This window comes from Cupriavidus sp. H19C3, from assembly GCF_049393815.1.
Taxonomy (GTDB): Bacteria; Pseudomonadota; Gammaproteobacteria; order Burkholderiales; family Burkholderiaceae; genus Cupriavidus.
In genome coordinates this window covers 2493512-2547500 of the sequence record NZ_CP184986.1, presented here as the reverse complement: position 1 = coordinate 2547500, position 53989 = coordinate 2493512, and the positions used below count along the sequence as shown (strand labels likewise).

Below are 53989 nucleotides of genomic sequence, written 5' to 3'. Positions count from 1 at the left end.
AAAGGAGCGCTCAACGACATCGGACATCGGTAGGAAGGCGCTCCGGCGTTTGTTCGCTGGCCCACGGACGCCGCGCAACAAGGGGGTCCAATCGGCACACGCACGCTTTATCCGCCATCCCGAGCGGCTTAACATGAATCCAAAACAATACAGCGTGCCTGTAGCAGGAATCGCGTTGAAGCGGGGACATCTTGGCGAATTACATCGAAGAGTATTGCTCGCGCATCCGGCGCGGTGGCGTTGGCGGCGTTGCGGACAAACCAGTGGTGGTGGATCGTGACGGGACCTACACCATGCATTACGTGCCGTTCGAACATCGCAATCCGGGGGCGCGGCTGGTGCTGGTGAGTACCACGCCGGGGCATACCCATGTGCGGCTCGCCGCGGCGGTCACTGACGAGCTGCTGCGGACCCACGCGCCCGGCCGCGTTATCCAGCGCGAGAACAAGCGGCGTGTGGAGCTCGGTGGCAAGCTGGTGCGGCCGAACCTGATTCGCATGCTCGATCACTTCCGCGTACCCGAACTGGTCGGCCTGCCCCACGCGGCGGCGCTGTGGAATGAGGGCTTCGAGCATGTCCAGCCCCTGGCATTGCTGCCCTACGCGACGACCCGGCGTGGCCTGGCCTTCGACGGCCCGTTCGACGAACTGATGGATGTACCGATGCTGCGCGGCGTCTTCGAGCAGTTGTTCCTGGCGCGGCTCGAACAGGTGCGGGCCGGCGCGGTGTACGTTGGGCTGGGTCGCACCGCGTGGGCGGCGCTACGCCACGCGGCCCATCAAGGGGTAATTGCACGTGAGCAGTTACTTGGCATGATGCCGGTACCGGCGCGCGCGGGCAGCATGGTGCGGTATTTCCTGCGCGAGATTGCCGAGCGGGATCTCTCGCCGAACGATCCGGTGCGGCATCGGATCGCGTGGCTGGACGCCGCGCACGAGGAGATGGAAGCCGGCGTGCGCCGCATGCGCGCCGCGATGTCGACGCAGGTTCAGAGCGAGCGGCAGACGAGCCGGTTGATTGCCTGAGGTGGCGCTTGCCCCACCTCAGTGGGGATAAAGATATATGCGAGGTGACGATAACCCTTCTTGAGGAATCTGACCTCCTCGCATTCCCGATTGGCGGCCCCCCGTGGTGAACGGCGGGCCGCAATTTTTTTTTGCGGTGCAAAGAGGGAGGTCCGACACGGAGGTCGGAATCCGGTACCGGGCTTTGCTGAAATTTCCCGCGGTGTTTGCAGACACGGCGTACAGCGCGTACGCCGGGCGGGTCCTTATACTGGTTGTCAACTTTGAGTGACAGTGCGAGGTGTCAACATCGTCGACGTGTCGGCGGTCGGGGAACAGCCGTGGCAGTATGGGCTGGAACGAGGCAGCAAAGTATGACAACTATCTTGATCGTCGACGACCACCCTCCGCTCAGGCTTGCGTTGCGCGTGCAATTGTCCGCGCTGGTAGGCGTGCAAACGGTGCTGGAAGCGGATAACGGCCAGGCGGCCGTGGAAGCGGTTCGTCGTCACAAACCCGATCTGGTCGTGCTCGATCTGGACATCCCGCGCATCAGCGGACTCGACGTCGCGCCGCGGCTGCGGACCATTCATCCGGATGTGCGCATTCTCGTGTTCTCGGCGCAGGACCCGGACCTGTTCGCGGCACGGGCGTGGCAGGCCGGCGCGCAGGGATTCGTCAGCAAGACGCAGGATATGACGGCCTTTCTGCGCTGCGTGGAGAGCGTCATGACGGGATACACGGTGTTTCCAAACGGGAAACACCCAGTGCCCGTCAGCACCGAGCCGAGTGCCGACGAGGACGACGGCATGCGCCGACTGTCGGACAAGGAAGTGATGGTCCTGCAGATGCTGGCGCGCGGCATGTCCAACAAGGCGATCGGCGCGGCGATGTTCATCAGCAACAAGACGGTGAGCAGCTACAAGACACGCATCATGGCCAAGCTGCGCGCGGAATCGCTCGTGGATCTCATCGACTATGCCCGACGTTGCCGGCTCGCACCGTGAACGCCGCCGCCATCTTCCTTCCAGCCCAGCAACGGCGCGCCATCGACGCCGTTCTCGACGACGTCGCGCGCGGCGATACGGCGCTATATTGCGAGCTGCTTGCACGTCTGCTCGAGGCCAATGCCAACGACCTGACGCGGCTGACCGATGCGGCGCGCGCACACGACTGGCCCACGGTGAGAGCGTGCGCACATCGCATCAAGGGCAGTGGCGGACTCGCACGTTGCCAGCCACTGGTGGCCACCGCCCATGCGCTGGAAGATGCCGCGCGCAGTTACCATTCGGTGGCAGTTACGACCAGCATGCCCCACTTCCTCGCGGTGGCGAACGAGTTCAATGAAGTGCTGCGGCTGCTGCTTGAGGCCGCTCGATTGACCCAATCCGAACACAGTATTCACGGGATGGACGTGCAATGCATCGCGCGCACTGGCACACTGTCGGCCTGTACCGGTAAGACCGGTTGATCGAATCAGAACGGGAGAATGTCGTGCACGATTTGCAGGGCCTGCTGGATGGCCACGGATTGACGCTGGTGTTCCTGAGCGTGCTGGCCGAACAGGCCGGCCTGCCGGTACCGGCCTATCCGATGCTGTTCGTCGCCGGGGCACTGTCGATGCAGCCCGACGGCCCGCCCATCGGCGCCGTGCTGCTCGCCGTGATCGCCGCGTGCCTGATCGCGGACACCGCCTGGTACTTTGCCGGCAAGCGCTTGGGCCAGCCGATGCTGCGCACGATCTGCCGGGTCTCGATCTCACCGGACAGCTGCATTCGCCAGACCCAGTCGCTCTACCTGCGCGTGGGCCCGCGCTCGCTGATCTTCGCCAAATTGCTGCCCGGCGCCGGCGCGCTCTCCACCGCCATGGCGGGGATGACCTCGACTCCGCTGCACAAGTTTCTGTTCTACGACGCGCTGGGCGCGCTGGTCTGGGCCGGCGGGGCCCTGGTGGCCGGTGTGGTGTTCAGCGACTTTGTCGATTCGATCCTCGCCGCGTTCAGCACCTATGGTCCGATCTGCGTGGCGATCGTCGTCGGTGGCTTTGCGCTGTTCATTGCGTATCGCTTCTGGCAGCGATTTCGCCTGCTGCGCCGCGCCGGACGCATTCCGCGCATGACGGTGATGGAACTCGAATCACGGCGCGCGTCCGGCACGCTGCCGCTGGTGGTCGATGTGCGTGCCTACGGCGATACGCCGATCGACCGGATTCCGGGCGCGCTCGTGATGGACCTCAAGGGCCCGCTCGAAGTCCTGGGCGAATATCCGGCCGACGACGATATCGTCATCTATTGCGCCTGCCCCCATGAATATTCCGCGGCGGTGCTGGCGGAGCGGCTGCGCACGGCCGGCTACAAGAACACGTGGGCGCTGGCGGGCGGCTACGACGAATGGAAGAAGCTGCAGGGCGCGCTCGCGGCCCAGCGCACTTCGGCGGAAGGCAACCAGCCGCAGCCTGCCGTCTAGGCCAGACTCGGCCCCGTCCGGGGAAGTCCGGCTTTCCACACCCGCTTCAGGGTCTCTTGGGCCGCCAGCACGATCGCGCGGCCGTGATTACCATAGCCCGTTCGTAGTCACAGACCCCGCATGGCGACGCCATGCGCACTCGCAATGATCCCCTACTCCCTGCTCGACCTTTCCCCCATTACGGAAGGCAGCGATGCCGGCCAGGCCATGCGCAATTCGCTGGACCTTGCCCGACACGCGGAACGGCTTGGTTATCGCCGCTTCTGGCTGGCCGAACACCACAACATGCCGGGCATCGCCAGCGCGGCCACGGCCGTGCTGATCGGCTACGTGGCCAACGGCACCTCCACCATTCGCGTGGGCTCGGGCGGCATCATGCTGCCGAACCACGCGCCGCTGGTCGTGGCGGAACAATTCGGAACGCTGGCATCGCTCTTTCCGGGCCGGATCGAGCTCGGTCTGGGCCGGGCGCCCGGGACCGACCAGGCCACGGCGCGTGCGCTGCGCCGCCATCTGTCACAGGACACCGCCGACACCTTTCCGCAGGACGTGGAAGAACTGCAGGGGTATTTCGACGACGTGCGTCCCGGCCAACGGCTGCGTGCGGTACCGGGCGCCGGCCTCAAGGTGCCGCTCTGGTTGCTCGGGTCCAGCCTGTTCAGCGCCCAGCTGGCAGCGGCGATGGGCCTGCCGTTCTCGTTTGCCTCGCACTTTGCCCCCGGCTTCATGCGCCAGGCCGTGGATCTGTATCGCCGCACGTTCCGCCCGTCCGCGCAGCTGGATCGGCCCTACGTCATGCTGGGCTACAACGTGTTTGCCGCCGATACCGACGACGAAGCGCGCCGCCTGTTCAGCTCGCTCCAGCAGCAGTTCCTCGCACTGGTGCGCGGCACCCCCGGCCAGATCAGGCCACCGGTGGACGACATCACGCGGCTGTGGGATGCGAGCGAGGCCGACCATATCCGCCGCTCGCTCGCATGCACGGCAGTGGGTAGCCCCGATACCGTGCGTGAGGGTCTCCAGCGCTTTGTCGACGACCTGCAGCCGGACGAGCTGATGCTGACGGCCACGATTTACGATCATCCGGCGCGGCTGCGGTCGTTCGAGATCGCGGCGGCCGCCATGCAGCAATTGCAAGCGCCAGCGCGCCTTGCATAAACGTGGCACAGGGCGCAGGCCCGGGCAGGTGGCACATATGAGTCGCGCAAGGACCGACACAAACCGCCGGCTTGCGCGGACAATGCGGCCATGACCTTTACCTTTATCGAGCCGGACGCCACCGGCGCTGACCCGCTGCAGGGCGAACTCGCGCTGCTCGATCATGCGACGGCGCGCGGACCCGTGGCGCAACTGTGGGGCGCCGCAGGCGCTGGTGATTCCGCGCAGCTACCTGCGCGCGCCCGGCATCGAGGCGGCACGCGCGGCGTTCGCGCGCGAGGGTTGCCCGGTCTGGCTGCGCATGTCGGGGGGCGGCCTGGTGCCGCAAGGTCCCGGTATTCTCAATATCAGCCTGGCCTACCTGGTCCCGCGCGGTGCCGCGAGCTGGATGGAACCGGCCTATGTCCATCTGTGCGAAGTGCTCGGCGACGGCCTGCGCGCAGTCGGCGTCGACACCCACTGGCAGGCGGTGGAGGGCTCGTTCTGCGACGGACGCTACAACCTGGCCTGGGGGCCGGCCGACGATCCGCGCAAGATTGCGGGTACCGCCCAGTACTGGCGCCGTGCGCCGGCGGCGGTGCAGAACCCGGAAGGCCAGCGCCATATCGTGCTGGCGCACGCGGTGCTGCTGGTGAGCGCCGATCCGGTGGAAATCAATGCGCGGGCCAACGCGTTCGAGGCGGCCATCGGCAGCGGCCGCCGCTACGATCCCGCCAAGGTGGTCAGCGTGCGGGAGGCGCTGGCGGCGGCCACTGGCGCCGGCAACGTCCATACCGTCGCCAACGCCGATGACCCCGTCGCTCGTACCACGCGTAGCACGCTTACCGCGCGTGTGGCCGCGGCCCTGCGCGCGAGCATCGCGCACAGTACGCCGCCAGGGGCCGGCGCCGCCTGACTTGCGCGGCTTGGCAGCGCCATCCGTCGGTTCGACTCAGGTCCGCAGGGCTCAGGCCGGCTCGGTGCGCTGCCGGCTAGTGGGCGGGCTGGAACTGGATATCGCCATACCAGGCGCGCGCGCTCGCGCCCGTATTGTCGGTATCGGTCAGCAGGCCGTAGCCCGCCAGCTTGCCGGGCTTCTCGTGATAGACCTTCTCGAAGTCCGCCACCACATTGCGCTGCAACGACTGCCATTTGCCGGCATCGCCGGGCGCGCCGCCCACCACGATCATCTGTACGCGGCTGGTATGCGGATTGGCGATAACGGTGCCGGGCGGCGCGCTGGCGGTCCAGATATACATCAGCGTGGCATACGGCAGTTTCTCGCCGGCCAGGCTGCTGGCGATCTGCTCGGCCCGTTCACCGATGGAGAGGTTGTCCGCGGCGCCGTCGAAGAGGAACACCAGGCGCGCCGGCGCGTCTTCGCGGTCGGCCACGCTGTTGTCGGCGCCGGGGATGGGTGCCGCCACTTTCCAGCGCCAACTCACCACCGGCGTACGGGACAGGTCGACGTCACCCTGGTGCATCAGGGCCGAGGCCGCCGCCCTGGCATCGGCCTGCAGCACCGTGGTGCCACGGTCCGCTACCAGGCTGTAGAGGGTGGGCGTCTTGCCGCTCACCACCGGGAGGTTCTGCCAACCGGCCGGCAGCGACCCGCCCGGTCGGGACGAGGAAAACGTCACGCCCGGGGTCGCGCCGGAAGCGGCGCCTGGCGGCTGGGAGGCGGCGCCTGACGGCTGGGGGGCGGCGCCGGAACCCTGCGCTGCGGCGGTACCGGCGGTCAGCAGTATGGCAAGCTGTGTTGCGCCAACGAAAAAACTGAAGCGAATCATGGTATCCGCCCTTGTTCTTGTCTTGAATGGGAACAACCACGGCCATTGTAGAGAGCCGGCGCGGCGCGCGCTGTGAGCGCCTGTCCGACACGCGGCCCGCCCGGTAGCCACGCGCTGCCGGGCACCGGGACGGTGCGATGCCAGTGTCCCGTGGTGCCGCTCACGCGAACTGCGTGGAGGTGCTACGCTAACGGCCCGTGGTGCCCTATCCAGGAGAATTTACCGTGCCCCGCAAGACTCCCATCGAACGCTACCGCAACATCGGTATCAGTGCGCACATCGACGCCGGCAAGACGACGACGACGGAGCGCATCCTGTTCTACACCGGCGTCAACCACAAGCTGGGCGAGGTTCACGACGGCGCGGCCACCATGGACTGGATGGAGCAGGAGCAGGAACGCGGTATCACCATTACCTCCGCCGCCACCACCGCCTTCTGGAAAGGCATGGCCGGCAATTACCCCGAGCATCGCATCAACATCATCGACACCCCTGGCCACGTCGATTTCACCATCGAGGTGGAGCGTTCGATGCGCGTGCTCGATGGTGCCTGCATGGTCTACGACGCCGTGGGCGGCGTGCAGCCACAGTCGGAAACCGTCTGGCGGCAGGCCAACAAGTACAAGGTGCCGCGCATCGCGTTCGTCAACAAGATGGACCGCGTGGGCGCGGACTTCTTCCGCGTGCAGAAGCAGATCGTCGAGCGCCTGAAAGGCAATCCCGTGCCGATCCAGATTCCGGTGGGCGCCGAGGATGGTTTCCAGGGCGTGGTCGATCTCGTCAAGATGAAGGCCGTGGTATGGGATGACGCCAGCCAGGGCGTACGCTTCGAGTACCAGGACATCCCGGCCGAACTGTTGGCCACCGCCGAAGAATGGCGCGAGAAGATGGTGGAGGCGGCGGCCGAAGCCAGCGAGGAACTGCTCAACGCCTACCTTGGCGGCGAACCGCTGTCCGAGGAGCAGATCAAGGCCGGCCTGCGCCAGCGCACCATCGCCGGCGAAATCGTGCCGATGCTGTGCGGCAGCGCGTTCAAGAACAAGGGCGTGCAGAGCATGCTCGACGCCGTGATCGACTACCTGCCGTCGCCGGCCGACGTGCCCGCCATCCTCGGCCATACCGAGGACGACAAGGAAGCCGAGCGCCATCCGAACGACGAAGAGCCCTTCTCCGCGCTGGCCTTCAAGATCATGACCGACCCGTTCGTCGGCCAGCTGATCTTCTTCCGCGTCTATTCGGGCGTGGTGGAGTCCGGCGATACGGTCTACAACCCGGTGAAGGAAAAGCGCGAGCGGCTCGGGCGTATCCTGCAAATGCACGCCAATGTGCGCAACGAGATCAAGGAAGTGCGCGCCGGCGATATCGCCGCCGCCGTGGGGCTCAAGGAAGCGACCACCGGCGATACGCTCTGCGATCCCAATCACATCATCATCCTCGAGCGCATGAGCTTCCCCGAGCCCGTGATCTCGCAGGCCGTGGAACCGAAGACCAAGGCCGATCAGGAGAAGATGGGCATCGCGCTGAATCGCCTGGCGCAGGAAGATCCGTCCTTCCGGGTGGCCACCGACGAGGAATCGGGTCAGACCATCATCTCGGGCATGGGTGAGCTGCATCTCGAAATCCTGGTCGATCGCATGAAGCGCGAGTTCGGCGTGGAGGCGACTGTGGGCAAGCCGCAGGTGGCCTACCGCGAGACCATCCGATCCGCGATCAAGGACGTCGAGGGCAAGTTCGTCAAGCAGTCGGGCGGCCGCGGCCAGTATGGCCACGTGGTGCTCAATCTGGAGCCGATGGCGCAGGGCGGCGGCTATGAGTTCGTCGATGCGATCAAGGGCGGGGTGGTCCCGCGCGAATTCATTCCGGCGGTGGACAAGGGCATTCGCGAGACGCTGAATACGGGCGTGCTGGCCGGCTATCCGGTGGTCGACGTCAAGGCGACGCTGGTGTTTGGCTCGTACCACGACGTGGATTCGAACGAGAACGCGTTCCGCATGGCCGGCTCGATGGCGTTCAAGGAGGGCATGCGCCGCGCCAAGCCGGTGCTGCTGGAGCCGATGATGGCGGTGGAAGTGGAAACACCCGAGGAGTTCACCGGCAACGTGATGGGCGACCTGTCGTCCCGGCGCGGCATCGTGCACGGCATGGACGAGATCGCGGGCGGTGGCGGCAAGATCGTGCGGGCGGAGGTGCCGCTGGCGACGATGTTCGGCTACTCCACTTCGCTGCGCTCGCTGACGCAGGGCCGTGCCACCTTCACCATGGAGTTCAAGCACTACGCGGAGGCGCCGGCCAATGTGGCGGAGGCGGTGATCAGCTCGCGCAAGGTCGCCTGAGTCGGTCCACGGCCGCCGGGCGGGAGGGTCGAGCCCTTCCCGTCCCGGCCGGTGCAGTGCAGTGCATCAACCTCTGATCGTGCGGCTTGGCCGGGTCAATTGAACGGGTAAGGCGGGATGCGCCCCATGCTCGCCAACCCCCGCAGGGTTTCGTGGCATCATGTTTCCACCCAACTCGGCGGGAGCGCAACATGATGGCATTCCTCGGCACGGTATTCGTTGGTCTGGTGGTCGGCCTGATCGCACGCGCGATCAAGCCCGGCGATGACAAGATGGGCTGGATCATGACGATCCTGCTCGGCGTACTGGGAGCGGTCGTGGCCGGTTATGTCGGTCGCGCCGCGGGCTGGTATCAACCGGGGCAAGCCGCCGGATGGATTGCGTCGATCGTCGGCGCCATCATCCTGCTGTTCCTGTATGACCTCGTACGCCGCAAGCGCTGAACGGTCCCCCGCTTTCTGTCCCGATCGCCGTCTTAATCGCGGCAGCGCAGCAGCGTGGCATCGCTGGCCGGCGTGGCCATCGCCGTCACCTGCGGCGCAAGGGTGCGCAAGACCCTGACCGCCAGCGCGCTGGTGAACGTATAGCGCGCCGCATACGGCTCGCTCACGTGGAGCGTCACGGTGCCGAAATAGCGCTCGCCCAGCAGGAACACGAACGTGGCCGATCGATTGACCGTGCGCGACGAAATCAGGCGTCCACCCGGGCCGTAGGTCTGGAAACGCTGGTCGCCGGTGCCGGTCTTGCCGGCGATCGGCAGCGGCATGGCCGGCGGGTGCCCGACCTTTGCCGACGGCACGAAGGCCCCGCGAATCGAGCGGGCGGTGCCGTTCTCCACCACGTCGAGCATCGAGCGGCGTGCAATGGCGGCGATCTCCGGGGCAATCAGCCGCTTGCCGGGCGCGGGCTGTAGCGTGTAGTACGACGCGTACGGCGTTTCCGCGGCGAAATCGAGCCGCCGCACGGTGGTCGGCTGCACGTCCATGCCCCCGTTGAGAATGATGCCAGCGAGTTCCGACAAGGCCGCGGGCCGGTCGCCGGAGGCGCCGATCGCCGTCGCATAGGACGGCGTCAGCGAATCGAATGGATAGCCGAGCCGTTGCCAGCGCCTGGCAATGCGTCCGAAGGCTTCCCGCTCCAGCAGCGTGCGGATGCGCGCATCCTGGCCGAGCTTGCTGCGCGTCTTGAACAGCCACTTGTAGACTTCCTGCCGTTCTTCGGTGCTGGCCTTGAGAATATCGTTCAGGGTGGCATCGGGATGGCTGTCGAGATATTCGACCATCCATAGTTCGAGCGGGTGGATGCGTGACAGATAACCGCGATCGTTGAGGTTGAACTTGTCGTGACCGTATTTCACGAACAGGGTCTGCAACTCCTCGTCGGTAAGCTTGTGGGCCTTCGGCATGCGCGCCTGTACGAGGCTCGCGAAGGTGTCGTAGTCCAGGTTCGGGCGGGCGCTCAGCAGCGACACCGACAGGCGCACGGCGGTGAGCCGCGGCGTGGGCTTCTTGACGCGGTCCAGCAAGACCTTGAGCCGTTCGTCGGCGGACTTGCCACGGTAGCGCTGGTAGAAGCCCGTCATGTAGGCACTGCCTTCCTGGTCGGCAAAGCGCTCGAGCCATTCGCGCCGGCCCGGTGCGTTGCGGTCTTCCAGCAACGCGCCCGCGTCGGGATGGGCCTGGAATACCTCGTAGCGCACGATGTCGCGCATCATGCGGACAAACACGAGGTTGACGGAATACTGGAAGCCGACGCGCACGGTCATCTGCCGCTCGCCTTCCCAGCGCTCGAAGTTGGTGAAGGTCTGCATGCCTCCGCCGGTGTAGAACGCCTCGCCGGCATTGCCCGAGTACTTGCGGTCCATGGCGGCTTCGAGCATGGCGCCACGCTCGCGCTCGGCCGCGGTACGTGCCTTGGCCAGGTAATCTACCGCCCAGCGCGTGAGCACATCCTGGCGCGGGATCTGCAAGGCCATCAGCGCTTCCTTGCTCATGCCGGCATAGCGCCCGTGCAGTTCGTCGACGACTTCCAGATAGGTCACCAGGGTGCGCAGCTTGGCGGTGGAACCCAGGTTCAGCCGGGCGCCGCTGTTGATGTCGAACGGCTGCTCGACATTGTCGGCCTGCACGCGTACCAGGCTGGCATTGCCGACGCGCTCGAACAGCGTAAAGCTTGCCACCAGCCGGGACGGATCGTCCTGGTCGCGCAGCATGTTCTTGCCATACAACCCCATGGCGCGCGCATCGGCAGGATTGCGCATGCGCATGAGGGTATCGGACACCAGCCGTTGTGCTTCGCGGTTGATGCTGCTGTCGACGGTGAGGTCGAGCCGATCGAGGTCGTAGCGGCTCTCGACGCCGATCATACGCGAGACATCGTTGCGGACCTGGTTGACAGCCTTGCGCGTGACCCACGGAAGCGGCTGCGGGCGTTCCGGCCGCTCGGCCTTGTCAAGCGGCTGTGCCAGCGCGGCATCGCGCAGCGCCGCCGAGATGACGCCCGCGTTCGCGAGCAGCCGCAGGTAGCTGCCGGTGAGCGCATCGAGATTGGTATCGTCGCGCCGCAAGTGAAACGAGGGGCGCCGCTGCGAAATGATGAGCGACAGCGCGCGCTTGTAGGCCTGCGCCTCGCGTGGCGTGGGCGCGCGCGGATCCATATGCCGCAGCAATGCGTTGACGGTGTTGAAGTCTTCGCCGTACCAGACCCACAGGCCGTCGCCGATGCCGCTGACTTCCCCGTGGCCCGCACGCGCGGATAAGGGCACGGTGTTGAGGTAATCGGCAATGATGCGCTCACGCGCGCGCTGGGTGTCGGGCCCGTCGTGATATGCGCGCAGCGAGGCCGACGCCATCTGGCGGAATTTTTCGGGAATCGATTGCGTCTTGCCTTGCGGAGAGTGGCGATATTTCTCGATCTGCGTCGCCAGCGTGCTACCGCCGGGCGACTGGTGCGAGCGGTCCACCACGCGAATGCCCTGGTCCAGCACCGCGCGCGACAGGCGGCGCCAGTCGACCGCGGGGTTCATCATCGGGTACTCTGGATTGAGCAGGTTCTGGTTCTCGACGTAGAGCAACGCTTCCACCAGCACACGTGGCACCGACTCGAATTTTTCATACTGCCGCTGCGGATAGCGTTCGAACGCCAGCGTCAGTGCGTTGCAATCGCGCACGACCAGGCCGGCCTGGTTTTTTTCGCGATATGTCGGGAAGATGCCTTCGTCCATCAGCCGCACCATGTCGGGCGACATGCGGGCCTGCGCGAGGGGGACGTAGCCACGCGTCTCGAGCCGTTCCAGGTAATCGGGAAGGCGCTCGTATCCGAGCCGCTCGTCATAGGGCCCGGAATGCGGAAAGCGGATGCTGTCGCTGCGGCCGGGCTGGATTTCGAAGGTCAATGACTTGCCGAGGCGGCCCAAGTAGCGGGCCTGCCATTGCGACGTGCGTACCTCGTTGGCAACGAGGCTCACCACAATGTAGGTGCCGCCACACAAGGCCACCGCCAAGCCAGCGAGAATCCAGCCACGACGTGACACGTTTCGAATTCCGGTTGCGCCGTCGCGGGCCGTTTCGGCCAGCGTACCGGCTCATATCCCAGGCAAGCGCGCCTCATCCAAAGCACGCTGTCTGCCTTCGATATTACTCGGATCAGCGCCGATGCAAAGTGGGGATGTGCCCTGACACACCGATTCAAACCGCTGCCCTGCGCGGTGGCCGCGCCCAGGGCAGCGTGGGCGTCACACCTCGGACGTCTTGACCGGGCGGCCCGCGAACGGATAGCTCGGATCGCTGTAGCCGTGCGTGGAGGCATGGCCACGCGGTACCAGGGCATCGATCATCGCTTCTTCTTCCGGCGAGATGGTGACACCGACCGCACCAAAATAGTCCTCGAACTGGGCCAGCGTGCGCGGGCCGGCGATGACCGAACTGATGATCGGGTTGGCGAGCACCCAGGCGGTGGCAAACTGGCCTGCGTTGAGCCCGCGCGACTCCGCATGCTGCTTGAGCTGCTGGGCGATCACGAGCGATTCCTCGCGGAATTCGGTTTCCATCATGCGCTTGTCGGCACGGCCGGCGCGCGTGCCGGCTTCCGGCGGCTGGCCGGGCAAATACTTGCCGGTCAGCACACCGCGCGCAATCGGGCTGTACGGCACCACGCCGAGGCCAAAATGCTCGCAGGCGGGAAGGATTTCCACTTCGGGCATGCGGTTGAGCAGGTTGTAGTATGGCTGGCAGGCGACCGGGCGCGGCACGCCGAGGCGGTCGCACAGGCCGGCGATCTCGGCGATGCGCCAGCCGCGGAAGTTGGAGACAGCCCAGTAGCGGATCTTGCCGGCGCGGATCAGGTCGCCCATCGCGCGCACGGGCTCTTCGAGATTCTCGCCAATGAAATCGCGGTGGAGGTACAGCACGTCCACATAGTCGGTAGCCAGGCGGCGCAGGCTCTCATCGATCTCGCGCATGATCCACGTACGCGAATAATGCGACTGGTTGGGCTGGCTGCCCATCTGGTTGCCGAGCTTGGTGGCGAGCACCCAGTCGTGGCGATTGCCGTTCAGCAGGCGCCCCACCATCGACTCGGATGCACCCTTGGTGTAGACGTCGGCGGTGTCGATAAAGTTGACGCCGTGATCGCGCGCGCTGGCGACGATGCGCCCGGCCTCGGCTTCGTCGGTCTGGTCGGCGAACATCATGGTGCCGAGGCAGAGCGTGGAAACCTTGAGGTTGCTGGCGCCGAGACGGCGGTATTGCATGGTGAAATCTGACATGGCGTATTTTCCGAATGGTTGTGGCCAATGGCGAGGAGAGCCAGGCGGCGGTGTGCAAGCCGCCAGCGCGCATTGTGCCCCCTTCGGAAGATGCCTGCAGAAGCAAAAAGGCCGACGCGGAAACCGCGTCGGCCTTGCTTGCCGGCAGCCGGAACGGCGTCAGTCCTCGAGCTTCGGCAGGGCCGTGCTGGTCTTCGACGACAGCAAACCCGACTTGGCGTAGGTCTGCAGTTTTTCGCGCGTGTCGACGATGTCGAGCGTGCGCATCGTGAGCTGGCCGATACGGTCGAGCGGCGTGAACATCGACTCGCCCTTCTCCATCGTCAGGCGCTCCGGCTTGTAGGTCAGGTTCGGCGACGTGGTGTTGAGGATCGAGTAGTCGTTGCCGCGGCGCAGTTCGATGGTCACTTCGCCGGTCACGGCGCCCGCCACCCAACGCTGGGCGGTTTCGCGCAGCATGATCGCTTGCGGATCGAACCAGCGGCCCTGGTACAGCAGGCGGCCCAGGCGGCGGCCGTTGTCGCGGTACTGCTCGATGGTGTCTTCGTTATGGATGCCGGTGACGAGACGCTCGTAGGCGATGAACAGCAGTGCCAGGCCCGGGGCTTCGTAGATGCCGCGGCTCTTGGCCTCGATGATGCGGTTCTCGATCTGGTCGCTCATGCCCAGGCCATGGCGGCCGCCAATGCGGTTGGCTTCCATGAACAGGTCGACGCTGTTGGCGAAGGTCTTGCCGTTCAGCGCGACCGGCTGGCCGTCCTCGAAGCGGACCGTGACTTCCTCGCGCTTGACTTCCACGTCGTCGCGCCAGAACTGCACGCCCATGATCGGCTGCACGATGCGGATGCCCGAATCGAGATGCTCGAGGTCCTTGGCTTCATGCGTGGCGCCGAGCATGTTGGAGTCGGTCGAATAGGCCTTCTCCGCGGACATCTTGTAGTCGTGGCCGTTCTGGCGCATGAACTCGGACATCTCGGCGCGGCCACCCAGTTCGTCGATGAACTGCTGGTCCAGCCACGGCTTGTAGATCTGCAGGCCCGGGTTGGTCAGCAGGCCATAGCGGTAGAAGCGCTCGATGTCGTTGCCCTTGAACGTGCTGCCATCGCCCCAGATGTTGACACCGTCTTCCTTCATCGCGGCCACCAGCATGGTGCCGGTCACGGCACGGCCGATCGGCGTGGTGTTGAAGTACGTGATGCCGGCGGTCGAGATATGGAATGCACCGCATTGCAGCGCGGCGATACCTTCGGCCACCAGCTGCGCGCGGCAGTCCACCAGGCGCGCTTCCTCGGCGCCGTAGGCCTTGGCGCGGCGGGGAATGTCGTCATAGTCCGGTTCGTCGGGCTGGCCCAGGTTGGCGGTGTAGGCGTAGGGAATGGCGCCCTTCTGGCGCATCCAGAGGAGTGCCGCGCTGGTATCGAGGCCGCCCGAGAAGGCGATTCCGACGCGCTGGCCGGAAGGAATATGCTGCAGGATGGTAGTCATCGCCAGAAATCCAGGTGTGAATTGGGCGCCGCCCGGTGCATCAGCCACCGGCAACGCGCGAAGTCTCGGAAACCGTGAATTGTGACACGTGCACGCGCGCGCGCCAAACTTCACGGCCTCACGACGATTCGGGCGTTTCCATCAGAACATCCATTGGCACGCCAAGGGCTGTGGCCAGGCGCTGGAAGGTATCCACGCTGCCGTCGCGGCGGCGGTTTTCGAGCTGGCTGAGGTAGGGCTTGCTGATCCCTACGGCCCGCGCCAGCGCTTCCTGGGTCATGCGCCGGTATTCGCGCCATGCCTTGACCGGATGGTCGCCGGCGAGCTCGGCGTCCAGCACGGCCACGGGCACGCGAAAGCCGTCGTCTTCCTGCCTGACCCGGTCATAGAGCAGGGCGTCGTCGATCTCTTCAAAGAGATGCTTGACGCGATCCCACAGTTCGATGGGCACGACCACGAATTCACGCTGGCCGTCACGCTCGATGAATTGAATGCCGGTAGTCATTGATATGCGCCTCCGCGAGGTTTGATGGCCAACACCAGTACGACGAGGCGGCCATCCTCGACGTCGTACGGCACCCGCCAATCCCCCACACGCAACCGGTAGCCGCGCGCGCCGATCATCTTGCGCACGTTTGGATTGGGCGCCCATGGATCCTCGGCGAGTGGGTCGAGCTTGGCGAATCAGCAGAGCGGTGTTGCGCGGCATGGCTCGCAGCGTCTTGAGTGCCTGCCGGGAGAGTTCGATGGAACGGGCAGTCGTCGTCATATTAGCTTATAGTTAACTTTACTGCAAATAAAGTTAACTGAGAGAGGGGCGATTGCCGAGGAGGGGCGTTGGTGTGGCGATCGGATTTCATGCCCCGGCGGGAAGCGCCCATCGTATGCGCGATCGGGAGCGGGAAACGTGTCGGAATGTTGCGGCGATCACTTTTATTGATGTGGACACGATCTAGCTGATTTGCTAGGCTTTGTGGACGGCGTACACAATTTTGTCCACGCCCAGCCGGGCGGAGACTCGTGTCAACACCAAAGGAGATGTCGATGTCGCAAATACAACCCTATCTGTTCTTCGATGGCCGTACCGAAGAGGCGCTCGAGTTCTACAAGGGCGCCATCGGCGCGCGGATCGAGATGATGATGCGTTTCCGCGACAATCCGGAGCCGCAGAAGACCAGCGAAGGCTGCGCGCCGCCACCCGGCAGCGAGGACAAGATCATGCACGCGGCGTTCTGGGTCGGGGACTCGCTGGTGATGGCGTCTGACGGGTACAACGGCGGCAAGCCCGAGTTCAAGGGAGTGGCTCTATCGCTCACCGTGCCGGACGTGGCGGCCTGCGAAAAGACCTTTCATGCGCTGGCGGCGGGTGGGCAGGTGCTGGCGCCGCTGACCCAGACCTTCTTCAGCGAACAGTTTGGCATGGTGTCCGACCGCTTTGGCGTATCGTGGATGGTGCTGGTCGCGCCCAAGCCGCACTGAGGCATCGTGCCGCGTTGGCCGTGCCTTACAATGCGCGGCCAACCGGAGAGATGCCATGGAATCCCGCCTGACCGACCTGGAGATCAGGGTCGCCTTCCAGGAAGACCTGATCGAGACGCTGAACCTGACGGTGGCGCGCCAGCAGCAACAGCTCGACCTGCTGCAGGCGCAGTTTCGCGCGCTCTACCAGCAGGTGCACACAGCCGGCGCCTCGACCGCCGCCGAGACGAATCCGCAGCACGAGATTCCGCCGCACTATTGAGCACGCGGCTGCACGCCGGAACGATCGGCGCGCAGCCGCTGTCTCACCGGCGGATAGACTCCGATTGCCAGGACCCGGCCGCCGATGATCGATCGACTCACGCCTTCCCGTCGCTCCCAGCGCTTCGTTCGTGCGCAGCGCTTCCCTCATGCGCAGCGCTTTCCCCGTTTTGGCCGCCTCTCCCGCCTGGTGCTTGGCGGCGCCCTGATCGCTGCGTGCGCCAGCATCACCGCCGCGCACGCCGGCTATAACATCTGGACTGGCGAGTACACGTTCTCGAGAGATGAACTGCAGGGTGCGGTGGACAAGCGCTTTCCGGCCACGCTGCGCTACGGCGAACTCGTCAGCGTGCAGCTATCCCACCCACGGCTGACCCTGGACGAGGCCACCAACCGCGTGACCACGCTGGTCGACGCGGCGCTCACCAATACCATCCTGCCGGCCCCGCCCGTCAACGGCTCGCTCGCGCTCAACAGCGGCATCCGCTATGACGCCGACCGGCGCGCCGTGCTGCTCGACAATCCCACCGTCCAGCAGGTTCGGGTGCAGGGCATGCCGCAGTACAACGAGCAGTTGAACGCGATCGGTGCCGTGGTCGCGCAGCAGTTGCTGAAGGACTACCCGCTCTACACGTTCAAACCCGACGAGCTGCGCATCAACGGCAAGGACATCGAGCCGGGCGCCATCACGGTGGCGCCCGACGGCATTCGCGTGCAGATCAGGCAGCGCTAGCGAGTACCGCCCCGAAACACCAGCGCGAGCCCCGCCAGTACGGCCACCATGCCCGCCAGCGAGCCGGCCGACAGCTCATGGCCGAGCACCAGGTAGTCGAGCAGCGCCGTGACCGGCGGCACCAGGTAGAACAGGCTCGTTACATTGACCAGGTTCCCGGCGGCAATCAGGCGGTAGAACAGCAGCGTGGCCGCTACCGAGATCACCAGGCCCATCCACACCAGCGGCACGATGAAGCCCACGGTCCATGCCACATGGAGCGGCTGGAACGGCAGGCACAACAGGCATGCGCCCAGACTGACCAGGTACTGCAGCGGCAAGACGTCAGCCGGTGCCTGGCGAATCGTCTTCTGCAGCATCGCGCCAATCGTGGTGCAAGCCAGCGCCGCTGCGGCACAGAGCAGGCCCGCCGGCGAGAAATGCGCAAGTGCGATGCCATGCGCGACGATCAGCACCAGGCCACCGAGCGCGAGCGCAAGACCCGCCAGGCGCGTGGCGGACGCGCGCCGCTCGACCCATAGCAGGGTCAGGATCGGCTGCACGCCGAGCACGGTTGCCAGCACGCCCGGCGTGATGCCGTGGTCGAGCGCGAGCAGGTAGGTAATGGTGTAGCCGCCGATCAGCAGCACGCCTGTGGCCGCCACGCGCAGGCGTGTGCCGGGCGCCGGCAGCAGCCGGCCGCGATACAGTCCGATGGCCAGCAGCGCGCCCAGCGCCAGCACGAAGCGCAGCGTGAGAAAGGCAAACGGCGATGCGTGCGAGAGGCCAACGCGGCTGAAGATGGCGCCGGCGCTCCAGAGCAGCACGAACAGCGCGGTGGCGCCGTGCGCGGCCAGGGTGCCGGCCACGGCGCCGGCGGGCGTGCCGGCAGCGTTGGCGGCATGCGTCGCCACGGCGGGTGCGTCCGCCGCGGCGTTCTTGTCGAAAGTCATGATGTGTCCTGTCGAAAGCCAGATAGCCTCCGGCGCGCACGGCGCAATCATGCGCGTACGGGTGCTGCGAAGAACGGCCGGAGGAAGATGTTGCGGCGACGGTCAGCCGCGTGGCGGAGCCAGGGGCGGCGACAGTGGCGGCGACAGCGGGAGCACTTGCCGGGCAGCCGGCGGGGGGCTGACGCCGACCACGCGGCTCATGCCCACCACGCCCATCAGGCCCATCAGGCCCACGGCGCCCACGCCGGCGACGACAGGAGAAACAACGATGTCACGCAAACGCGCCGACGCCGCGCATACCACGCCCATGGCCGGCGCGGCCGGGCTGGCATTGACGACGAAGGACGTGGCGGACAGTGACATGAAAGTTGGGAGCGTCGATCCCGACGGCGGTCGCCGACGAGAGTGGCTGATACTACGTTTCGCCCGCCGCACCGTCAAGACGCACCGCGTCACCTGCCAGCCCGAGCCCGGCGGCCAGCGCCGCCAGGCTCGGCCCGATCGGCGCCTCGATCTTGAGCGACAGCAGCGGATCGGCGCGCGTGACGCCGAGGTTGAGCGCCGCGATCGGTGTCCCGGCTTCATGTGCCCACAGGCAGAAGCGATAGCCCGAGCGCACCGTCAGCGAGGAGCCGATTACGAGTAGCGCATCGGACTGGTCGAGGGCCACGCGTGCCCGCGCGACGCGCTCGGCCGGCACCGACTCGCCGAAGAATACGACGTCGGGCTTGAGCATGCCTTCGCATCGTGCGCAGACGGGCACGCGAAACGTCGCGAATAGCGGCGATTCGAGTTGCACGTCGCCATCGGCGAGCGGAGCGGCGATGATGTCGCGCAGCGCGGCATTCTGCTCCCACAGCCATTGCTGGATGCCGGCACGCTCGTATCCGGTGCCGCATGACAGGCACACCACGCCGTGCAGCGTGCCATGCAGTTCGATGACGTCGCGGCTGCCCGCGCGCTGATGCAGGCCGTCCACGTTTTGCGTGACCAGGCCGGAGAGCCGCTCGTGCGCCTGGAGCTGCGCCACCACCTGATGGCTGATATTGGGTTGCGCGCCCGCGGCCATGGGCCAGCCCAGCATGCTGCGCGCCCAGTAGCGCTGGCGCGCGGCATGCGAGCCGAGAAACGCCTGCAGCGTGGTGGGCGGCGAGCGCTGCCACTGACCGCGTTCGTCGCGGTAGCCCGGAATGCCCGAATCGGTGCTGATGCCCGCGCCGGTCAGCACGAACAGGCGCCGATGACGGGACACGAAGTCGAGCAGCTCGCTCACGCGGTGCCCTGTTGCGCGCGTGCTGCCTGGCGCGCTTCCCACGCCTTCAGTTCCTGGCGGTAGCGGTCCATTTCGTCGGCGTAGAAATCGAAGATGCAGGGGTCGCAGCCACTCTGGCAGCACTCGTTGTCGCCCGGCCGCTCCGGTGGCACGGGTCGAGGATCGTCGGTAACGGGGTGAGACACGGAAGATTTTTCGATGGCAGACACGGCGTCAGTATATGACGCGGGTGATCTGCACGCTTCCGCGTCCCGTGCTGAATTGTTTCGACATGGGCGCCGCGGGCAACGCCTGCGGCGGGCGCGCTGTTAGCCTTGACGCAACGTGTTTGCGTCACCTGCCATGCCCGTTCCCGCGCGCCGTTTCTCCTTTCTTGCCATGGTTGCATTCGTGCTGGCCGGCCAGGCGGGCAGCGCTCGTGCTGCCGACGATCTTGCACCCGTGCCCGCCCAGCCGCCGGCCGCGCCCGCCATCCTCGCCCCCGCCGCCAGCGAGGCGCCGGTCGCCGCCGCACCGCGCCCGCTCGGACGGCCGCGGGTATGCCTGGTCCTGTCCGGCGGAGGCGCGCGCGGCGCCGCGCATATCGGCGTGCTCAAGGTGCTGGAGTCGATGCGCATTCCGGTCGATTGCATCGCCGGCACCAGCATGGGATCGCTGGTCGGAGGCGCCTACGCCAGCGGCATGTCGGTGCCGGACATGGAAGCGCTGGTGGCGCGCCTGTCCACCGACGCGCTGTTCAAGGAACGCCCGCCACGCAAGGACCTCGCCATCCGCCGCAAGCTCGACGACCAGACCAACCTCTTTACGCCGGAAATCGGCGTGCGGTCCGACGGGCTGCTGCTGCCCAAGGGTGCGGTTTCGGGCGTGCAACTGGAGACCGTGCTCCGGTCGCTGGCCAAGGCGCCCGGTTATCGCGATTTCGATACGTTGCCGATTCCATACCGGGCCGTCGCCACCGATCTCGTGACCGGCACCGCGGTGGTCTTCAGCAAGGGCGAGCTGGCCAACGTCATGCGCGCCAGCATGTCGGTGCCCGGCGCGGTGGCCCCCACGGAATACGAAGGGAAGCTGCTGGTCGACGGCGGCCTGACCGACAACCTGCCGGTGGACGTGGCGCGCGCGATGGGCGCCGACATCGTGATCGCGGTCAATCTCGGTACGCCGTTGATGAAGCGCGAGGACCTGACCTCGCTGTTGGGCGTGACGAGCCAGATGCTGAATATCCTGACCGAACAGAACGTGCGCACGTCGCTGGCGTCGCTGCGGCCGAGCGATATCCTGATCGAGCCCGCCCTCGGCGAGTTCTCGGCCGGCGACTTCGACCACCTGCCCAAGACCATTCCGATCGGCGAAGCCGCCGCACAGAAGGTGGCAGACCGCCTCGCTCCGCTCGCACTATCGTCGGAGGCGTACGCCGCCCTGCGCAAGACGCAGGATGCGCTGCCACCGCCGGACCTGCGGCCGGTCGACGAAATCCGGCTGGCCCCGCTGGAACGGGTCAATCCGGACTTCGTGCGGGCCACGATGGAAACCAAGCCGGGCGCGCCCATCAGCCAGGAAACGCTCGACCAGGACATGCGGCGCCTGTTCGGCACCGGCGACTTCGAGCACGTGAACTACCGCTTCCTGGAGGAGCCGGGCAATCGCATTCTGGCCGTCAGCGCGATCGAGAAGTCGTACGGACCTGGCTATCTGCGTTTCGGGCTCGGACTCAGTTCGGATTTTCGTGGCGACGCGTATTTCAACGTGCTGGCCAGCTATCGCCGCACATGGCTGAACCAGCTCGGCGCGGAGTGGCGCACCGACGTGCAGGTCGGGCAGACCTCCAGCATTACCAGCGAGTTTTACCAGCCGCTCGACACGCGGCAATACTTCTTTATCGCGCCGCGCGTGGAATTCCAGCGACGCACCGTCAACATCTTCAACGGCGATACGCGTTTTGCCGCCTACGACCTGCGTCGCTCCGATCTCGCGCTCGATATCGGTAGCCAGTTCACCAAGTACGGCGAGGCCCGCCTGGGCGTGGTGGTCGGACACGAGAACGCCACGCTGAGCACCGGCCCCGAGGTCCTGGCACCAGGGCCGGGCGGGCTGGCCCGGCGCGCGGTCACGGCGCGGCTGCTGATCGACCAGGTCGACAGCATCAATTTCCCGCGCTCCGGCTATGGCGCGACCATCAACGTCTATTCGTCGCAGGCCGGCATGGGCGCGGCCGATACCTACACCAAGGGCGACCTGACCGGTACCTACGTCCACTCGTTCGGCAAGCACACCTTCAACCTGGGCTTCAAGGCAGGCGGCAATGTCGGCGGGCCGGAGTTGCCGCGCTACGACCTGTTCCAGTGGGGCGGCTTCCTGCAGCAGTCCGGCTTCAGCACCGGGCAACTGCTGGGCGGCAATATCCAGTTCGCGCGGCTGGTCTACTACAACAAGCTGTTCCGCCAGACGTTGCTGGAAGGCGTCTACGCCGGCGCGTCGATGGAGGTCGGGCGTGTGGGTGCGCCGCTGGTGCCCGGCAGTCCTACCGGCCTGCTCAAGTCGGGCGCGCTGTTCCTCGGCCTGGACAGCCCGATCGGACCGCTCTACGTCGGCTATGGCCGCGCCACGGGCGGCCAGTACTCGTGGTACCTGTTCCTCGGCAAGCCGTGACCCGCGGCACGGCCGGCGGATGCCGTCGGGCGCGCCCCCCACCGAAGTTGTATGTAATGTCTTTGTGCGGCTGCCTATACTTGGCCGTGTCGACAAGACCCCGTCTTGCCCGGCACCCCTTCCTCCGTCGCCGCCCCAATCGGCGACATTTTTTTTGCAGGATCGGGCGAGGTTTACCGTGGGACGTTAAGATGCGCGATTATCGAACGCTCCAGGAACCGTCTTCGCCCATGGACGCCCCCAGCCCACTCCGCCTCCAGACCGCGCATGCCGATACCGTGCGCGCCGCCCGCCCACCGTCCGACCTGCTGACCGGCTTTGCCGGCGATCCGAACTTCATGCTGTCGCTTGCACGCGGCCTGACGGTGCTGGAGGCGTTTTCCGAACGCAAGCGGCCGCTCACGATCTCGCAGGTCGCGCAGCGGACCCAACTGTCGCGCGCTTCGGTCCGCCGCTGCCTCTACACGCTCGAGCAGCTCGGCTATGTGAGCCAGCAGGATGGCCACTTTGCGCTGCGGCCGCGCGTATTGCACCTCGGCCATGCGTATTTTTCCTCGACCTCGCTGGTGTCCGCCGCGCAGCCGATCCTCGACACGCTGAGCACACGCATTCACGAGACCTCGGCGCTGGCCATCCTGGATGGGACCGACATCCTGTATCTGGTGCGCTCGGAAGTGCAACGCGTGCTGACCCACTCGCTTGGCATGGGTAGCCGCCTGCCTGCGTATTGCACGTCGATCGGCCGGCTATTGCTCGCGTACCAGCCCGCCGAGGTGCTGGAGGCGTTCTTCGAGCATGCGGAACTGCGGCCGCGCACGCTGCAGACCAAGGTGTCACGCACGGAGCTGGAGGCCGCCTTCGCGCGGGCGCGCGAGCTCGACTACGTGATTATCGACGAGGAGCTGGAGCCGGGACTGCGCGCAATCGCGGTGCCGGTGCGCGCGCTGAGCGGTGCCGTGGTGGCGGCCGTGAGCGTGAGCGTGAAGGCCGCGCGCGTATCCGAGTCGGAAATGATCGCGCGGCTGCTGACGCCGATGCGCGATGCCGCCACGGCGATCGGCAAGCTGATCGGCAGCTAAGCGGCAGCTAAGCGGCAGTTAAGCGGCAGTTAAGCGGCAACGGATCGACCGCCAAGCGGCCGGGGGCGCGTCGAGCGATCCGGCCTACCCCTCCGCGCATGCGCGCTGGAGGGTAGGCCGGCGGTATGGCCTCAACCGCGGTTAGCGAGCTCCAGCGCAAACACCAGGCGTTGCAGGAAGTTTTCCATGCGGCCGTCCGGGTTCAGAAACGCGCAGCCGTAGTGGTGCACGGTATTGTCGTCATAGCCAACCATCCAGTGCCCGACGACCTGCATATCGAGTTCGAGCCGGCCGAGTTCGCCAAAATCCAGCAGGCAGCGCTTGGCCGTGGTCCCCACCGGCAACTGGTCGGCGCCCACCGCGCGCGAACGCAGGCCCACGCCCGACAGCGACAGGTCGGCAATGTCCAGTTGCATCACGCGCGTCTCGCCGCCTTCCTGCACCCGGATCTCGCAACGGTAGCCCTTGGTCAGCAAGGTCCGCGCGCGGAAATGCCGACGCCGCTGGAAGTGATAGAGCTTTTCCGGGAAGTCGGCGATAAAGGCCGGCCCGCCCTCGAAGCGCGTGGCGCCCGGCGTGCCGATGATGAAATTCACCGGCACACCGCGCAGCAGGCCCGAGAAGGCATTCTGGTCGGACGCCATCAGCGCCTGGCGTTCGCCGTCGGCACGGCACCAGTCGAAGATAAAGGTCCGGTTGGCCGGATCGACATGGAGAATCGACGTCACGATCTCCGAGCCGCCGCGCGAGCGCACGCTCAGCATGCACTTCTGCCACGCGAGATCGCGCAGCACGGTGCCAATCTGGGATGTATGGGTCAGCCGATAGCGTTCATCCGAGTGCGACCCCTCCTTTTCGTCATCTTCATCACCCTCTAGTCGGGGCTGGGATTGTGCCGGGTCAGACCCGTTGGAATCTCGGATGCTCATGGAATTTTGCTACGTCGGATTTGGGGTGTTGCGCCGCGCAGGCATGGCTGGCGGCCAACGCGGCATGGTACGCGGGGCCGACAGGGCGGCGCAAGCGCTTGCCATGGCCTTCGGCAAAATGTTGCATAACTTTAGGTACAGACTTCCGGGGGGTAGCGCACTCGCCACAGCGCCGCGCGTTTATGTCGATGCCGGCCCAGGGACGGCGGCCGGCAGCGGATAAGCGGTCCGCACCACATGCCGGGCGCCCGTGGGCGCCAGCTGGCTCTCGTAGAGCACCAGGCGGTCGGCCTGCCATGGCGGCGCCGACAGGCCCCGCGTGCGTGCCAGCCATGCGCACAGCACGGCTTCGGGGACCGCTGCGCCGCAACGCGCGAGCGTCAGGTGGGCGCGAAACGGGCGCGTCTCCGCGGCGATGCCGATGTCCGTGAGTGCCGCCTGCACGTCCGCATGGAGTTGCGCGAGCGCGGGGTCGGCACGCAGGCCGGCCCACAGGATCGCCCCTTGCCGGCCGCGGAAGCGGCCCGTGCCCTGCACTGCCAGCGTGAGCGGCCGGGGTACCACCGTGGTCAACGCCGCGGCGATGGCGACCGCCGCGGCCTCGTCCCGTTCGCCGAGAAAACGCAGCGTCAGATGCAGTTGCCCCGGTGCGGTGGGCCGGATGCCGCGCTCGGCCGGCAAGCTCGCCAGCAGTTGCGCCGCGAGCGCGGGCGGCGTGTCGATGGCGATGAACAAGCGTGCCACGGGCATTCAGACGCTGGTGGGAGGCGCTGGTGGAAGACGCCGGTGGGAGCGCTGCCGGGATGCGGCGGACGCGTCAGGCCAGCGCCAGCGATGCCTGCCGCACGAACGGCAAGGCGTGCGCCGCGGCCACGCCTTCAAGCCGCAGCAGCGCGCGCTTGCGGTCGGTACCGCCCGCATAGCCGGTCAGGTCGCCGCTCGCCCCCAGCACCCGGTGGCACGGCACGATGACCGACAGCGGGTTACGGCCCACGGCGCCACCGACCGCGCGCGCGTGCGACGGCGGCAGGCCCAGCCCGGCGGCGAGCTGGCCGTAGGACAGGGTCTCGCCAAAATCGATGGTGCACAGCGCTTGCCATACGCCCTGCTGGAATGCGCTTCCCGCAAAGCGGATCGGCACGCGGAAGGCGCGGAGGTCGCCGGCGAAATAGGCGTTCAGCTCGTCGGTGGCCGCGTCGAGCACGCGCGCGTCCGACGCATGGACCACGCCGCCGGCCGTGATCTGCCCGGGATAATACTTCTGCCCGGAAAAGTACAGTCCGGTCAGCGCACCATCGGCCGCGCGCAGCAGGATGTCGCCGAGCGGGCTTGCCACGATGCGATAGGTCGTCATGCTTGCTCCTGGTTCAGGTCGCCATAGGTCTGGCGCTGTTCATAACGGTGCCACAGATGGATGGCGGCGTACGCGCGCCACGGTGCCCAGTGCGCGGTGCGCGCGTGCATGGCACGCACAGTGGCCACGCCGAGCACCTTGCGCAACGCGTAGTCGGTGCCGGGAAACGCATCCGGCCAGCCCAGCGCGCGCATGGCGATGTACTGGGCGGTCCAGTCGCCGATACCCGGCAATGCGCGCAACGCGGCCACGGTTTCCTCGGGCGGCGACTGCGGGTCGAGCCGCAGCGCACGCATCGATACCGCTGCGGCCAGCGCGCGCAGCGCCCGCATCTTGCCGGGTGGCACGCCGGCCGCGCGATAGGCGTCGTCGGACAGGGCCGCGAGCGCGGCCGCGCCAGGAAACGCGTGGGTCAGCGGCGCGATCGCGCTCTCCGCCGGCAGCGCCACGCCGGCGTGCTCGGTCAGGCGCGCGAGGATGCGCCGCGCATGCACCACCGAGATCAGCTGCCCGACGATCGCGCGCACGGCGATCTCGAACCCGTCGAACGTGCCCGGCAGCCGCACGCCCGGCAACGACCCGGCCAGGTCGCCGAGATGCCGGTCGACGATATCCGGACGGCAGCCGAGGTCGCACAGGCGCCGTACCTTGCCCAGCGCCTGCGGTATCACACGGGCCAGCGACGCCGACAGCGTGACGCGCACCACCAGGCGGCGCGGTACATGCTCAAGGCGCACCCAGCCCACATGCAGGTCTTCCCCGCTCTCGACGGCCATGGTGCGCAGGTAGGTGCCGCCGTGCAGATGCTCGATGCCGTCCACCGCACGCGTGCCCAGGAAGCCGAGCAGCACATCCCATGCGAGCGGAGGCCGATAGCCAAGCTCGAATACAAGCCGGTCCGCCATGCCGTCGGCGGCGCGCTTGCGCATGGCCAGCGGGGTCAGTCCATAGCGGGTCTTGAGCACGTCATTGAAACGGCGCACGCTGCCGAAGCCGGCCGCCAGCGCGACATCGGTCACCGGCAGCGCGGTATCGGTCAACAGCCGCTTGGCCAGCAACAAACGCTGGGTCTGCGCGTATTCGAGGACCGAGACGCCGAACGCGGCATCGAACAGCCGGCGCAGGTGTCGTTCGGTCACGCCGATGCGTGCGGCCAGTTGGGCCACGCTGCCGTCGGCCATGAAACCTTCGTCGATCAACGTGGCGGCCGCCTGCGCCAGGCGTCCGGAAATATCGGCCAGGCCATGTCCCGGCGCAAGCTCCGGGCGGCAGCGCAGGCACGGGCGGAAGCCCTGCTTTTCGGCGGCGGCGGCGGTCTCGTAGAACGAGCAGTTCTCGCGCTTGGGCGTGCGCACCGCGCAGACCGGGCGGCAGTAGACACCGGTCGACGAAACGCCCACGAAGAACCGGCCGTCGAAACGGCGGTCGTGCGACGCAACGGCGCGATAGCAGGTATCGGGATCGAGTTTCATGGCGCCATCGTAGCGCGCGGACGAGGCGCGCATGCGCTGAAATCGGACATTCTCCTCCGGCCGGGAAAAGTTCGGCGGCGCGCGTTCGGGCCGGGCGCCCGGCGCTAGAATCGCCCTTACATCCCCAGTCATGGCGGCACGCCCGGCCAACCGCGCGCGCCGCCCCCGGAGTTTCCATGCCTCGTCTTAACGTTGCAGGATGGCTATGTGCGGCGGTCTTCCTGGCCAACGCCGTCATGCCCGCGGGCGCCGCGCCCGCGCGCCCCGGCGGCTACGTGCGGGCGTCGCTGTCGACCTCGGCCGCCCCCTCGCGCGCGCCGTCCAACCCGACGCCGGCGCTAGCCGCCGCGCCGGTGGCCAGCGCGACCCGCGTGGCGGAAGTCGAGGGCATTACCGAGTACCGCCTGCCGAACGGCTTGCGCATCCTGCTGGCGCCCGATGCGGCGCAGCCCACCACCACGGTCAACATGACATACCTGGTGGGCAGCCGGCACGAGAACTATGGCGAAACCGGCATGGCGCACCTGCTCGAGCATATGCTGTTCAAGGGCACGCCGTCGCTGCCAGGACGCACCATTCCAATCGAATTCGCACGACGCGGCATGTCGTCCAACGGCACCACCGCGCAGGACCGCACCAATTACTTCGAGACCTTCGCGTCGAGCGAGGACAATCTGGACTGGGCCCTGCGCATGGAGGCCGACCGCATGGTCAACAGCACCATCGCACGGGCCGATCTCGACAGCGAGATGACGGTGGTGCGCAACGAGATGGAAATCGGCGAGAACAATCCGATGCGCATGCTCATGCAGCAGATGAGCGCGGCGGCGTTCCGCTGGCACAACTACGGCAAGGTGCCGATCGGCGCGCGCAGCGATGTCGAGAATGTCGGCATCGACAACCTGCGCGCGTTCTATCGCCGCTACTACCAGCCCGACAACGCGGTGCTGGTAGTCACCGGGCAGTTCGACCCGGCCCGCACGCTGGCGCGCATCGAACAGGCCTTTGGTCCGATCGCGCGTCCCACGCGCGTGCTGCCGCCCGAGCATACCGTCGAGCCGCCGCAGGAGGGCGCGCGCGAGCTGACGCTGACGCGGCCCGGCGACAGCAGCATCGTGGCGGTCCAGTACCACACCGCGCCCGGCGCGCATGCCGATACCACGGCGCTGAGCCTGCTCTCCGTGATCCTCGCCGACACACCGGGTGGACGCCTGGAGCAGGCGCTGGTGCAGACGCGCAAGGCAGCATGGCAAAGCTCGATGTTCGAGGCCTTGCATGATCCGGGCATGATCCTGTTTGCGGCCGGTACCAGCAAGGACCGTCCGCTGGAGCCGGTGCGCGCGGCCCTGCTGGCGGAAGTGGAAGGCGTGGCCGCGCGCCCCGTCACGCCGGACGAGCTGGAGCGCGCACGCGTGCGCCTGCGCAATGCCTATGAGCACATCCTCAACGATCCGGCGCGCTATGGCATTGCGTTGTCTGAAGCGATTGCCAAGGGCGACTGGCGCTTGTTCTTTATCGCGCGCGACCGCGTGGAGACCACCACGCTGGAGGACGTGCAGCGCGTGGCGGAGAACTATCTGCGCCCGACCAACCGCACGGTGGGTCAGTTCCTGCCGGGCGACAAGCCGCAGCTGGCCGCGATGCCGCCACTGCCGGACGTGGCGGCGCTGACGCGTGACTATCGCGGCAAGCCGGCCGCGGCAGCGGTGGCGACTTTTGATCCGAGTCCGGCCAATATCGAGGCGCATACCCGTCGCGAGACGCTGGCCAATGGCATGCAGCTGGCGCTGCTGCCCAAACCGACGCGCGGCGAGACGGTGCACGGCACCCTGATCCTGCGCTTTGGCAATCCGTCGGCGCTGCAGGGCAAGCGGGCGGTCGGCTCGCTGACCGCGGGCATGCTCCGGCGCGGGGCCGGCGCATTCGACCGGCAGCAGATCTCGGACCGCCTGGAAGCGCTCAAGGCCAACGTGTCGATCTCGGGCAGCGCCGAGCGCCTGACGGTCTCGTTCGAGACGCGCCGGGCGTATCTGCCCGACCTGATGGCGCTGCTGCGCACCGTCCTGCGCATGCCGACATTCCCCACCGACGAATTCGAGACCCTGCGCGCCAGCGCGATTGCCGGCATCGACAGCCAGCGCAGCCAGCCCAACGCGCTGGCGCCCAATACGCTCGGCCGGCACGGCAATCCCTACCCCGCCGAAGACCCGCGCTATACGCCGACCTTCGACGAAAGCCTCGCCGAACTGCGCGCGGTCTCGGCGGCCGAGGCGCGCGCCTTCCACGCGCGCTATTACGGCGCGGAGCACGCACAGCTCGCGCTGGTAGGCGACTTCGATGCCGACGAGGCGGTGCGCCAGGCCGTCTTCCTGTTCAGCGACTGGCGCGCGCAGGTGCCGTTCGAGCGCGTTGACCGCCCGTTCGTGGCCATCCCGGGCGCCAATTTCACGCTGGAGACGCCGGGCAAGGCCAACGCGGTGTACGTGGCCACGCAACCGTTGGACATGCTGACGGACTCGCCCGACTACCCGCTGCTGATGATCGCCAGCCGCGTGTTCGGCGGCACCGGCATGCGCAGCCGCCTGGCCGACCGGCTGCGCCAGCAGGACGGCATCAGCTACGGCGCGTCCAGCTACATGCAGATCGGCTCACTCGACCGTGCCGGGCGCTTCGGGCTGCAGGCCGTCTACGCACCGCAGAACGTGGAGCGCCTGCGGCGTGCGCTCGACGAGGAGCTCGCGCGCTTCGTGCGCGACGGCATCACGGCCGACGAACTGGCCGAGGCCCAGAGCGGCCTGCTGCAACAGGCCACGGTCAGCCGCTCGCGCGACGGCACACTGGCCGCGGTGCTCGCCAATCAGCTCTACCTCGGACACACCATGGCGTTCACCGCGGACATCGACGCGCGCGTGCGCGCGGCCACGGTGGCGGACGTCAACGATGCGATCCGGCGCCACCTGTCGCCGGCCGCGATCTCGCAGGCCTACGCCGGCGACTTCGCGCTGCCGCGCGGTGCCGCGCCCCAGCCCGAAGCCGGCGCGCCGCCGGCCGCCACCGACGTCACGCGCGGCGACGTCCGGCCTTGAAATCCGGCGCCTTCGCCTGCACATGAGAAGGCACGGTCCTGCGGGCGATGCTCTGCCGAGACGCCTTGTGGGGACCCGTCGATCACTGTATATTCATACAGTATCGTTCAGACACGAGGGGTGGATGTCAATCATGCGGGCAGGCAGCAAGGCCGAGGCATTGCGGTTCCTGACACTGGAGCAGGCGCCGTTCATGGGGCTGGAACTCGATTACGAGACCGGCTGGCAGGATGCGGTGGAACTGGGCCGGCTGGGCGAGAAGCGCGGCATCAAGGTGCAGTACCGCGGGCAGGAAAGCATCGCCGTGCGCTCGCGCGAGGCGTTGAGCGAGGGGCTGGCCAAGCCCAAGACCACGTTCCGGCAGCGCAATCTGTATTGCCAGTTCGATCTCGGCACGTTGCCCGATCACGAACTGGTCGAACTCGAAGCCAAGGCAACCCGCCTGGGCGACTACATTCTCGCTGGCCACTTGCTGCGCGACGTGGATAGCATCTGGTAAGGCTACGGCACCGAAGCGGGAGCCGTTTCGGTCATCGCTTCGGCCGCCAGCCTGCATCGTTCCCATCGGCCGCTCAGGCCGACTGCCAAACCCTTGCCGCGGCAGCCCAGCGAGCCGCGGCGGAGGCGTGAATCACGCCGGCATCGGCCGTGGTGCCGGCCGGCGCATAGGTCTCCAGGTCGATCGCGGTCCGGCACAGTACCGCGGTCACCAGCGTCTTGAACGTGCCACGCTCGCCGGCGGCCATTTGCCCGAGCCGCTCATGGCCTTCCAGCACAATCAGGCGATCGCCCGCGTGTGCGCGCAGTTCGAGCGTATAGAGATGATCGGACTCGCATTGCATATGCCCCCCCGACACCGCCACCACGATGGCATTGGGCAGGGCCAGGCCGTGTGTGCGCACGGCATCGCGCAAGCGGTCCAGATGCGCCTGCGCGCGATAGTCGCGCGCCGAGTGCCGTGGCGCCGCTCCGCCGCACCATTGCATGAGTTCCACCGGCGACACCGCCAGCGTGTAGGCGTGCAGCGGTGTCCGATAGGTGGCCACCAGTGCGCGCAGCCGGCATACGCCATTCCCGCCAGCGGTCTGCTGGAGCTTGTCCATCTTGCCTCCTCGTTATGCCCTCTTTGTCCTGCCCGGTCCCGCGTGGTCCCGCGTGGTCCCGCGTGGTCCCGCGTGGTCCCGCCTGGTCCTGCCTGGGGCCGTGATCGGCCGTGGCCCCGCCTCGTGTCGGGGCCCGGATGTCACGCATCCGGAGACGACCGCTCAATCGCGCAGCAGCTGCTTGGCGATGATGAGTTGCTGGATCTGCGTGGTGCCTTCGTAGAGGCGTAGCAGGCGTACGTCGCGATAGAACCGCTCCGCCTTGTATTCGGCGATATACCCCGCGCCGCCATGGATCTGCACTGCGCGATCGGCCACGCGGCCGACCATCTCGGTACAGAACATCTTGGTGCACGAGGCCAGCATGCTGACTTCCGGGTCGGCCTTGCCGGGCGTCTTGGCGTCGTACCGCTGCGCGCAGTCCCGCACCATCGACAGGCCCGCATAGAGCTCGGCCTGGCTGTCGGCCAGCATGGCCTGGATCAGCTGGAAGTCGCCGATAGGCTTGCCGAACTGCTTGCGTTCGCGCGCATAGGCCACGGCATCGGTAATCAGCCGGTGTGCCATGCCGCAGGCCAGCGCCGAGATATGCAGGCGGCCGCGATCGAGCACCTTCATGGCGGTCTTGAAGCCCACGCCGGGCACGCCGCCGATAATGTTGGCGGCCGGTACGCGCACGTTCTCGAGCACTACGTCGCAGGTCTTGGTGCCGCGCTGGCCCATTTTCCTGTCCGGCTTGCCGAGCGAGATGCCCGGGGTGTCGGCCGGCACGATAAAGGCGGAGATGCCCGACGCGCCCGCGTCGCCGGTGCGCGCCATCAGCGTAAAGGCGCCCGCACGCGGCGCATTGGTGATGAAACGCTTGGTGCCGTTGATGACGTAGTGGTCGCCGTCGAGCTCGGCGCGCGTCTGCAGCGAAGCGGCGTCCGATCCGGCATTGGGCTCGGTCAGCGCGAACGAGATGATGAGCTCGCCGCTGGCGATGCGCGGCAGGTAGTCCTGCTTCTGGGCCTCGGTGCCATCCATGAGGATGCCCTGCGAGCCGATGCCGACGTTGGTGCCGAACACCGACCGAAAGGCAAAGGCGGTATGGCCGAGGTCATAGACCACATCGCATTCCTGCGACATCGACAGCCCGATGCCGCCGTAGGCTTCCGGAATCGAGATGCCGAACAGGCCCATCTCCTTCATGTCGGCCACGATCTCGGCCGGCACGTCGTCGAGTTCCTCGAGAGTGTCCTCCGCGGGCTTCAGGCGTTCGTCGATAAAGCGCTGCACCGAGGCGCGCAGCAGGGAAAAGGATTCGGCATCGAGGGCCATCGGGGGTCTCCACTCCAGTCAGGCCGCTCATCGTACGCCGACCGTATGATTTGACAATCCCCGGAAGGTTGGACAGAAATGCAAAACTGACTTGACAATGCCCGGCCGCTGCGCGCTGCCTAGCCGGTTACCCACCGGTACCCGGGTTCTGCCAGTCATCGCATTTCTTGCGTGCCAGCGCCTCGCGTGTATAGCCGTGGCTGACCCGCAATTCGTGGTCTACCGCGTCGGCCTGGTCCATGCACGCGAATACCAGGTCGTCGCGGGTTTTCTGCGACACGCCGCGTATCTGCGGCGCGTCATAAGCCAGGCGCCGCGCGCGGCAGCGCAAGAAGAGCAGGGTTTGCTCGGAAGCCATGCGCAGTTGCGCGGGCTGGACGCGCTCGCAATGGGCGATGTCCGGCGCCGCCATCACCGTGGCCGGCACCGCGGGTAGCAGACAAGACAGCAGACAGATCAGGGGGCGTGAGACGGACATGGCGCGAAGATATCGGAAGGACGGCTGCACGAGGTACCCGGCCTGCATCATTGCCCAGCCATCGGCGCGACGCAAGTGACGGCAAACGCGAAGCCGATTGCCAGCGCGGGCGGCGCAAGTGCCCCCAGGCCGCTCGCACGCACGGCCGGGCCGGCGGACACTCTTTCCACGGCCTTGCACAATCGCCCGCCAGGCCAGCACCGACAAGGGGCGGACGTGTCAGGAATTTCGTGTGCTGAGGTCGGTTAAAAGATCTCAGCTGATGGCGGCGGTGAATCGCTCGCCGAACAGAATGGCGAACTGATTGACTGCTTGCCGCCAGGTGATAGGCGGCATCTTCCAATCCTTTTCGATGTTGCGCAAGGCCAGAAACAGCAGTTTGCTGGCGGCTTCGTCGCTCGGGAAGTGGCCGCGGTTCTTGACGATCTTGCGCAACTGCATGTGCATGCTCTCGATGGCGTTCGTCGTATATACGATTCGACGCACCTCGGGCGGATAGGCGAAGAAGGGGATCACCTGTTCCCATTGGCGCTGCCACATGGCCGCGACGGTAGGGAATTTGCGCCCCCACTCGCTCTGCGCAAAGGCGTCGAGCGCCGCTGCCGCCGCCTCGGCCGTGGCGGCCTGATAGATCGGCTTGATCGCGGCAGCCAGCGACTTGCGGTCCTTCCAGCTCGCCAGATTCAGCGAATTGCGGATCAGATGCACGATGCAGGTCTGGATTTGGGCGGCCGGATAGACCGCCTCGATCGCTTCGGGGAAGCCGCGCAAACCATCGACCACCGCGATCAGGATGTCGTGCAAGCCGCGGTTCTTCAACTCGTTGAAGACCTTCAGCCAGAACTTGGCGCCTTCCGTTTGCTCGATCCACAAACCCAGCACTTCCTTGCGGCCGTCGGCGCGGATGCCCAACGCCAGATAGACCGCCTTGTTCTTGACCGTGCCTTCGTCGCGGATCTTCAGCCGCAGCGCGTCAAAGTACACGATCGGATACATGGCCTCGAGCGGGCGTTGCTGCCATTGCTCGACGTCGGCCAGCACCTCGTCGGTGACCGTGGAAATCAGATCGGGCGACACCTGCAGCCCGTACAGTTCCAGCAGATGGCCCTGAATCTCGCGCACGCTCATGCCGCGCGCATACATGCTGATGACGTGGTCGTCGAAGCCCGGCAGCCGGCGTTGATACTTGCCGACCAACTGCGGCTCGAACGTCGCCTGCCGATCGCGTGGAATATCCAGCGTCAGTTCGCCGTTGGGCGTGAGGACCGTCTTGCGGCTTGTGCCGTTGCGGTGGTTGCCCGCCTTGCCTTGCTCGGCCTCGGTTTCCAGATGGTGGCTCAACTCGGCCGCGAGCATGCGCTCGGCCAGTTGCTTCTTGAGCTGGCCGGCCAAGCCCGATTCGCCCAGGATCGACTCGGCATCCTTGCTCTGCACCTGGGCAAGCAGTTGATCGATCAGCTCATCGGGGAACAGCTTCGGCGCCTTCGGGTTCTTGCTCTTCTTGGTCACGGTTGCATCGGTCATAGGACGTTATTTCCGTTATCGTCTCATGGCCTCGGCACACTAAAAATCTGACAGGCCCCAAGGGGCGGCAACAATGTATTGCCGCCGGATACAAGATGCATACTGGCCAGACATGATCGATCGCGTGTAGCCTGTGCGGGCGCGAGCGCCCCGCTCGCCACCAACTCAGCGGCGAGCTCTCCCCGCCGCCATGACCACAAGATTCACATGACCGACATCTCTTCCTCCGCCACCGCCGCCGGACCGGCGCCCTCACCCGAGGAAACGCGCAAGCGCGTCTTCGCCATCGTGGCCGCTTCCTCGGGCAACCTGGTCGAGTGGTTCGACTTCTACATCTACGCGTTCTGCGCGATCTACTTCGCGCCGTCGTTCTTTCCGAAGTCCGATCCCACCGCGCAGTTGCTCAACACGGCCGGCGTATTCGCCGCGGGCTTCCTGATGCGGCCGATCGGCGGCTGGCTGTTCGGCCGCATCGCCGATCGCAATGGCCGCAAGAATTCCATGCTGATCTCGGTGGTCATGATGTGTTTCGGCTCGCTGCTGATCGCCTCGCTGCCCACCTATGCCACCATCGGCAACCTCGCACCGGCGCTGCTGCTGCTCGCGCGCCTGCTGCAGGGCCTCTCCGTGGGCGGCGAGTACGGCACCACCGCCACCTACATGAGCGAAGTGGCACTGCGTGGGCGACGCGGCTTCTTCTCGTCGTTCCAGTACGTCACGCTGATCGGCGGCCAGTTGCTGGCGGTGCTGGTGGTGGTGGTCCTGCAGCAGCTGCTCGACGAAGCCGAGCTCAAGGCATGGGGCTGGCGCATCCCGTTCGTGATCGGTGCCATCACCGCCGTGGTGGCGCTGTTGCTGCGCCGCACGCTGCACGAGACCACCACCGCCGCGCAACGCAGTTCGCGCGAGGCCGGTACCATCGCCGAGCTGTTCCGCCATCACAAGGCCGCGTTCTTCACGGTGCTGGGCTATACCGCGGGCGGTTCGCTGATCTTCTACACGTTCACCACGTACATGCAGAAGTACCTCGTGAACACAGCCGGCATGTCGATCAAGACCGCCAGCTACGTGATGACCGGGTGCCTGTTCGTGTATATGTGCATGCAGCCGTTGTTCGGCGCGCTGTCCGACCGTATCGGCCGCCGCAACAACATGCTCCTGTTCGGCGCACTCGGTGCGCTCGCCACGGTACCGATCCTGACCTCCCTGAAGACCGTGACGAGCCCGGAGCTGGCCTTCGTGCTGATCTGCATCGCGCTCGCCATCGTCAGTTTCTATACCTCGGTAAGCGGCATCGTGAAGGCGGAAATGTTCCCGCCCGAAGTGCGCGCGCTGGGCGTGGGCCTGGCCTACGCGGTGGCCAATGCGATCTTCGGCGGCTCCGCCGAGTACGTCGCGCTGGGCCTGAAGGCGGCAGGGCACGAGAACAGCTTCTACTGGTACGTGACGACGATGATGGTGATCGCCTTCCTGTTTGCGTTCCGGTTGCCGCGTCAGGCCAAGTACCTGCATCACGAGCACTGAACGCCAGCATGGCAAACTAAGGGGCCTTCAGGCCCCTTTTTTGTTTTCCGCGCCTTATTGCCGATCGATCCTGCCCCATGGACCTCAACGCCCTGCGTCTGTTCGTCGATATCGTCGATGCCGGCAACCTCAGCGCCGCCGCACGCAAGCTCAAGATGACGCGCGCCAACGTCAGCTACCACCTGAAGGCGCTCGAGGCCGAGCTCGGGGTGCAACTGTTGCGCCGGACCACGCGGCACGTGGAACCGACGCCGGTCGGCGCCGGGCTCTACGAACATGGCCGCAATATCCTCGGCGAGGTGGCCGCGGCCAATGCGCTGATCAGCAGCATGGGCAAGAGCCTGCAGGGCCATGTGCGGCTGTCGGTTCCGACCGGGCTCGGACATTCGCTGCTCTCGCCGCTGCTGGTGCAGTTCAAGCAACGCTATCCGGATATCACGCTCGACGTGGTGTTCGACAATCGCATCCACAATCTCGTGGCGGAGGACGTCGAAGTGGCGTTGCGCATCATCTCGACCCCGCCCGACGCGGTGGTCGCCACCGAGATCGGCGAGGTCGACTGGGTGGTCTGCGCAGCGCCCGCCTATCTGTCGGCGCGCGCGGCGCCGGCCCGGCTTGCCGACCTGACGGCGCATGCGATCGTCTGCGCATCGCCGATCGGGCAGAAGCTCAAGGCATCTGGCACGCGGGGCAACGCCGCCGCGCGCGAGCAGGTGGTGCTGGTGCCGACGCTCAGTTCCGAGAATTTCGCGTTCCTCAAGGACGCGGTGCTCAGCGGGCTAGGCATCGGCATCTTTCCGCTGTACGCGATCGGCAACGAACTGGCGGAAGGCACGCTGGTGCCGCTGCTGCGCGACTACCGCATCAGTGTCTTCGGCAGCAAGCTCTACCTGCTGACCATGCCGAATCGCTACCAGACCATGGCAACGCGCTATCTGCTGACCTTTCTCAAGACCGAACTGCAAGCGATCTGGCCTCGCGTGCGGGCCGCCAGAATCTATAGTGAAAAGTCCTAGAGCGATAGGCGCACCGATGTGCGCAAGGAAGGACATCATGGCCATGGCTACCACGTTGGCAAACTGCCTCAGCAGCAGGAACAGCCAGTACGACATCATTCGCCACCCCTACAGTCTCAGCAGCATGGCCACCGCGCAGGCTGCTCATGTGCCGGGCGACCGCCTGGCCAAGACGTTGTTGCTCGAGGATGAAAACGGCTACGTGGCGGCCGTGATTCCTTCGAGCCATCACCTGCAGATGCACGCGATCTGCGAGCAGACCGGCCGCCAGCTCACGCTCGCCCCCGAGGACGAGCTGCGCGAGGTGTTCAAGGATTGCGACCTTGGGGCAATTCCGCCGGTCGCCATGGCGTACGGCATGCGCACGTACGTGGACGATAGCCTGCTCGACGAACCCGAGGTCTGGTTCGAGGCCGGCGATCACCTCGAACTCGTGCATATGCGCGGCGATCAGTTCAAGATGCTGATGGCCGATGCCGAGCGAGGCCACTTTGCGCACCGCATGATGTAGTCAGGCGCCGGCCGGGGGCAATGCCTCCGGCGCGGCGCTATCGTCCTTGAGGTCGACGCCGGAACGCCCCAGCGCCACTGCGCCGCGCAGCAGGAACACCAGGCGGTCCGCGGCGCGGGCATAGGACAGACCTTCCGCGCGCACATTGGAGATGCAGTTGCGCTCCGCGTCGGTACGGCCAGGCCGCGGCGCGTACGTCAGGTAGATGCCGAGGCTGTCCGGGGAACTGAGCCCCGGACGTTCGCCGATCAGCATGACCACCTGGCGTGCACCGAGCCGCGCCCCGATGTCGTCGCCGAGCGCGACGCGCGCCTGCTCGGCCACCACCACGGGGCCGATGTGCCAGTCGCGCAGGCGTGCGCGGACGGCCGCGAGCAAGGGCAGGGCATGCCGTTGCGCGGCGAGGGCGGACAGGCCATCGGCAATGACGAACACCACATCGGGGCCGTGCGCCGGGCCTCGCGCATGGCCTTCCACGCGATGTTGCGAGCCAGCCGCCACGCCCGCGGCCACCGGCGTCTGCGCGCGCTCGATGGCGGCGAGGCGCGCGGCACTGGCGGCATCGAGCTGCCGGCCGAGGTCGGGGCGCCGCAGGTAGTGCTGGCGATCCACCGCGGCGCTATGCACGCGCACGCTTGCGAGCCCGGCCGCGCGCAGCCCGGCTTCGATGGCCTCGACGGCGAGGGGCAGGTGGACGGCATCGCGGGCCTGCGCATGGGCCAGGCCGAAGGCAAGGATGGTCTCGGTGGTCTGCGCGTGGCCGGCCCGGCCGAGCGCGATGCGGGCCCGGGTGAATGCGCGCAGGCGTGCCCATGGATCGGTCTGCGTATGCGCAGCCGGTGCGGGTTGCGCTGGTGGCGTGGCATGGACAGGCGATGATGGCGACGCGGGGGGCCCGGAGGACGCCGGCGTAGCAGGCGATGCGGCGGTCGCAGAACGGTGTGGGTCGCTCATGCCGTTTCCTCACACGCCTTCGACCAGCGACAGTAGCGGCTGCCGCGCCGTTTGCGCCAGCAGGCGCCCGCCCTCGTCGACGATGCCCATTTGGCGCAGCCACGCCTCGAACTCCGGCGCGGGCCGCAACCCCATGACTTCGCGCAGGTACAGCGCATCGTGGAACGCCGTGCTCTGGTAATTGAGCATGATGTCGTCCGCGCCCGGCACGCCCATGATGAAATGGATGCCGGCCACGCCGAACAGCGTAAGCAGATTGTCCATGTCGTCCTGGTCCGCCTCGGCATGGTTGGTGTAGCAGATATCGCAACCCATCGGCACCCCGATCAGCTTGCCGCAGAAATGGTCCTCGAGCCCGGCACGGATGATCTGCTTGCCATCGTAGAGATACTCGGGGCCGATAAATCCCACCACGGTATTGACCAGCAACGGCGCGAACGCGCGCGCCACGCCGTGCGCGCGCGCTTCCATGGTCTGCTGGTCGACGCCGTGATGAGCGTTGGCCGAGAGCGCGCTGCCCTGTCCGGTTTCGAAATACATGACGTTGTCGCCGACGGTGCCGCGTGCCAGCGACAGCGCCGCGGCGCGGGCCTCCGCCAGCAAGGCGAGGTCGATGCCGAACGCGGCGTTGGCACGCTGGCTGCCGGCAACGGACTGGAACACGAGGTCGACCGGCGCACCGGCCTCGATCGCGCGCAGGGTGTTGGTCACGTGGGTCAGCACGCACGACTGCGTGGGCACCTCATGGCGTCTCCGGATCTCGTCGACGAGCCGGAGCAGCGCAACGATGGCACCGAGGTTGTCGCTGGCGGGATTGATGCCGATGGTGGCATCGCCACACCCATAGAGCAGCCCATCGAGGATCGAGGCGGCAATGCCGCGCGGATCGTCGGTCGGGTGGTTGGGCTGCAGCCGCACCGCCAGCCGGCCCGGCAGCCCGATGGTATTGCGAAAGCGCGTAACCACGCGGCATTTGCGCGCGACCGCGACGAGGTCCTGGTTGCGCATCAGCTTGCTGACGGCTGCCGCCATCTCGGGCGTAATGCCTGGCGCCACGCGCGTCAGCACATGGTGGTCGGTCTCGTGTGACAGCAGCCAGTTGCGAAAGTCGCCGACGGTCTGGCTGGCAATCTCGGCAAAGGCGCGCGCATCGTGGCCATCGACGAGGAGGCGCGTGACCTCGTCCTCCTCGTAAGGCACCAGCGCCTCGGACAGAAAGCGCGAGAGCGGGACCTCGGCCAGCGCCATGCGCGCGGCCATGCGTTCTTCCTCGCTGGCGGCGGCGATGCCGGCCAGCGCATCGCCCGAGCGCGCCGGACTGGCCTTGGCCAGCAGCGTGCGCAGGTCCGCAAAGACATGCCGCCGCGTGCCGACGGTATGCGTGAATGCCATGGTGCGTGCCCTCTTCCCGTGCCGTGGTGGTTGCGTGGGCCATGTCTGACAGCCCCCACATCAATATAGGTGAAGCGACGCAAGTTTCACGCCGGCGACACCCGCCAGCATGCCGGGCTGTGCGCAAGTCTGCTTGCCAAGGGGCATATGGCCCGATGACAATCGTGCGCGGGAGACCTTCCGATCGGGGGGCTCCCGACACCTGCGCCCGCCCCGCTTCTGGCGATCCATCCGGATCATGGGCGCCAAACCCGCCGCCCAACACCTCATGACGCAGCTGGACCCAGAACGCCCGCACGAACCCCCGCAGTCCCCCGTCGTCGCCGCAACGGTGCCTACCCCACCTGCGCGGCCCATCTGGGCCGGCTGGTCCGGTGTGGAGGCTGCCTCGTTTGCCTTGACCGCAGCCGCCCTGCTGCTGGTACTGCATGCGAACCTGGTCGCCGCGCTGCTGGCGGGCCTGCTGCTCTATTCCCTGGTCGACGTGCTGGCGCCCCGGCTGACCCGCCTGCATCCGCGCCACGACGCGCTGGCCGTGGCGATCCTGTCGGCGGTGATCCTGCTCGCGCTGACGCTCGGCATCTGGGCGCTGGTACGCTATGTCAGCGGCGACGGCAATACGCTGGAGCGGCTGCTCGACCGTATGGCCGACATCATCGACCAGTCGCGCAGCCAGATGCCGGCCTGGCTCAGCAACTCCCTGCCCAATGGCGTCGAGGAACTGGCGCCGGCGCTGATAGCCACCTTGCGCGCGCACGCGCAGATGGCGCAGAAGCTCGGGACCGAAATCGTCCGCACGCTGCTACATGTCGTGATCGGACTGGTGATTGGCGCGATGGTGGCGCTGTATCGCGCGATCTCGCGGCCCAACCGGCGACCGCTGGCCGCGGCGCTGGTCACGCGGGCACGCACGCTGCAGACCGCGTTCGCGCAGTTCATCTTCGCGCAGATCCAGATCTCCACCATCAACACGCTGCTGACCGGCATCTACCTGCTGGTGGTATTGCCGCTGTTCAACCAGCACCTGCCGCTATCGAAGACGCTGGTGGCCATCACCTTTATTGCCGGCCTGCTGCCCGTGCTTGGCAACCTGATCTCGAATACCGCCATCGTGGTGGCGTCGCTCGCGGTATCGCTACCGATCGCGGTGGTGTCGCTGATCTATCTGGTGGTCATCCACAAGCTCGAGTATTTCCTCAACGCGCGCATCATCGGCGCGCGCATCCAGGCGGCGGCTTGGGAATTGCTGACCGTGATGCTGGTGATGGAAACGCTGTACGGCATTCCCGGCGTGATCGCGGGGCCGATTTTCTATGCGTACGTCAAGCGCGAACTGGTGGCGAAGGCGCTCGTGTGAGCCAGTGCGGAGGCCTGTGAGGGCATGAAAACGACGTGGGCCCGCACGCCACCCCGCATGCCGTCGCGCCGTTAACTCCTTGAATTCATTGATGCCGCCGCGCAGAAACGGGTACGGTCGGTGCGTTGCCGGGTACTGGCCGGGGTACCGCGCGAGCCTCAGCCGGTAGACAAGAGCGGCGACAAAGGCAGGCCCCGCAGGGCCGCCTCTCACTCGTCGCGCGGCAGAAACGCGTCGCCTTCACTCAACGGGGCATGGCGGTAGGTCGCCGGCGTGCGGCTCAGCTTTACCGGTGCGCCGAGGCCCTTGTACCCACCCGGCATCTCGACCACCATCTCGCGATGCGCGGTATGCGGATGCTGCAGGGCGTCCGGCACCGACAGCACCGGCGCGCACGGTACGCCCGCGGCGGCAAGTTCGTCGGCAAACGTCTTGCCGTCGACCTCGCGCATGCGCGCTTCCAGCTCGACCTTCAGCGTGGCGCGATGGATCGAGCGCCCGCCCGCGGTGGCATAACGTTCGTCGTCGGCCAGCGCGGCCATGCCGAGGCGCTCGCACAGGATGCGGAACTGCCGGTCGTTACCCACCGCGAGGAAGATCGGATCGGTGGCGGTAGCCACGGTGTCGTACGGATAGATGTTCGGGTGAGCGTTGCCGGTGCGGCGAGGCGCCTTGCCGCTCATGAACCAGTTGGCCGCATGCGGATGCAGCAGCGACAGGCCCGAGTCATAAAGCGCGGCTTCCACGAACTGGCCGCGGCCACTACGTTCGCGCTCCTGCAGCGCCAGCAGCACGCCCAGCGCGGCATTGAGGCCGGTGACCATGTCGACCACCGGCAGGCCTACGCGCAGCGGTTCGCCATCGGCCTCGCCATTGACGCTCATGATGCCGGCCATGGCCTGGATCGCGGCATCGTAGCCCGGCAGCCCGCCGAGCGGGCCGTCCGCGCCAAAGCCCGAGACACGGCAATGCACCAGGCGCGGAAAGCGCTGCGACAGCACGTCGTAGCCGAGCCCCCACTTTTCCAGCGTACCGGTCTTGAAGTTCTCTAGCATGACGTCTGCCTCCACCAGCAGCGCGAGCAGGATCTCGCGGTCGGCCTCGGCGGTCAGGTCGAGCCGCATCACGCGCTTGTTGCGGTTGAGACCAAAGTAGTACGACGCCACGCCATCGCGGAACGGCGGGCCCCAGGTGCGCGTGTCATCGCCCTGGGGCGGCTCGATCTTGAGTACGTCGGCGCCATGGTCGCCCAGGATCTGGCCGCAGAACGGGCCGCCCAGAATGCGCGAAAGATCGACCACGCGAATGCCGGCCAGCGCGCCGGGGGTGGGGGGCGTCATAAAGTCTCCTTGTCGGTTGAGGTTCGCGGATCGCGGTTCGCGGTCGCGCGACTCAGTCCAGCTGCGCGCCCGACTTCTGCACCACGGTGCGCCATTTGCCAACTTCCGCCTTGATGAACGACGCCAGCTGGTCGGGGGTGGTCGACGGTGCGAATTCGAGGCCCTGGCCCTGCAGCGTCTTGCGGACGTCCGGCTGCTGCAAGGCATCGGCAAACGCGCCGTTGAGCTTGCGGATCACCTCGGGCGGCGTGCCGGCCGGCGCGACTACCCCGAAGAATACCGAAACATCGAAGCCGGCGATGCCCTGCTCGGCCACGGTCGGCACATCGGGCAGCGCCTGCGAGCGGGTCCGCGTGGTCACGCCAAGCGCGCGCAGCTTGCCGCTCTTGATAAACGGCTGCGCGGTCAGCACGTCGGTAAAGGTCATGCTGACCTGGCCGCCGAGCAGGTCGTTGAGCGCGGGGCCGGTGCCCTTGTACGGCACGTGCTGGAAGTCGGTGCCAGCGAGGTTGTTGAACAGCACGCCGGCAAGATGCGAGGAAGCGCCGTTGCCGGACGACGCATAGCTCAACTTGCCGGGATGCGCCTTGGCATAGGCAATCAGCTCCTGTACGTTTTTGACCGGCACGCTGGGATTGACGACCAGCACGTTCGGCAGCAGGCCGATCTGGATCACCGGCGCAAAGCTCTTGATCGGGTCGTAGTTGATCTTGCGATACAGGCTGACGTTGATGGCGAGCGGCGCGGAGGTGCCGAACATCAGCGTGTAGCCATCGGGCTCGGCGCGCGCCACCACTTCGGCGCCGATATTGCCGCCGGCGCCGGCACGGTTCTCCACCACCACGGGCTGGCCGAGGCTGTTCTTGAGCGCGGCCGCGAGCGTGCGGGCCATGGCATCGGTCGGGCCGCCCGGCGGATAGGTGACCACCAGCATGATCGGCTTGGTGGGAAAGTCCTTCTGCGCATGGGCCGGCGCTACGGCGAGGCACAGGGTACAGGCGGCGGCGGCCGCCACGCGTTGCCAGAATTGCATGATGCGTTGTCTCCGGGTGATATCTTGTTTTGTCGGGTGAAGAAGGTCGCGCCGTGGCGGGCGCTCAGAACACGTTGATCGCGTCGACCGGCTCGGTCGCCCGCATCGTGCCATCGGCAGGCAGCACGGTGTCGGCCAGCCAGGCCGGCTCGGACTGCCCGCCGAGCGGATCGTGCGGCAACACGCGATGCACCAGCACCGCCTGCGCCAGGCGCATGCGCCGCGCCGAACCGATGCGCCCCGCTTCCCATGCCATCGCCACCGCGCTGGTGACGTGATAGAGCGCGGACGCGGCCTGGCGCGCCAGTACATCGCCTTCGACGCCGGCATCGGCGGCGCGCTGGGCCAGCGCGAGCGTGCCGTCCAGCGTGCGCACGAAGCTCACGCGGGCACCGGCATGCAGCGGCGTGTCGGCCAGCAGCGCCTCCAGGTGCGCGCGCAGCACCGGCAGCGACTGTTCGCGCCGGATCGCGCGCAGCACGTCGAGCGCGACGATATTGCTCGTGCCTTCCCAGATCGAGCCGAGGTGGGCATCGCGCACCAGGCGCGGGTCGCTCCATTCCTCGATATAGCCGCAGCCGCCGCGGATCTCCATGGCATCGCCGGTCACCTTGCGCGCGTCACGGCACGCGCGGAACTTGATCAGCGGCGTCAGGATACGCATCAGCGCGTAGGCATCGGCCTCGCCCGCATCGGCGCGGCGCAGCGCCTCGGCGGTCTGGAACACCATGGTGCGGGCCTGCTCGGTGGGCAGCGTCAGTTTGAGCAACTGGCGGCGCATCAGCGGCATGTCGATCAGCCGCTTGCCAAAGGCCTGCCGCTCGCGTGCGATGAACAGGCCCTCGGTCAGCGCGCGGCGCATCAGGCCGGCGGCACGCACGCCGTTGGAGAGGCGCGAGTTGTTGATCATGTCGGCCATCTGCACAAAGCCGCGGCCAAGCTCGCCCACCAGGTACGCGTGTGCGCCCTCGAGGCGAATCTCGCCACTTGCCATCGAGCGTGTGCCGAGCTTGTCCTTGAGCCGGATGATGCGGTAGTGGTTGGCGCTGCCGTCTGCAAGTGTGCGCGGCAGCAGGAACAACGACACGCCCTTGATGCCGGCCACCGCGCTGCCATCGGCTTCTTCCACGCGCGCGAGCACCATGGCCAGCGCGGCGTCGGGGTTGGAGCAGAACCACTTGTCGCCCAGCAGGCGCCAGCCGCCTTCCGCCGAGGGGTCGCGCACCGCGCGCGTGGCGGTGGCGGCCACATCGGAACCGGCGCCTTGCTCGGTCATGAACATCGCGCCCTGGTAGAGATCGTCGAACACCTGCGTGGTCAGGTTGGGCAGGAAGCGCTCGACCAGCGCCGGATCGCCGAACTTGCGCAGCGTGCGCGTCAGGGAATCGGTCATCGAAAGCGGGCAACACAGGCCGAACTCGGCCTGCACGAACAGGTAGGTCAGCGCGTACTTGGCGGCCGGCGGCATCGGGTTGTCCCAGCCCAGCACGCCCCCCCGATGCGAGGCGGCGGCGAGGCCGAACTCGGCAAACGCCACGCGTTCGAGCTCCACATAGGCGGGATGCTTGTGGATGCGCTGGTCATCGAGGCCGCTGCGCGTGCGGTGCGAGAGCGTGGGTGGGGCGTGGTCGGCCACGTTGGCAAGTTCGTCGAGCACGCCGCCGGCCAGGGCGCCCATGCGCTCGAGATGCGGCAGCAGGTGCGTGAACAGGTCCGCCGGCAGATAGAGCGGCAGCAGCGCGCGCAGATCGGGATCGGCCGCGAAGAGGCTGCCGCCATGGCGGTCGGGCACGGGATGGGCGGCGGCCGGGGTGGCCACGGGTGCCGGGGGCTGGGCGGCCGGGGTGGCCGTGGTGGCGTGGGCGGCACGCGCGGCCGTGGGCGCGTCGCGCAGGGCGCTGCTGGGCATGAAGGGTCTCCTGAAGCGTGCCGGCCTGGGATTTCGCCGGACCTGTTTGGGCACCATTATTCGGAGCGCGGCGATTCGTGTCTAATTCTAAAATTGGCTCGCTCCATATAATTTCTGTATCGCCATGGAATTCCGTCACCTGCGCTATTTCCTCGTGCTCGCCGAAGAACTGCACTTCGGTCGGGCCGCCCGGCGGCTGTCGATTTCGCAGCCCCCCTTGTCGCTCAATATCCAGCAGCTGGAAGCCTCGGTCGGGGCGCGCCTGTTCGAGCGGGATAGCCGGGGCGTGCGGCTGACCGCGGCGGGGCGGGCCTTTCGCGAGTCGGCCACGGCGCTGCTGGCGCAGGCGGAAGCCGCGCGGCAGCTGGCGCGCGAGATCGAGGCGGGCGCGATCGGGCGCCTGCGCGTGGGCTTTGTGGGTTCGATGCTGTACCGCGGCCTGCCGCAATTGCTGCACGACTTCCAGGCGCGCTATCCGGGCATCCAGGTCGCGCTGACCGAGCTGAACTCGCAGGAGCAGATCGACGCGCTGCTGCACGGCGAGCTCGATGCCGGCTTTGTCCATACCAGCCGCGTGCCCGACGAGCTCGCCACCACGCTGGCGCACAGCGAGCCTTTTGTCTGCTGCATGCCGGCCGGCCATGCGTTGGCCGCGCGCCAGCGCGTGGCGCTGGCGGATCTGCGCGGCGAGCCGTTCGTGCTGTTCTCGCGCAAGGCCTCTCCCGATTACTACAACCGCATCTTCGAGATGTGCGTGGCCCAGGGTTTCTATCCGCAGGTCCGGCACGAGATGCGGCACTGGCTGTCAGTGGTGTCGCTGGTCTCGCAGGGCATGGGCGTGGCGGTGGTGCCCGCCGCGCTCGCGCGGTCGGGCATGGCCGGCGCGGTCTTTCGGCCACTGGCCGACGCCGCTGGAACCGCCGTGCCGTCGGAGGTCTACTGCATCTGGAAACAGGCGCCCGACCATCCTGCGCGTGACCACTTCCTGGCCACCGTGCGGCTGGCAGGGACGGTCGGTGCCTATTAGAATGCGCAGCCGGGTGCGCCCGCGGTGGCAAGAAAAAAGCCACTGGACCGTGCGGCCAGTGGCTTGGAAAGTACGCGTGGAACGGGGTGTTCAGCGTGGTTGCAGCTTACCGCCGGGGTTCCCGCCAACCAATAACGCAAATGTGGTATTTGCAGAAATTTCCATGGCGTCCAAGCCGTGACACGTGGATTTTTATGCGTTTTTTACAAGATTCCCGCAACCCCTACCGTGTTTGCACGTCCGGGGCGAAGTGCCAGTCGCGTGAAACCGGAACCCTCCAGCGCCGAACGCGGACGAATGCTATACAATCGAGAACGATTTCTATTTACGTACCCACGCGGGTCGGCCACGCATGATGCGGTTGTCTGAACTTCCCCGGCGCACAGCCGCCATAGTGCAATCCGTCGACGATGTCACGCCCGATGACCGCGTGGCGCGGCGTCTGCGCGATCTCGGGTTCGTGCCTGGCGAGGCGGTGCAGATCATCGCCTATGGGCCGTTCGGCAAGGACCCCATCGTCGCGCAGGTGGGCTTCACGCGCTTTGCGCTGCGGCGCGCCGAAGCGGCGCGCATCGCGGTGGAGGTGGTCAGTGCCTCGGTATCAAGCATCGCCGCCGCCGAAGCCCCCCGCCAGTCCGACCAGCCGGAGCAGGCTGCCGCCAAGCGGCTCGCCTGACCTCGCCACCCGCACGGCCTTCTCCAGACCTATGTCCGTCGCTCCGACTTCCGCCGCCCTGCGCATCGCGCTGGTGGGCAATCCCAACTGCGGCAAGACCGCACTGTTCAATCGCCTGACCGGCAGCCGCCAGAAGGTGGCCAATTACGCCGGCGTGACGGTCGAGCGTAAGGAAGGCCAGTTCGTCTCGCCACGCGGCCGCCATGTGCGCATTCTCGACCTGCCCGGCGCGTACAGCCTGCAGGCCGCGAGCCTGGACGAGGCGGTCACGCGTGAGGTGTGCCTGGGCCAGCGTCCCGACGAGCCGCGGCCGGACCTGCTGGTCTCCGTGGTCGATGCGACCAACCTGCGTCTGCACCTGCGTTTCGTGCTGGAACTGCGCCGCCTCGGCCTGCCGATGGTGGTGGTACTCAATATGAGCGACGCGGCCGCGCGCCGCGGCATCGTGATCGACCGCGACAAGCTGGCCGCCGCGCTTGGCGTGCCTGTGGTGCAGACGGTTGCGGTCAAGCGCGACGGCGCCGCCGCCCTGGTCGACCTGCTCGAGGGCGAGTTGCCGCAGGCGCTGCCCGCGCAGCCGCTCGACGCGCTGTCGGACCTCGATACCCATGCCGAGGTCAGGCGCCTGTTGCAGGCAGCCGTAACCATGCCGGCGCGCACCGCGCGCATCGACGACAGCCTCGACCGCGTGATGCTGCACCCGGTGCTGGGCCTCGTGATCCTGGCCGTGCTGCTGTTCTTCATGTTCCAGGCGGTGTTCTCGTGGGCCACGCCGCTCATGGACGGTATCGAGGCCGGCGTGCATGCGATCGGCGAACTGGTCGGCAACTGGCTGCCGGACGGCATGCTCAGGAGCCTGCTGGTCGACGGCCTGATTGCCGGCCTTGGCAGCGTGATCGTGTTCCTGCCGCAGATCCTGATCCTGTTCCTGTTTATCCTGACGCTCGAGGAATCCGGCTACCTGCCGCGCGCGGCCTTCCTGCTGGACCGGCTGATGCTTGGCGCAGGCCTGTCGGGCCGCTCGTTTATCCCGCTGCTGTCGAGCTTTGCCTGCGCGGTGCCAGGCATCATGGCCACGCGCACCATCCAGGATCCGCGCGACCGCCTGGCCACCATCCTGGTGGCGCCGCTCATGACATGCTCGGCGCGGCTGCCCGTGTATGCGCTGCTGATCGGCGCCTTCATCCCGGCGCGCACCATTGGCGGCATCTTCAACCTGCAGGGGCTGGTGCTGTTCGTGCTCTATGTGGCGGGCATCGTCAGCGCGCTGGTGGTGGCGTATGTGCTCAAATATTTCCGGCGCGACCGCACCGAGCATCCGTTGCTGATGGAGCTGCCGTCGTACCGCATTCCGAATCCGCGCGACGTCGCCATCGGCCTGTGGGAACGCGCACGCATCTTCCTTGCGCGCGTGGGCAAGGTGATCCTGGCGCTGACGGTGCTGCTGTGGTTCCTCGCCACGTTCCCGTCGCCGCCGCCGGGCGCCACCGCCCCGGCCATCGACTACAGCTTTGCCGGCATGATCGGCCATGGCCTTGAGAAGATCTTCGCGCCGATCGGCTTCAACTGGCAGATCAGCATCGCGCTGGTGCCCGGACTGGCTGCGCGCGAAGTGGCGGTGGGCGCGCTGGCCACGGTCTATGCGCTGTCCGGCAGCGACGATACGGTCGCCACGCAGCTCGCGCCGATGATTGCCGCGCAGTGGTCGCTGGCCACCGCGCTGTCCCTGCTGGCCTGGTACGTGTTTGCACCGCAATGCGTCTCCACGCTGGCGACGATCCGGCGCGAGACCAATTCGTGGCGCGTGATGGCGCTCGCGACCGCCTATCTGGCGGGGCTCGCGTACCTGGCATCGTTCGTGACGTACCGCGTTGCGCTGATGTTCAGCTGACACGCGCATGAACCTGGCGGCAACCAGCGACTCCAAACGGCTATGACGCTCTATCACGCATTCGAATCGTTCCTGGTGCCACTGATCGTGCTGGCTTGCGCGATCTCGGTGGGAGCACGCTACCTGCCGCGCACGCGCGAGCGCCTGAAGGCGGGCGTGGTCGGCATGCTCGGCGGCGCGCAGGCGCCCGGCTGGCGCGGCTGGATGGCGCGGCGTCTCAGCCCGAGCACGGCGGCGGGATGTGCCACGGGCTGCGATACCAACAGCGGGTGCGGAACGTGTGGCTCGAATACCGCGTCACCTACTGCGGCGACCACCACGGCCGCTTCGGCAGCGGGCCGCGACAACGGCAAAAACGAGCAGGTCATCCGCTTCGTGCGGCGCTCATGAGCGATTAGCGCCTGCGCGCCGCGGGGGGTTCTGACGCGGCGCTGCGCGCCCGCCCCCTGCCCCCCCACCAAGGCGACCTTTCGAGGTCGCTTTTTTGTTTTCGGCTGCATTGGTAGGCGCGGCGACGACGCGCCGGATACCGCGCGATCCCGTCCGATGCCGTGCGCAGGAACGGGTACGGTCATGATCGGTCGTGCCAGCATCGCAGGCCGCAGAAACGGGTACGCTTCGGCCTCCCGGGCCGGTCCTGCCGTGCGCGCAGGGGGGATGGCGCCCGTCCGAACCCTCTCCCGTCCCACTCACGCAGAAACGGGTACGCCCTCGCATCCACTGTCCTCGGCCCTCTCGTTTCGTCTCGTCCCCGCGCATATGTATCTCATTGTCACGAGTTGTAAGTTGTTGTACATGCGAATGTTAACCATTATCATTTGCACTTTCATTTAGATTAAGTACGACTTCTACCGTGCTCACGCCGCCGCCCCGACTTCGCCGCCATTGCCTGGCCGTTCTGACCGGAGGACTGCTCTTGCCCGCCGCAGGCTCGGCCCGGGAGGCCGCGCAGTTGCCCTCCATCGTGGTGACCGGCACGCGCTCGGAGAAGCCCATCGACGAGACGCCGGTGCGTACCGAGGTGGTGGATCGCCAGGAGATCGAACGCACGCATGCGCGCACGCTCAAGGACGCGCTGGAAAACGTGCCCGGCCTGCAGTTGCGCGAAATCCACGGCAAGTCGGGTTACGAGGTATCGCTGCAGGGCATGACCAGCGACCAGGTGCTGGTGCTGATCGACGGGCTGCCCATTACCGCCAGCACCGGCTCCACTGTGGATGTCTCGCAATACCTGCTGACCGAGGTGGACCGGGTCGAGGTGGTCAAAGGCGCCAGTTCCGCGCAATACGGCAGCTCGGCGATGGGCGGCGTGATCAACGTCATCACGCGCCCCATCGCGCGCGGCCTTGCCGGCGCGGCAACCGCCGACGCCGGCACCTACGGGGGCCAGAACGCCGACGGCACGCCGGGCGCGCTTCATGGCAATGTCCGGCTCGAGGGCGGCAGCGAGCAATGGCGCGCCCGCGTGGCCGCCGACGCGCTCGACAACAAGGGCTTTGCGGTCGATGCCGATGGCTGGACGCGCCATGGCGATGCGGTGCGGCGCCAGCAGTATTCGGGCCGCGTCGAATGGCTGCCATCCACCGCCGGCAGCGCGTGGTTCGATGCCAGCGCCTATCGCGAGACCGACGAGCAGCGCTACCAGTATTTCGCGCCGCCCAACTACGTGCCGCAGCGCAAGACCGAGGACATCACGCGCAACCGCTTTGCGGGCGGCGGGCAGTATCGCTTCGGCAACGGCGTGCGCGCGCGCCTGGCCGGCGTGACGGAGCGCTACGACAGCACCACCAACGAGTTCTCGGATGCGGCCCGAACCGCGACGCGCGCATCGTCGCAGCGCACCGACCATGTGTCCGCGCAATTCGACATGCCGGCCTGGCGCTCGCAACTCTGGCAGCTCGGCGGCGACTTTCATCGCGAACAGCTCGACCAGACCGTCAACGGCCAATCCGAACTCGCCGGCAACGCCGAGCGCCGCAATGGCGAGCTCTATTTCCAGAACGACATCCTGTTCAGCGACAGATGGGAGGCCATCGTCGGCCTGCGCGGCCAGCACGACTCGGACTTCGGCAGCCACTTCGCGCCCAAGATCGGCGTGCGCGGCAATCTGCTGACAAGCGACGACTGGAAGGGCGTGGTGCGCGCCAACTTCGGCCAGGGTTATCGCGTGCCGAACCTCAAGGAGCGCTATTACCTGTTCGACCACAGCTCGCTCGGCTACATGGTCATCGGCAATCCCGACCTCAGGCCGGAATCGTCCAACAGCTTCCAGCTTGGCGGCACGCTGAACTGGCGCGAGCGCGTCGTGTTCGACGCAAACCTCTTCTACAACCGCGTCAGCAACCTGATCCAGACCGATATGGCGAACTACCAGGTCGTCAACGGGATTGCGCTCTACACCTATCGCAACGTGGCGCGGGCCCGCACCCAGGGCCTGGAAACCGCGCTGCGCTGGCAGGCCACGAGCACGTTGCGCTTCAACGCCGCCTACACCTACACCGATGCCGAGGATCTCGACACCGGCCGCGAACTGACGCGCCGGCCGCGCAACATGGGGCGCCTCGGCGCCGACTGGCGCGTACTACCCGGTACCGAACTGTCCGCGCGCGCCCGCTTCCAGAGCAGCGAGCTTGCCGACTCGACCACCGGCGCGCGCTCGCCGGGCTGGGGCACGGTCGATCTGGTGCTGAACCAGAAGATCGGCGCTCACGTGACCGCATTCGTGGGGGCGAACAACCTCTTCGACCGTCAGCGCGATTTCTCGAACGCCAGTGACTTCGGGCCCGTGGCGGGGCGATTCATCTATCTCGGCGCGCGTGTCAACGTCGACATCGTGCGCTAGACCAACAGGGGAGCTCCATGAAGAGAACTGGCATTTCCGCATCGACATCGACATCGACACTCGGCACCCTCGCACTCGCGGTGCTCGCGGCCACGCTGGCCGCGTGCGGCGGTGGCGACGGCGGTGGCACGGGTACCACCGGCCCCTCCGGTCCCACCACGCCGACCACACCGGTGACACCTTCCACCAGCTTCACGCAGTCGGGCACCTGGACCTTCACCCTGCCCGCGGCCGGCGCGTCGATCTGCTATGACTTCAATGCGCAGGCGCCCGTCGCCGATTGCAGCGGCAACAACTGGGACCTCAAGGTCAAGGCCGCCGCACGCTCGGCTTCGCTGTGGACCAACAGCGGCAGCAGCGGTACCGGCAATGGCGGTGCCTTCGGTGGCCCGTTCGACCATACCTGGACCGAACTGCAGGCATGGAAGAACGCCACGACCGATCCGGTCAATGGGGCGATTCCATCGACGCTGTACTTCAAGGATGCCGCCGCCGGCGTGTTCACCAGCAGCAACGACATTGCCTCCGCCGCGTTCGAGTATGGCGTGGGCGGCAGCAACGACCACCTGCTGTATCCGACCTGGCGCACTTTCGTGATCACCACGGACAACTCCAGCGCCGACGCGGTGGGCACGGTGGCGGCGCCGGTCTTCGCGCTGCAGGTTGCGGGCTACTATGGCGGGACCGGCGGCACCACCTCTGGCCATCCATCGTTCCGCTGGGTCGATCGCGCCAACCCGGGTGTCGTCCGCACCGCCACCGTCGACGCCACCGCCGACTGGGTGTACTACGACCTCGTCAACGCGCAGCAGACCACGGCCACCGGAACCTGGCACATCGCCTTCAGCCGCTACAACATCAAGCTGAATGGCGGCGAGTCCGGCACAGGCAAGGTAGCGGGTTTCGTCGGCCGGACACCCGCAGGCTTCTACGACGCCAGCAACAAGCCGGTGGCGGCGCGGTTCACCGACGCCGGCAATGCCACCGCCACCCTGGCGGACCTGAGCGCGGCCGACCTCGCGGTGCCGGCCGCGGCATCCAGCTGGGTCAAGGATGCCAATGCTTCGCCACTCAGTCCGGCGTACACCGGCACCTATCCGAACCCACTAAACTACGGCTGGTATACGTACCATCCAACCGCGGCGGCCGCCGCCGCGGCAGGCCTGCCGGCGGTGGCGCACCTGCTCAAGGCGAATCCCGACGCCGCGACGCTGGTGCGCGGTGGCGAGGGCACGACCTATGCGCGCATCCACCTCCTGAACATCCAGTACGCCAATCCGAGCGATTCGGCGAGCGCGCAGACGTGGACTATCGCATTTGACGTCCAGCCCTGACGTACAGCCCTGACGTCCAACCCTCACGTCTTCCTCCGGGCGGGCACCGCGCCACACCAGGCAATGTGACGCGGTGCGTCGGTCCAGATCCAGACAGCCTCGAAGTCATCGACATGGAACCAGACACCACCTCAGCCCTGCGGGCACGCCACCAGCAACTGCTGGAACAGGAACCCAGGCTGCGTATCCGCGAGCGCGCGCGTCGCCTCGGCGTCACCGAGGCCGAACTGGTGGCGGCCGAGTGCGGCGTGACCGCGCGCGAACTGAACGGCCCCGCGCAAACGCTGTTCCGCGACCTTGGGTCGCTGGGCGCCGTGATGGCGTTGTCGCGCAACGACGCGGCCGTGCATGAGCGGCATGGCAGCTATCTCGACATCCAGGCCGACGGCCCGGTCGGCATCGTGCTCGGTCCCGATATCGACCTGCGCATGTTCTTCTTCCACTGGAAGTATTTCTATGCGGTCAGCGAAAACGGCCGCGACAGCATCCAGTTCTTCGACCGCGCCGGTGAGGCGGTGCACAAGGTCTATC

General features: G+C 66.9%; 48 protein-coding genes and 1 pseudogene (1 of these 49 only partly in view). 26 read left to right on the top strand and 23 right to left on the bottom strand.

From position 1 onward, the window contains the following. The first annotated feature begins 191 nt into the window (after positions 1-191). The 6 genes and pseudogenes from DFLDMN_RS30855 (at position 192) to DFLDMN_RS30830 (ending at position 5523) form a co-directional block, all read left to right on the top strand. Entirely contained in the window at positions 192-1025 is an 834-nt protein-coding gene (locus DFLDMN_RS30855) for a hypothetical protein (RefSeq protein ID WP_423199533.1), read from the top strand. A 353-nt stretch (positions 1026-1378) separates the two neighbouring features. Then, positions 1379-2011 carry a response regulator gene (locus DFLDMN_RS30850; protein WP_423200629.1) on the top strand — a complete coding sequence of 211 codons (633 nt, stop codon included), beginning with the start codon at positions 1379-1381 and terminating at the stop codon, positions 2009-2011. Then, the gene (locus tag DFLDMN_RS30845) at positions 2008-2475 is read left to right on the top strand and encodes an Hpt domain-containing protein (RefSeq protein ID WP_423199532.1); all 468 of its coding nucleotides are present in this window, start codon (positions 2008-2010) and stop codon (positions 2473-2475) included. The genes DFLDMN_RS30850 and DFLDMN_RS30845 overlap by 4 nt, the downstream gene beginning before the upstream one ends. A 23-nt stretch (positions 2476-2498) precedes the next feature. Beyond that, the gene (locus DFLDMN_RS30840; protein ID WP_423199531.1) at positions 2499-3470 is read left to right on the top strand and encodes a DedA family protein/thiosulfate sulfurtransferase GlpE; all 972 of its coding nucleotides are present in this window, start codon (positions 2499-2501) and stop codon (positions 3468-3470) included. 144 nt (positions 3471-3614) lie between these two features. Then, positions 3615-4628: an LLM class flavin-dependent oxidoreductase gene (locus DFLDMN_RS30835; RefSeq protein WP_423199530.1), complete on the top strand. Its 1014-nt coding sequence runs from the start codon at positions 3615-3617 to the stop codon at positions 4626-4628. A 90-nt stretch (positions 4629-4718) separates the two neighbouring features. Then, positions 4719-5523, top strand: a pseudogene (locus DFLDMN_RS30830) (lipoyl protein ligase domain-containing protein). Positions 5524-5599: 76 nt separating this feature from the next. Here DFLDMN_RS30830 and DFLDMN_RS30825 read toward each other — a convergent pair. Beyond that, complete coding sequence (locus DFLDMN_RS30825) at positions 5600-6397, bottom strand: DUF3047 domain-containing protein (protein WP_423199529.1); 798 nt, start codon at positions 6395-6397, stop codon at positions 5600-5602. Positions 6398-6621: 224 nt separating this feature from the next. On the opposite strand from DFLDMN_RS30825, the gene fusA reads away from it, so the two are divergent. Both fusA and DFLDMN_RS30815 read left to right on the top strand, forming a co-directional pair. Further along, entirely contained in the window at positions 6622-8730 is a 2109-nt protein-coding gene (gene fusA, locus DFLDMN_RS30820; RefSeq protein WP_423199528.1) for an elongation factor G, read from the top strand. Positions 8731-8921: 191 nt separating this feature from the next. Then, a complete protein-coding gene (locus tag DFLDMN_RS30815) occupies positions 8922-9173 on the top strand; it encodes a GlsB/YeaQ/YmgE family stress response membrane protein (RefSeq protein WP_423199527.1) in 252 nt (83 codons plus the stop codon). Between the two features lie 32 nt (positions 9174-9205). On the opposite strand, the gene DFLDMN_RS30810 is transcribed toward DFLDMN_RS30815, so the two are convergent. The 5 genes from DFLDMN_RS30810 to DFLDMN_RS30790 form a co-directional block, all read right to left on the bottom strand. Next, positions 9206-12262: a transglycosylase domain-containing protein gene (locus tag DFLDMN_RS30810; RefSeq protein WP_423199526.1), complete on the bottom strand. Its 3057-nt coding sequence runs from the start codon at positions 12260-12262 to the stop codon at positions 9206-9208. 201 nt (positions 12263-12463) lie between these two features. Then, positions 12464-13495: an aldo/keto reductase gene (locus DFLDMN_RS30805; RefSeq protein WP_423199525.1), complete on the bottom strand. Its 1032-nt coding sequence runs from the start codon at positions 13493-13495 to the stop codon at positions 12464-12466. A 159-nt stretch (positions 13496-13654) separates the two neighbouring features. Continuing rightward, positions 13655-14980, bottom strand: coding sequence for an argininosuccinate synthase (argG, locus tag DFLDMN_RS30800; protein ID WP_423199524.1), 1326 nt, complete (start codon positions 14978-14980; stop codon positions 13655-13657). A gap of 118 nt (positions 14981-15098) precedes the next feature. Further along, the gene (locus DFLDMN_RS30795) at positions 15099-15485 is read right to left on the bottom strand and encodes a helix-turn-helix domain-containing protein (RefSeq protein ID WP_423199523.1); all 387 of its coding nucleotides are present in this window, start codon (positions 15483-15485) and stop codon (positions 15099-15101) included. Then, on the bottom strand, positions 15482-15604 hold the full coding sequence (locus tag DFLDMN_RS30790; protein WP_423200628.1) for a type II toxin-antitoxin system RelE family toxin: 123 nt from the start codon (positions 15602-15604) through the stop codon (positions 15482-15484). The genes DFLDMN_RS30795 and DFLDMN_RS30790 overlap by 4 nt, the downstream gene beginning before the upstream one ends. A 420-nt stretch (positions 15605-16024) precedes the next feature. On the opposite strand from DFLDMN_RS30790, the gene DFLDMN_RS30785 reads away from it, so the two are divergent. The 3 genes from DFLDMN_RS30785 to DFLDMN_RS30775 all read left to right on the top strand — a co-directional run bounded on the left by DFLDMN_RS30785 (position 16025) and on the right by DFLDMN_RS30775 (position 17453). After that, the gene (locus DFLDMN_RS30785; protein ID WP_423199522.1) at positions 16025-16459 is read left to right on the top strand and encodes a VOC family protein; all 435 of its coding nucleotides are present in this window, start codon (positions 16025-16027) and stop codon (positions 16457-16459) included. A gap of 55 nt (positions 16460-16514) precedes the next feature. Continuing rightward, entirely contained in the window at positions 16515-16721 is a 207-nt protein-coding gene (locus DFLDMN_RS30780; protein WP_423199521.1) for a SlyX family protein, read from the top strand. Positions 16722-16805: 84 nt separating this feature from the next. Further along, entirely contained in the window at positions 16806-17453 is a 648-nt protein-coding gene (locus tag DFLDMN_RS30775; protein WP_423199520.1) for a DUF1439 domain-containing protein, read from the top strand. Here DFLDMN_RS30775 and DFLDMN_RS30770 read toward each other — a convergent pair. The 4 genes from DFLDMN_RS30770 to DFLDMN_RS30755 all read right to left on the bottom strand — a co-directional run bounded on the left by DFLDMN_RS30770 (position 17450) and on the right by DFLDMN_RS30755 (position 19843). Beyond that, positions 17450-18385 (bottom strand): DMT family transporter, encoded by a 936-nt coding sequence (locus DFLDMN_RS30770; RefSeq protein WP_423199519.1) that lies wholly within the window; start codon positions 18383-18385, stop codon positions 17450-17452. The two genes, DFLDMN_RS30775 and DFLDMN_RS30770, sit on opposite strands and share 4 nt — an antisense overlap. Positions 18386-18487: 102 nt before the next feature. Then, positions 18488-18748, bottom strand: coding sequence for a hypothetical protein (locus DFLDMN_RS30765; RefSeq protein ID WP_423199518.1), 261 nt, complete (start codon positions 18746-18748; stop codon positions 18488-18490). A 52-nt stretch (positions 18749-18800) separates the two neighbouring features. Continuing rightward, the gene (locus DFLDMN_RS30760; RefSeq protein WP_423199517.1) at positions 18801-19700 is read right to left on the bottom strand and encodes an NAD-dependent protein deacetylase; all 900 of its coding nucleotides are present in this window, start codon (positions 19698-19700) and stop codon (positions 18801-18803) included. After that, a complete protein-coding gene (locus DFLDMN_RS30755; protein WP_423199516.1) occupies positions 19655-19843 on the bottom strand; it encodes an oxidoreductase-like domain-containing protein in 189 nt (62 codons plus the stop codon). The genes DFLDMN_RS30760 and DFLDMN_RS30755 overlap by 46 nt, the downstream gene beginning before the upstream one ends. A 157-nt stretch (positions 19844-20000) precedes the next feature. Between DFLDMN_RS30755 and DFLDMN_RS30750 the strand changes: the two genes are divergently transcribed. Continuing rightward, positions 20001-22307, top strand: coding sequence for a patatin-like phospholipase family protein (locus DFLDMN_RS30750; protein WP_423199515.1), 2307 nt, complete (start codon positions 20001-20003; stop codon positions 22305-22307). Between the two features lie 230 nt (positions 22308-22537). Next, the gene (locus DFLDMN_RS30745; RefSeq protein ID WP_423199514.1) at positions 22538-23386 is read left to right on the top strand and encodes an IclR family transcriptional regulator domain-containing protein; all 849 of its coding nucleotides are present in this window, start codon (positions 22538-22540) and stop codon (positions 23384-23386) included. A gap of 131 nt (positions 23387-23517) precedes the next feature. Here the strand turns inward: DFLDMN_RS30745 and DFLDMN_RS30740 are convergent, their stop codons facing one another. From DFLDMN_RS30740 to DFLDMN_RS30725, 4 genes are all read right to left on the bottom strand, one after another. Beyond that, complete coding sequence (locus DFLDMN_RS30740; protein ID WP_423199513.1) at positions 23518-24315, bottom strand: flagellar brake protein; 798 nt, start codon at positions 24313-24315, stop codon at positions 23518-23520. Positions 24316-24495: 180 nt separating this feature from the next. Then, positions 24496-25059: an RNA 2',3'-cyclic phosphodiesterase gene (thpR, locus tag DFLDMN_RS30735; RefSeq protein WP_423199512.1), complete on the bottom strand. Its 564-nt coding sequence runs from the start codon at positions 25057-25059 to the stop codon at positions 24496-24498. Positions 25060-25132: 73 nt separating this feature from the next. After that, positions 25133-25669 (bottom strand): methylated-DNA--[protein]-cysteine S-methyltransferase, encoded by a 537-nt coding sequence (locus DFLDMN_RS30730; protein WP_423199511.1) that lies wholly within the window; start codon positions 25667-25669, stop codon positions 25133-25135. Continuing rightward, complete coding sequence (locus tag DFLDMN_RS30725) at positions 25666-27141, bottom strand: DNA-3-methyladenine glycosylase 2 family protein (protein WP_423200627.1); 1476 nt, start codon at positions 27139-27141, stop codon at positions 25666-25668. Before DFLDMN_RS30725 ends, DFLDMN_RS30730 begins: the two co-directional genes overlap by 4 nt. Before the next feature lie 236 nt (positions 27142-27377). Here DFLDMN_RS30725 and DFLDMN_RS30720 point away from each other — a divergent pair, with 236 nt between their 5' ends. Both DFLDMN_RS30720 and DFLDMN_RS30715 read left to right on the top strand, forming a co-directional pair. Continuing rightward, positions 27378-30227, top strand: coding sequence for a M16 family metallopeptidase (locus DFLDMN_RS30720; protein ID WP_423200626.1), 2850 nt, complete (start codon positions 27378-27380; stop codon positions 30225-30227). Between the two features lie 124 nt (positions 30228-30351). Continuing rightward, complete coding sequence (locus tag DFLDMN_RS30715; RefSeq protein ID WP_423199510.1) at positions 30352-30726, top strand: PHA-granule associated protein 4; 375 nt, start codon at positions 30352-30354, stop codon at positions 30724-30726. 73 nt (positions 30727-30799) lie between these two features. On the opposite strand, the gene DFLDMN_RS30710 is transcribed toward DFLDMN_RS30715, so the two are convergent. The 4 genes from DFLDMN_RS30710 to DFLDMN_RS30695 form a co-directional block, all read right to left on the bottom strand. Continuing rightward, the gene (locus DFLDMN_RS30710) at positions 30800-31330 is read right to left on the bottom strand and encodes a hypothetical protein (protein ID WP_423199509.1); all 531 of its coding nucleotides are present in this window, start codon (positions 31328-31330) and stop codon (positions 30800-30802) included. A 162-nt stretch (positions 31331-31492) separates the two neighbouring features. Further along, positions 31493-32650: an acyl-CoA dehydrogenase family protein gene (locus DFLDMN_RS30705; protein WP_423199508.1), complete on the bottom strand. Its 1158-nt coding sequence runs from the start codon at positions 32648-32650 to the stop codon at positions 31493-31495. A 127-nt stretch (positions 32651-32777) separates the two neighbouring features. Then, the gene (locus tag DFLDMN_RS30700; RefSeq protein ID WP_423199507.1) at positions 32778-33128 is read right to left on the bottom strand and encodes a hypothetical protein; all 351 of its coding nucleotides are present in this window, start codon (positions 33126-33128) and stop codon (positions 32778-32780) included. A gap of 255 nt (positions 33129-33383) precedes the next feature. Continuing rightward, positions 33384-34652, bottom strand: coding sequence for an IS256 family transposase (locus tag DFLDMN_RS30695; RefSeq protein ID WP_025647994.1), 1269 nt, complete (start codon positions 34650-34652; stop codon positions 33384-33386). Positions 34653-34859: 207 nt separating this feature from the next. Between DFLDMN_RS30695 and DFLDMN_RS30690 the strand changes: the two genes are divergently transcribed. The 3 genes from DFLDMN_RS30690 to DFLDMN_RS30680 all read left to right on the top strand — a co-directional run bounded on the left by DFLDMN_RS30690 (position 34860) and on the right by DFLDMN_RS30680 (position 37703). Continuing rightward, positions 34860-36176, top strand: a complete 1317-nt coding sequence (locus DFLDMN_RS30690; RefSeq protein ID WP_423199506.1) for an MFS family transporter — start codon at positions 34860-34862, stop codon at positions 36174-36176. 77 nt (positions 36177-36253) lie between these two features. Continuing rightward, positions 36254-37192 (top strand): LysR family transcriptional regulator, encoded by a 939-nt coding sequence (locus DFLDMN_RS30685; protein WP_423199505.1) that lies wholly within the window; start codon positions 36254-36256, stop codon positions 37190-37192. A 37-nt stretch (positions 37193-37229) separates the two neighbouring features. After that, a complete protein-coding gene (locus DFLDMN_RS30680; protein ID WP_423199504.1) occupies positions 37230-37703 on the top strand; it encodes an aminoacyl-tRNA deacylase in 474 nt (157 codons plus the stop codon). On the opposite strand, the gene eutC is transcribed toward DFLDMN_RS30680, so the two are convergent. Both eutC and DFLDMN_RS30670 read right to left on the bottom strand, forming a co-directional pair. Further along, positions 37704-38657, bottom strand: a complete 954-nt coding sequence (gene eutC, locus DFLDMN_RS30675) for an ethanolamine ammonia-lyase subunit EutC (RefSeq protein WP_423199503.1) — start codon at positions 38655-38657, stop codon at positions 37704-37706. A gap of 9 nt (positions 38658-38666) precedes the next feature. Continuing rightward, on the bottom strand, positions 38667-40049 hold the full coding sequence (locus DFLDMN_RS30670) for an ethanolamine ammonia-lyase subunit EutB (RefSeq protein WP_423199502.1): 1383 nt from the start codon (positions 40047-40049) through the stop codon (positions 38667-38669). Positions 40050-40317: 268 nt separating this feature from the next. Here DFLDMN_RS30670 and DFLDMN_RS30665 point away from each other — a divergent pair, with 268 nt between their 5' ends. After that, the gene (locus DFLDMN_RS30665) at positions 40318-41406 is read left to right on the top strand and encodes an AI-2E family transporter (RefSeq protein ID WP_423199501.1); all 1089 of its coding nucleotides are present in this window, start codon (positions 40318-40320) and stop codon (positions 41404-41406) included. Between the two features lie 209 nt (positions 41407-41615). Here DFLDMN_RS30665 and DFLDMN_RS30660 read toward each other — a convergent pair whose 3' ends face one another. From DFLDMN_RS30660 to DFLDMN_RS30650, 3 genes are all read right to left on the bottom strand, one after another. Then, the gene (locus tag DFLDMN_RS30660; protein ID WP_423199500.1) at positions 41616-42746 is read right to left on the bottom strand and encodes a CaiB/BaiF CoA transferase family protein; all 1131 of its coding nucleotides are present in this window, start codon (positions 42744-42746) and stop codon (positions 41616-41618) included. A gap of 52 nt (positions 42747-42798) precedes the next feature. Next, positions 42799-43779 carry a Bug family tripartite tricarboxylate transporter substrate binding protein gene (locus tag DFLDMN_RS30655; RefSeq protein ID WP_423199499.1) on the bottom strand — a complete coding sequence of 327 codons (981 nt, stop codon included), beginning with the start codon at positions 43777-43779 and terminating at the stop codon, positions 42799-42801. Positions 43780-43843: 64 nt separating this feature from the next. Next, positions 43844-45688, bottom strand: a complete 1845-nt coding sequence (locus tag DFLDMN_RS30650; RefSeq protein ID WP_423199498.1) for an acyl-CoA dehydrogenase family protein — start codon at positions 45686-45688, stop codon at positions 43844-43846. Positions 45689-45812: 124 nt separating this feature from the next. Between DFLDMN_RS30650 and DFLDMN_RS30645 the strand changes: the two genes are divergently transcribed. The 7 genes from DFLDMN_RS30645 to DFLDMN_RS30615 all read left to right on the top strand — a co-directional run. Further along, on the top strand, positions 45813-46715 hold the full coding sequence (locus DFLDMN_RS30645) for a LysR substrate-binding domain-containing protein (RefSeq protein ID WP_423199497.1): 903 nt from the start codon (positions 45813-45815) through the stop codon (positions 46713-46715). A 355-nt stretch (positions 46716-47070) separates the two neighbouring features. After that, the gene (locus DFLDMN_RS30640) at positions 47071-47391 is read left to right on the top strand and encodes a FeoA family protein (protein WP_423200625.1); all 321 of its coding nucleotides are present in this window, start codon (positions 47071-47073) and stop codon (positions 47389-47391) included. A gap of 31 nt (positions 47392-47422) precedes the next feature. Beyond that, on the top strand, positions 47423-49282 hold the full coding sequence (gene feoB / locus DFLDMN_RS30635) for a ferrous iron transport protein B (RefSeq protein WP_423199496.1): 1860 nt from the start codon (positions 47423-47425) through the stop codon (positions 49280-49282). Between the two features lie 42 nt (positions 49283-49324). Next, positions 49325-49672, top strand: a complete 348-nt coding sequence (locus DFLDMN_RS30630) for a DUF6587 family protein (protein ID WP_423199495.1) — start codon at positions 49325-49327, stop codon at positions 49670-49672. 526 nt (positions 49673-50198) lie between these two features. After that, a complete protein-coding gene (locus DFLDMN_RS30625; protein ID WP_423199494.1) occupies positions 50199-52124 on the top strand; it encodes a TonB-dependent receptor plug domain-containing protein in 1926 nt (641 codons plus the stop codon). A 17-nt stretch (positions 52125-52141) separates the two neighbouring features. Beyond that, on the top strand, positions 52142-53458 hold the full coding sequence (locus DFLDMN_RS30620) for an HmuY family protein (protein ID WP_423199493.1): 1317 nt from the start codon (positions 52142-52144) through the stop codon (positions 53456-53458). A gap of 113 nt (positions 53459-53571) precedes the next feature. Next, positions 53572-53989 carry the 5' portion of a hemin-degrading factor gene (locus DFLDMN_RS30615; protein ID WP_423199492.1) on the top strand. It continues 617 nt past the right edge of the window, so 418 of the gene's 1035 nt are visible here — the first part of the coding sequence; the start codon lies at positions 53572-53574; the stop codon falls past the right edge of the window.

Excerpts from the sequence above, each read along its gene's own strand:
- DFLDMN_RS30850 (WP_423200629.1), top strand. The coding sequence starts at position 1,379 with ATGACAACTATCTTGATCGTCGACGACCACCCTCCGCTCAGGCTTGCG.
- DFLDMN_RS30835 (WP_423199530.1), top strand. The coding sequence starts at position 3,615 with ATGATCCCCTACTCCCTGCTCGACCTTTCCCCCATTACGGAAGGCAGC.
- DFLDMN_RS30825 (WP_423199529.1), bottom strand. The coding sequence starts at position 6,397 with ATGATTCGCTTCAGTTTTTTCGTTGGCGCAACACAGCTTGCCATACTG.
- DFLDMN_RS30815 (WP_423199527.1), top strand. The coding sequence starts at position 8,922 with ATGATGGCATTCCTCGGCACGGTATTCGTTGGTCTGGTGGTCGGCCTG.
- DFLDMN_RS30805 (WP_423199525.1), bottom strand. The coding sequence starts at position 13,495 with ATGTCAGATTTCACCATGCAATACCGCCGTCTCGGCGCCAGCAACCTC.
- argG (WP_423199524.1), bottom strand. The coding sequence starts at position 14,980 with ATGACTACCATCCTGCAGCATATTCCTTCCGGCCAGCGCGTCGGAATC.
- DFLDMN_RS30795 (WP_423199523.1), bottom strand. The coding sequence starts at position 15,485 with ATGACTACCGGCATTCAATTCATCGAGCGTGACGGCCAGCGTGAATTC.
- DFLDMN_RS30790 (WP_423200628.1), bottom strand. The coding sequence starts at position 15,604 with ATGATCGGCGCGCGCGGCTACCGGTTGCGTGTGGGGGATTGGCGGGTG.
- DFLDMN_RS30785 (WP_423199522.1), top strand. The coding sequence starts at position 16,025 with ATGTCGCAAATACAACCCTATCTGTTCTTCGATGGCCGTACCGAAGAG.
- DFLDMN_RS30780 (WP_423199521.1), top strand. The coding sequence starts at position 16,515 with ATGGAATCCCGCCTGACCGACCTGGAGATCAGGGTCGCCTTCCAGGAA.
- DFLDMN_RS30775 (WP_423199520.1), top strand. The coding sequence starts at position 16,806 with ATGATCGATCGACTCACGCCTTCCCGTCGCTCCCAGCGCTTCGTTCGT.
- DFLDMN_RS30770 (WP_423199519.1), bottom strand. The coding sequence starts at position 18,385 with ATGACTTTCGACAAGAACGCCGCGGCGGACGCACCCGCCGTGGCGACG.
- DFLDMN_RS30765 (WP_423199518.1), bottom strand. The coding sequence starts at position 18,748 with ATGTCACTGTCCGCCACGTCCTTCGTCGTCAATGCCAGCCCGGCCGCG.
- DFLDMN_RS30750 (WP_423199515.1), top strand. The coding sequence starts at position 20,001 with ATGCCCGTTCCCGCGCGCCGTTTCTCCTTTCTTGCCATGGTTGCATTC.
- DFLDMN_RS30745 (WP_423199514.1), top strand. The coding sequence starts at position 22,538 with ATGGACGCCCCCAGCCCACTCCGCCTCCAGACCGCGCATGCCGATACC.
- DFLDMN_RS30740 (WP_423199513.1), bottom strand. The coding sequence starts at position 24,315 with ATGAGCATCCGAGATTCCAACGGGTCTGACCCGGCACAATCCCAGCCC.
- DFLDMN_RS30730 (WP_423199511.1), bottom strand. The coding sequence starts at position 25,669 with ATGACGACCTATCGCATCGTGGCAAGCCCGCTCGGCGACATCCTGCTG.
- DFLDMN_RS30725 (WP_423200627.1), bottom strand. The coding sequence starts at position 27,141 with ATGAAACTCGATCCCGATACCTGCTATCGCGCCGTTGCGTCGCACGAC.
- DFLDMN_RS30720 (WP_423200626.1), top strand. The coding sequence starts at position 27,378 with ATGCCCGCGGGCGCCGCGCCCGCGCGCCCCGGCGGCTACGTGCGGGCG.
- DFLDMN_RS30715 (WP_423199510.1), top strand. The coding sequence starts at position 30,352 with ATGTCAATCATGCGGGCAGGCAGCAAGGCCGAGGCATTGCGGTTCCTG.
- DFLDMN_RS30710 (WP_423199509.1), bottom strand. The coding sequence starts at position 31,330 with ATGGACAAGCTCCAGCAGACCGCTGGCGGGAATGGCGTATGCCGGCTG.
- DFLDMN_RS30705 (WP_423199508.1), bottom strand. The coding sequence starts at position 32,650 with ATGGCCCTCGATGCCGAATCCTTTTCCCTGCTGCGCGCCTCGGTGCAG.
- DFLDMN_RS30700 (WP_423199507.1), bottom strand. The coding sequence starts at position 33,128 with ATGTCCGTCTCACGCCCCCTGATCTGTCTGCTGTCTTGTCTGCTACCC.
- DFLDMN_RS30695 (WP_025647994.1), bottom strand. The coding sequence starts at position 34,652 with ATGACCGATGCAACCGTGACCAAGAAGAGCAAGAACCCGAAGGCGCCG.
- DFLDMN_RS30690 (WP_423199506.1), top strand. The coding sequence starts at position 34,860 with ATGACCGACATCTCTTCCTCCGCCACCGCCGCCGGACCGGCGCCCTCA.
- DFLDMN_RS30685 (WP_423199505.1), top strand. The coding sequence starts at position 36,254 with ATGGACCTCAACGCCCTGCGTCTGTTCGTCGATATCGTCGATGCCGGC.
- DFLDMN_RS30680 (WP_423199504.1), top strand. The coding sequence starts at position 37,230 with ATGGCCATGGCTACCACGTTGGCAAACTGCCTCAGCAGCAGGAACAGC.
- eutC (WP_423199503.1), bottom strand. The coding sequence starts at position 38,657 with ATGAGCGACCCACACCGTTCTGCGACCGCCGCATCGCCTGCTACGCCG.
- DFLDMN_RS30670 (WP_423199502.1), bottom strand. The coding sequence starts at position 40,049 with ATGGCATTCACGCATACCGTCGGCACGCGGCGGCATGTCTTTGCGGAC.
- DFLDMN_RS30665 (WP_423199501.1), top strand. The coding sequence starts at position 40,318 with ATGACGCAGCTGGACCCAGAACGCCCGCACGAACCCCCGCAGTCCCCC.
- DFLDMN_RS30660 (WP_423199500.1), bottom strand. The coding sequence starts at position 42,746 with ATGACGCCCCCCACCCCCGGCGCGCTGGCCGGCATTCGCGTGGTCGAT.
- DFLDMN_RS30655 (WP_423199499.1), bottom strand. The coding sequence starts at position 43,779 with ATGCAATTCTGGCAACGCGTGGCGGCCGCCGCCGCCTGTACCCTGTGC.
- DFLDMN_RS30650 (WP_423199498.1), bottom strand. The coding sequence starts at position 45,688 with ATGCCCAGCAGCGCCCTGCGCGACGCGCCCACGGCCGCGCGTGCCGCC.
- DFLDMN_RS30645 (WP_423199497.1), top strand. The coding sequence starts at position 45,813 with ATGGAATTCCGTCACCTGCGCTATTTCCTCGTGCTCGCCGAAGAACTG.
- DFLDMN_RS30640 (WP_423200625.1), top strand. The coding sequence starts at position 47,071 with ATGCGGTTGTCTGAACTTCCCCGGCGCACAGCCGCCATAGTGCAATCC.
- feoB (WP_423199496.1), top strand. The coding sequence starts at position 47,423 with ATGTCCGTCGCTCCGACTTCCGCCGCCCTGCGCATCGCGCTGGTGGGC.
- DFLDMN_RS30630 (WP_423199495.1), top strand. The coding sequence starts at position 49,325 with ATGACGCTCTATCACGCATTCGAATCGTTCCTGGTGCCACTGATCGTG.
- DFLDMN_RS30620 (WP_423199493.1), top strand. The coding sequence starts at position 52,142 with ATGAAGAGAACTGGCATTTCCGCATCGACATCGACATCGACACTCGGC.